This is a genomic window from Pseudomonas sp. Kh14, assembly GCF_900291005.1.
GTDB lineage: Bacteria > Pseudomonadota > Gammaproteobacteria > Pseudomonadales > Pseudomonadaceae > Aquipseudomonas > Aquipseudomonas alloputida.
In genome coordinates this window covers 560117-617787 of record NZ_OLKJ01000034.1, presented here as the reverse complement: position 1 = coordinate 617787, position 57671 = coordinate 560117, and the positions used below count along the sequence as shown (strand labels likewise).

36 protein-coding genes (2 of these 36 running past the window's edge) are annotated in these 57671 nt (G+C 63.3%); 26 read left to right on the top strand and 10 right to left on the bottom strand.

The genetic code is table 11. The features are described 5' to 3' along the window. From FQ668_RS20055 to FQ668_RS20040, 4 genes are all read left to right on the top strand, one after another. Positions 1–1509, top strand: partial view of a non-ribosomal peptide synthetase gene (locus tag FQ668_RS20055; RefSeq protein ID WP_019437867.1) — the 3' end only. The gene continues 5016 nt to the left of window position 1, outside the view; only the last 1509 of its 6525 coding nucleotides appear in the window; its start codon lies beyond the left edge, outside the window; it ends in the stop codon at positions 1507–1509. Position 1510: 1 nt separating this feature from the next. Next, entirely contained in the window at positions 1511–9397 is a 7887-nt protein-coding gene (locus FQ668_RS20050) for a non-ribosomal peptide synthetase (RefSeq protein WP_144180600.1), read from the top strand. Positions 9398–9557: 160 nt separating this feature from the next. Then, positions 9558–19970 (top strand): non-ribosomal peptide synthetase, encoded by a 10413-nt coding sequence (locus FQ668_RS20045; RefSeq protein WP_144180598.1) that lies wholly within the window; start codon positions 9558–9560, stop codon positions 19968–19970. A gap of 42 nt (positions 19971–20012) precedes the next feature. Beyond that, on the top strand, positions 20013–20969 hold the full coding sequence (locus tag FQ668_RS20040) for an alpha/beta hydrolase (protein ID WP_019437864.1): 957 nt from the start codon (positions 20013–20015) through the stop codon (positions 20967–20969). Positions 20970–21037: 68 nt separating this feature from the next. Here the strand turns inward: FQ668_RS20040 and FQ668_RS20035 are convergent, their stop codons facing one another. The 5 genes from FQ668_RS20035 to FQ668_RS20015 all read right to left on the bottom strand — a co-directional run bounded on the left by FQ668_RS20035 (position 21038) and on the right by FQ668_RS20015 (position 28840). After that, positions 21038–23476, bottom strand: a complete 2439-nt coding sequence (locus tag FQ668_RS20035; protein WP_010954972.1) for a TonB-dependent siderophore receptor — start codon at positions 23474–23476, stop codon at positions 21038–21040. Positions 23477–23562: 86 nt separating this feature from the next. Then, positions 23563–25221 (bottom strand): cyclic peptide export ABC transporter, encoded by a 1659-nt coding sequence (locus tag FQ668_RS20030; RefSeq protein ID WP_019437862.1) that lies wholly within the window; start codon positions 25219–25221, stop codon positions 23563–23565. A gap of 34 nt (positions 25222–25255) precedes the next feature. After that, entirely contained in the window at positions 25256–26161 is a 906-nt protein-coding gene (locus FQ668_RS20025) for a formylglycine-generating enzyme family protein (RefSeq protein ID WP_014590253.1), read from the bottom strand. Positions 26162–26195: 34 nt separating this feature from the next. Then, positions 26196–27482, bottom strand: a complete 1287-nt coding sequence (locus tag FQ668_RS20020; RefSeq protein WP_019437861.1) for an aminotransferase class V-fold PLP-dependent enzyme — start codon at positions 27480–27482, stop codon at positions 26196–26198. Positions 27483–27496: 14 nt separating this feature from the next. Further along, positions 27497–28840, bottom strand: a complete 1344-nt coding sequence (locus FQ668_RS20015; RefSeq protein WP_019437860.1) for a dipeptidase — start codon at positions 28838–28840, stop codon at positions 27497–27499. 200 nt (positions 28841–29040) lie between these two features. Here FQ668_RS20015 and FQ668_RS20010 point away from each other — a divergent pair, with 200 nt between their 5' ends. Continuing rightward, positions 29041–30663, top strand: coding sequence for a twin-arginine translocation signal domain-containing protein (locus tag FQ668_RS20010; protein ID WP_019437859.1), 1623 nt, complete (start codon positions 29041–29043; stop codon positions 30661–30663). Positions 30664–30683: 20 nt separating this feature from the next. Here FQ668_RS20010 and FQ668_RS20005 read toward each other — a convergent pair whose 3' ends face one another. The 3 genes from FQ668_RS20005 to FQ668_RS19995 are packed head-to-tail and all read right to left on the bottom strand — an operon-like array spanning position 30684 to position 35243. Continuing rightward, positions 30684–32096 carry an efflux transporter outer membrane subunit gene (locus FQ668_RS20005; protein WP_019437858.1) on the bottom strand — a complete coding sequence of 471 codons (1413 nt, stop codon included), beginning with the start codon at positions 32094–32096 and terminating at the stop codon, positions 30684–30686. Between the two features lie 3 nt (positions 32097–32099). Further along, positions 32100–34064: a MacB family efflux pump subunit gene (locus tag FQ668_RS20000; RefSeq protein WP_010954965.1), complete on the bottom strand. Its 1965-nt coding sequence runs from the start codon at positions 34062–34064 to the stop codon at positions 32100–32102. Further along, a complete protein-coding gene (locus tag FQ668_RS19995; protein ID WP_014590258.1) occupies positions 34065–35243 on the bottom strand; it encodes an efflux RND transporter periplasmic adaptor subunit in 1179 nt (392 codons plus the stop codon). Positions 35244–35455: 212 nt separating this feature from the next. Here FQ668_RS19995 and FQ668_RS19990 point away from each other — a divergent pair, with 212 nt between their 5' ends. From FQ668_RS19990 to FQ668_RS19970, 5 genes are all read left to right on the top strand, one after another. Further along, the gene (locus FQ668_RS19990; protein WP_019437856.1) at positions 35456–35932 is read left to right on the top strand and encodes a sigma-70 family RNA polymerase sigma factor; all 477 of its coding nucleotides are present in this window, start codon (positions 35456–35458) and stop codon (positions 35930–35932) included. Positions 35933–36100: 168 nt separating this feature from the next. Beyond that, a complete protein-coding gene (locus FQ668_RS19985; protein ID WP_019437855.1) occupies positions 36101–36580 on the top strand; it encodes a hypothetical protein in 480 nt (159 codons plus the stop codon). A 72-nt stretch (positions 36581–36652) separates the two neighbouring features. After that, complete coding sequence (locus FQ668_RS19980) at positions 36653–37978, top strand: MFS transporter (RefSeq protein ID WP_019437854.1); 1326 nt, start codon at positions 36653–36655, stop codon at positions 37976–37978. A gap of 94 nt (positions 37979–38072) precedes the next feature. Then, on the top strand, positions 38073–38369 hold the full coding sequence (locus FQ668_RS19975; protein WP_023389615.1) for a type II toxin-antitoxin system MqsR family toxin: 297 nt from the start codon (positions 38073–38075) through the stop codon (positions 38367–38369). Between the two features lie 2 nt (positions 38370–38371). Then, positions 38372–38773, top strand: coding sequence for a type II toxin-antitoxin system MqsA family antitoxin (locus FQ668_RS19970; protein WP_019437852.1), 402 nt, complete (start codon positions 38372–38374; stop codon positions 38771–38773). 123 nt (positions 38774–38896) lie between these two features. Here the strand turns inward: FQ668_RS19970 and FQ668_RS19965 are convergent, their stop codons facing one another. Continuing rightward, entirely contained in the window at positions 38897–40579 is a 1683-nt protein-coding gene (locus tag FQ668_RS19965; protein ID WP_023389616.1) for an electron transfer flavoprotein-ubiquinone oxidoreductase, read from the bottom strand. 535 nt (positions 40580–41114) lie between these two features. On the opposite strand from FQ668_RS19965, the gene FQ668_RS19960 reads away from it, so the two are divergent. From FQ668_RS19960 to FQ668_RS19920, 9 genes are all read left to right on the top strand, one after another. Next, positions 41115–41864 (top strand): electron transfer flavoprotein subunit beta/FixA family protein, encoded by a 750-nt coding sequence (locus FQ668_RS19960; protein WP_014590265.1) that lies wholly within the window; start codon positions 41115–41117, stop codon positions 41862–41864. Continuing rightward, positions 41865–42794, top strand: a complete 930-nt coding sequence (locus FQ668_RS19955) for an electron transfer flavoprotein subunit alpha/FixB family protein (protein ID WP_003254230.1) — start codon at positions 41865–41867, stop codon at positions 42792–42794. Positions 42795–42869: 75 nt separating this feature from the next. Then, on the top strand, positions 42870–43691 hold the full coding sequence (locus FQ668_RS19950; protein ID WP_019437851.1) for an ABC transporter substrate-binding protein: 822 nt from the start codon (positions 42870–42872) through the stop codon (positions 43689–43691). Between the two features lie 9 nt (positions 43692–43700). After that, positions 43701–44054 carry a DUF4398 domain-containing protein gene (locus FQ668_RS19945; protein WP_019437850.1) on the top strand — a complete coding sequence of 118 codons (354 nt, stop codon included), beginning with the start codon at positions 43701–43703 and terminating at the stop codon, positions 44052–44054. Next, the gene (locus tag FQ668_RS19940) at positions 44051–44863 is read left to right on the top strand and encodes an OmpA family protein (RefSeq protein WP_019437849.1); all 813 of its coding nucleotides are present in this window, start codon (positions 44051–44053) and stop codon (positions 44861–44863) included. Before FQ668_RS19945 ends, FQ668_RS19940 begins: the two co-directional genes overlap by 4 nt. Before the next feature lie 171 nt (positions 44864–45034). Beyond that, complete coding sequence (locus FQ668_RS19935) at positions 45035–46477, top strand: PLP-dependent aminotransferase family protein (RefSeq protein ID WP_003254223.1); 1443 nt, start codon at positions 45035–45037, stop codon at positions 46475–46477. A 64-nt stretch (positions 46478–46541) separates the two neighbouring features. Further along, entirely contained in the window at positions 46542–46976 is a 435-nt protein-coding gene (locus FQ668_RS19930) for a hypothetical protein (protein WP_019437848.1), read from the top strand. A 129-nt stretch (positions 46977–47105) separates the two neighbouring features. After that, the gene (locus tag FQ668_RS19925; RefSeq protein WP_019437847.1) at positions 47106–47360 is read left to right on the top strand and encodes a YkgJ family cysteine cluster protein; all 255 of its coding nucleotides are present in this window, start codon (positions 47106–47108) and stop codon (positions 47358–47360) included. A 33-nt stretch (positions 47361–47393) separates the two neighbouring features. Further along, positions 47394–47999, top strand: coding sequence for an START domain-containing protein (locus FQ668_RS19920; RefSeq protein ID WP_026031888.1), 606 nt, complete (start codon positions 47394–47396; stop codon positions 47997–47999). 175 nt (positions 48000–48174) lie between these two features. Here the strand turns inward: FQ668_RS19920 and gltA are convergent, their stop codons facing one another. Beyond that, positions 48175–49464 (bottom strand): citrate synthase, encoded by a 1290-nt coding sequence (gene gltA, locus FQ668_RS19915; protein ID WP_003254218.1) that lies wholly within the window; start codon positions 49462–49464, stop codon positions 48175–48177. A gap of 352 nt (positions 49465–49816) precedes the next feature. Between gltA and sdhC the strand changes: the two genes are divergently transcribed. The 7 genes from sdhC to lpdA all read left to right on the top strand — a co-directional run. Beyond that, complete coding sequence (sdhC, locus tag FQ668_RS19910; protein ID WP_008091902.1) at positions 49817–50203, top strand: succinate dehydrogenase, cytochrome b556 subunit; 387 nt, start codon at positions 49817–49819, stop codon at positions 50201–50203. Beyond that, positions 50197–50565, top strand: a complete 369-nt coding sequence (gene sdhD, locus FQ668_RS19905; protein ID WP_003254214.1) for a succinate dehydrogenase, hydrophobic membrane anchor protein — start codon at positions 50197–50199, stop codon at positions 50563–50565. The genes sdhC and sdhD overlap by 7 nt, the downstream gene beginning before the upstream one ends. Before the next feature lie 3 nt (positions 50566–50568). Continuing rightward, positions 50569–52341: a succinate dehydrogenase flavoprotein subunit gene (gene sdhA / locus FQ668_RS19900; protein ID WP_003254213.1), complete on the top strand. Its 1773-nt coding sequence runs from the start codon at positions 50569–50571 to the stop codon at positions 52339–52341. Positions 52342–52352: 11 nt separating this feature from the next. After that, entirely contained in the window at positions 52353–53057 is a 705-nt protein-coding gene (locus FQ668_RS19895) for a succinate dehydrogenase iron-sulfur subunit (protein ID WP_003254212.1), read from the top strand. Between the two features lie 246 nt (positions 53058–53303). After that, entirely contained in the window at positions 53304–56135 is a 2832-nt protein-coding gene (locus FQ668_RS19890; RefSeq protein ID WP_010954951.1) for a 2-oxoglutarate dehydrogenase E1 component, read from the top strand. A 42-nt stretch (positions 56136–56177) separates the two neighbouring features. After that, the gene (gene odhB / locus FQ668_RS19885) at positions 56178–57401 is read left to right on the top strand and encodes a 2-oxoglutarate dehydrogenase complex dihydrolipoyllysine-residue succinyltransferase (protein WP_019437949.1); all 1224 of its coding nucleotides are present in this window, start codon (positions 56178–56180) and stop codon (positions 57399–57401) included. 93 nt (positions 57402–57494) lie between these two features. Then, positions 57495–57671: the 5' portion of a dihydrolipoyl dehydrogenase gene (gene lpdA, locus FQ668_RS19880; protein WP_010954949.1), read on the top strand. The gene runs 1260 nt beyond the window's last position; only the first 177 of its 1437 coding nucleotides appear in the window; its start codon is at positions 57495–57497; the stop codon falls past the right edge of the window.

Genomic DNA, 57671 nt, shown 5'->3' with positions numbered 1-57671 from the left:
ACGCAGGTGTGCCTCGACGCGCTGCTCGAAGACGGTGACGCTTCCAACCCGCAGGTCGCCATCGACCCTGCCACGCTGGCCTACGTCATGTACACCTCGGGCTCCACCGGGCGGCCCAAGGGTGTGGCGATCACCCAGGGCGCACTGAGCCAGCATGCCCAGGTGTCGCTGGGCTTCTTCAACCTCAAGCCCAGCGATCGCATCCTGCAGTTCGCCACCTTCAACTTCGACGGCTTCGTCGAGCAGCTGTACCCGGCGCTGATCTGCGGCGCTTCGGTGGTGGTCCGCGGGCCGGAGTTGTGGGGCAGCGAGCGGTTCTACCGCGAACTGATCAGCAATGACATCAGCGTGGTAGATGTGACCACAGCCTATTGGTTCATGCTGGCCAAGGACTTTGCCGAGCACGGTCCTCGCGACTACGGCCGCCTGCACCAGTTTCACGCCGGCGGCGAAGCCATGCCGCCGGAGGGCTTGCTCGCCTGGCAGGCGGCGGGCCTTAGCCATGTAACGCTGCTCAATACCTACGGCCCGACTGAGGCGACCGTCACGGTTACCGCCCACGACTGCGCGCCCTACCTAGGCGCCACGGCGCAGGCGCTGCCACCGGTGATGCCGATCGGCCGGGTGCTTGCCGGGCGCAGCATCCACGTGCTGGATAACAGTGGCGGTGCGGTGCTCAATGGCGCGATCGGCGAGCTGATGATCGGCGGCGAACTGCTCGCCAGGGGCTACCACCAGCGCCCTGGCCTGACCGCCGAGCGCTTCATCCCCGACCCGTTCGGCGCCCCCGGCAGCCGCCTCTATCGCTCCGGCGACCTGGCGCGCTACCTCGCCGATGGGCAGATCGAATATGCCGGGCGCATCGACCATCAGGTGAAGATTCGCGGCTTCCGCATCGAGCTGGGAGAAGTCGGCGCGCGCCTGCTGGAGCACGCCAGCGTACGTGATGCCCTGGTCATCGACGTCGATGGGCCGCTGGGCAAGCAACTGGTCGGCTACCTGGTGCCTGCGGTGGCAGACGTCGCCCAGGCCAGCGTGCAAACGCAACAGGACCTTCTGGCGCAGTTGCGCGCCGACCTTCGCAGCCGCCTGCCGGACTACATGGTGCCTGCCCACCTCATGTGGTTGCCCGAACTGCCCCTGAGCCCGAACGGCAAGCTGGACCGCAAGGCCCTGCCGCAACCCGATCTGGCCCAGCTTCAGGTGCGCTATGTGCCGCCGTACAGCGATACCGAATGCAAGGTCGCAGCGATCTGGGCCGATGTCCTGCGCATCGAGCAGGTCGGGCTGGACGACAACTTCTTTGAACTGGGTGGTCACTCGCTGCTGGCGGCCCAGGCCCTCTCACGTATCAACAGCCAACTGGGCATCGATATGCCGATCCGTCTCATCTTCGAAACACCGGTTCTGCGGGCCTTTGCCCAGGCGCTGGAAGGCGCGGGCCAGGCCCTGACCGAAGAAGGCCTCGCCGATATCGAACAACTGATGAATGAATTGACTGAGGCTTGAAATGGACAAGACAACCGCAGAACGCATCGCCAGACGTTTCGTAGCAATGCCGCTGGAGCAGCGCCGCCAGGTGGTCGAAAAGATGAGCGCCGGCGGCCAGAGCTTCCGCCTGCTGCCAATTGTCGCCAGCCGTCATGACGTGGCGCGTATCCCCCTGTCCTATGCCCAGCAGCGGCTGATGTTTCTCTGGCAACTGGAACCGACCAGTGCGTTCTATAACGTACCGATGGCGGTGACGCTCAGGGGCGAGATCGATGTCGGTGCCATGGCCCGTGCCCTGGAGCTGCTGGTGCAACGCCACGAGACCCTGCGAACTCGGCTGGTCATGGACGAAGGGGAGTGCTATCAGCAGGTGCTGGAGCAGTCGCCGGTGGTCCTGGAGTGCGTCGAGGTCCAGGCGCACGACCTCGATGGCGCAGTGCGCGACGAACTGCGTCGCCCCTTCGACCTGTTCGCAGACCCGTTGCTGCGGGTCAAGCTGCTGCGTGTGGGTGCTACCGAACACGTGCTCACGGTGTGCATGCACCACATCATCAGTGATGGCTGGTCGAGCGAGCTGATGGTGCAGACTTTCGTGTCGTTCTATGACGCACTGGTGGCCGGGCAGGCACCGAACCCTGAAGCGCTGCCGATCCAGTACGCCGACTACGCCATCTGGCAACGCGCCTGGCTGGAAGCCGGTGAGGGCGAGCGGCAATTGCGTTACTGGCAGAGCCAGCTGGGCGATGAACAGCCGTTGCTCGACCTGCCGCTGGACTACCCACGCCCTGCGCAGCCCAGCTACCAGGGCGCGGTGGTGCGCGCCGACCTGCCGCCCGCGCTGTCCAGCGCGTTGCGCAGCCTGGCCCAGGCCAATGGCCAGACCTTGTTCATGGTGCTGCTCGGCGCCCTGGCCGTGGTGCTGTCGCGCCACAGTGGCCAGCACGACATCCGCATAGGCGTGCCCAATGCCGGGCGCAACCGCAAGGACCTCGAAGGGCTGATCGGTTTCTTCATCAATACCCAGGTCATGCGCGTGCAGGTGGATGAACAGGCCACCTTCAGCGAGCTGTTCGCCCAGGTCCGCCAGGTGGTGGCCGACGCCCAGTCGCATCAGGAGTTGCCGTTTGAGCAACTGGTCGATGCGCTGGCCCCAGAGCGCAACCTCAGCCATAACCCGCTGTTCCAGTTCAAGCTCAACCAGAACGTCGCGGGTGAAGCTGCCGGCGGCGAGCAGCGCAAGACCCTCAGCGGTCTGCAGGTCGAGGAGTACCCGTTGAGCGGCGCCGATGCGCGTTTCGACCTGGCCTTCGACTTCACCGATGGCGCCGACGGTATCCAGGCGTACTTCACCTATGCCACCGACCTGTTCAAGGCCAGCACCGTCGAGCGCCTGGTGACGGCCCTGCACACGTTGTTGCAGGACATGGTCGCGGCACCAGCCAGCCGGCTGCTGGACTGTGTCGGTGATGCCGATGCGGTTTTGCACGGTGAGGCCGCGACCTTCCCTTGCACGGACTTTCTCAGCCTGTTCCGCCGGGCGCTGGCCAATGCCGGCGAGCGCCCGGCGCTGCGTGCGGGCGGCGAGCAGTTGAGCTATGCCCAGCTCGATCAGCGTTCGAACCAGCTGGCGCATCACCTGCTGGCACTGGGCGTCAAGCCCGGCGAAGTGGTTGCCTTGTGCCAAGAGCGCTCCATCGAATGGGTAACCGGCCTGCTGGCAGTGCTCAAGGTGGGGGCGGCCTTTCTGCCATTGGACAGCGCCCAGCCGGTCGAGCGCTTGGCTCAACTGGTGACGGACAGTCAGGCCGTGCTGATGGTGCACGACCCCAAGCTTGCCCTCGATGGTTTCGCCGCGTGCCCGGTATTGCCTTTCGATGCTGCCGCCTGGCGACAGTGCCCGACGACGCCGCTGGCCATCGAGGTCTGCGCCGCCCAACCGGCCTATGTCATCTACACTTCCGGCTCCACCGGCCAGCCCAAGGGCGTGGTCGTTGCCCACGGCATGCTGGCCAACTACGTGCAGGGCATCCTGCAGCGCCTGCAGTTGCCAGCCGACGCCAGCATGGCGATGGTCTCGACCGTGGCGGCGGACCTGGGGCACACCGTGCTGTTCGGCGCGCTGGCATCCGGCCGTCTGCTGCACCTGATGTCGCGTGAGCATGCCTTCGATCCGGACGCCTTCGCCAGCTACATGGCGGAGCATCAGGTCGACGTACTGAAGATCGTCCCCAGCCACCTGCAAGCCTTGCTCCAGGCCAGCGATGCGGCCAGCGTGCTGCCGCGCAAGCTGTTGATCGTCGGCGGTGAAGCGAGCCCGGGGTCGCTGGTGGAAAAGGTCCGCCAGCTCAAGCCGCTGTGCCGCATGGTCAACCACTACGGCCCTACCGAAACCACGGTGGGCATTCTCAGCCATGAAGTTGGCGCGAGCGAACCGGACCTGCGCTGCGTGCCGGTCGGGCAACCCTTGGCCAACAGTCATGTGTACCTGCTCGACAGTGGCCTGAACCCGGTGGGCGAGCGGGTTGCCGGTGAACTGTACTTGGGCGGACAGGGGGTTGCTCAAGGCTACCTCGGCCGCCCCGGCATGACCGCCGAGCGCTTTGTGCCGGACCCACACGGCGATGGCAGGCGGGTCTACCGTACCGGCGACCGGGCTCGCTTGGCGCAAGGCCAGGTGGAATTCCTTGGCCGCGCCGATGATCAAGTTAAGATCCGTGGTTACCGCGTCGAACCGGGCGAAGTCGGTGAAGTGCTGCGCGGGCTGGAGGGTGTGCTCGAAGGCGTGGTCCTGCCGCTGGCACTGGAGAGTGACCCTGCACGCCTGCAGCTTGTGGGCTATTGCGTGACCGCACCCGACGTGGCGGCCAGCGCATTGCTGACGCAACTGCAGGCCCAGCTGCCGGACTATATGGTGCCGGCCCACCTGGTGTTGCTCGAACAGCTGCCGCTGACCGCGAACGGCAAGCTCGACAAGCGTGCCTTGCCCAAGCCCGAAGTGGCCGGCAAGGCTTACGTAGCCCCAGTAGGTGAGGTCGAGGAAAAGCTGGCGGCGATCTGGGCCGATGTGCTCAAGCTGGAGCAGGTCGGTAGCACCGATAACTTCTTCGAGCTCGGTGGCGACTCTATCCTCAGTTTGCAGATCATCGCCCGCGCCAAGCGCCAGGGCATCAAGCTGACCCCCAAGCAACTGTTCGAAAAACAGACCGTCGCGGCCTTGGCCCAGGTGGCCAAGGTCATCCAGGACAAGCCGCAAGCCGCTGTGGTTCAGCCCGAGGCAGACGGCCCGCTGCCGTTGCTGCCGATCCAGGCGCGCTTCTTCGACACCGCCATCGCCCAGCGCCACCACTGGAACCAGTCGGTGCTGCTCAAGCCGCTGCAAACATTGCAGGCGCAGGCATTGGACAAGGCGCTGCTGGCGCTGGTCAATGAACATGAGGCGCTGCGCCTGGCGTTCACTGAGCACGCCGGAAAATGGCATGCTGCACCGCGCACGACACCGGTGCAGGCCCTCCTGCAGATAGTCACTCTGGACAGTTTGGCAGCGCTCGAAACCGCCGCCAACGAGGTGCAGGCCAGCCTTGACCTGGCCCGTGGCGAGCTGTTCAGGGCGACATTGTTCGAACTTGCCGATGGTCAGCAACGGCTGTTGCTGGCGGTGCATCACCTGGTGGTCGATGGGGTGTCTTGGCGCATCCTGTTTGAAGACCTGCAGACGGCCTACCAGCAGGCTCGCCTAGGGCAGGCGGTGAGCCTGCCGTCCAGGTCGGCACCCCTGCGCCAATGGGCGCGACAGCTTGATGACTATGCGCGCAGCGAAAAACTGCAGGCTGAACGTGATTACTGGCTGCAGGCTGCGCAGCAGCCCGCTGGCGAGCTGCCTTGCGATAACCCGCAAGGCGAATGCAACCTGCGCCAGGCGGCGCATGCCAGCACCCGCCTGGACAAAGCCCTGACCCACAAGCTGCTCAAGGTCGCGCCAGCAGCGTATCGCACCCAGGTCAACGACCTGCTGTTGACGGCGTTGGCCCGCGCCTTGTGTGACTGGAGCGGCCAACCGTCGGTGAATATCCAGCTCGAAGGCCACGGCCGCGAGGACCTGTTCGACGACCTCGACCTGAGCCGCACCGTTGGCTGGTTCACCAGTCTGTTCCCGGTGCAACTGGCACCGCTGCCAAGCGTGGCGGCCAGCATCAAACACATCAAGCAGCAGTTGGCCGAGGTCCCGGCCAAAGGTATCGGTTACGGCGTGCTGCGTTACCTGGGCGAAGCCGCGTTCGCCCAGCGCCTGGCTGCGTTGCCGCAGCCACGGGTGACCTTCAACTACCTCGGCCAGTTCGATGGCAGCTTCAGCGAGCAGGGCGGTGCGCTGTTCGTGCCCGCCAACGAGAGTGCCGGCCGTAGCCAGGGCGAGGATTCGCCGTTGGGTAACTGGTTGAGCATCAATGGCCAAGTGTACGACGGTGAGCTGCGCCTGGACTGGACCTACAGCCGCGACATGTTCCAGGAGGCGACCATCGAGCAACTCGCCAGCCGGTATCAGCAGGCGTTGCGCGAGGTCATCGAGCACTGCGTGGAACCTGAGGCGCAAGGCATTACGCCAAGCGACTTCCCACTGGCCGGGCTGAGCCAGCAGCAACTGGATCGCCTGCCGGTGGCCGCGCGCGATATCGAAGACATCTATCCGTTGTCGCCGATGCAGGAAGGGCTGCTGATGCACACCCTGCTCGAACCGGGTTCGGGCATCTATCTGATGCAGTATTGCTACCGCGTCGACCACGCCATTGATGTCGGCGCGTTCAGCGAAGCCTGGAAAGCGGTAATTGCGCGCCATGACGTGCTGCGCACCTCGTTTTGCTGGGACCTGGGTGAGCGCATGGTGCAGATCGTCCATCGCCGCACCGAGCCGGCATTGCGCCTGCTGGACTGGCGTCACCTGGCTGAAGATCAGTACGAACAGGCCCTTCAGGCCGAACTGGAAGCGGAGCTGCGCCAGGGCTTCGATATGGCCAAGGAAGTGCCGTTCCGCCTGCGCCTGATCCTGCTGGATGCCGACCAGTTCGGCTTCGTCTTCAGCAACCACCATGTGCTGCTCGATGCCTGGTGTCGGATGGGCGTGGTCGATGAGTTCTTCAAGGTCTACCAGAGCCTGACCACCGGTGTGCCGGTACAACTGCCGACGCCGCCGCGCTACCGCGACTTCATCGCCTTGCTGCAGCGATGGGACCGTGAGGCTTCGCGTGATTTCTGGCGCAATGAGCTGCAAGGTTTCGAGCGGCCGACCGCGCTGCCGTTCGACCGCAGCGCCAGCGCCGAGCACAACCATGCAGCAGTGGCCGATGAGCTGGTGTACCTGACCCGCGAGCAAAGCGCGCAGGTGGCGCAGCGCGCCCAGGCGGCACAGTTGACGGTCAACACCCTGGTGCAAGGCGCCTGGGCACTGTTACTGCAACGCTACAGCGGCGACCGTGACGTGGTGTTCGGGGTGACCGTGGCCGGTCGGCCGGTGGAATTCCCCGAGATGCAGGCCACCGTCGGGCTGTTCATCAACAGCATCCCGCTGCGGGTCCGGTTGCCGGGCGCCGAAGCCGGCGTCACGGCCAAGGCGTGGCTCAAGTCACTGCTTGACCACAACCTCAACCTGCGCGAGCACGAGCACTTGCCTTTGGTGGATATCCAGGCGTTCAGCGAGGTCGGTAGCGGTCAGGCCCTGTTCGACAGCCTGTTCGTGTTCGAGAACGCGCCCGTGGAGTCCAGCGTGGGCGCCCAGGCTTCGACCATGAAGGTCAAGGCCGGGAGTTCGCGCACGCACACCAACTACCCGCTCACCGTGGTGGTGTACCCGGGTGAGGTGCTGGGCCTGCACCTGTCGTATGACCAACGCCTGTTCGACAGCGCGACCATCAGCGTGCTGCTGGCTGACTTCCAGGCTTTGTTGCTGGCCTTGAGCGAGCAGTTGGACGCGGACTTCCATACTGTGGCCGCCGCCCTTCCTGGCAGTGCCCCGGAGGTGCCGACAGCGCTGCCCGAGGCCTACGAGCAGGGCTATGCGCGGCTGTTCGACGCCACTGTGCAGCGTGCCGGGCAACTGCCTGCGGCCGCTTGCCAGGGCCGTGAATGGAGCTACGCCGAGCTGGATCAACGGGCGCGACGCCTGGCGGGTGTACTGCAGGGCAATGGTGTGAGCGTCGACCACCTGGTCGCTGTGCTCGGTGAGCGTGACCTGTCGTTGCTGGGGATGGTGGTCGGGGTGTTCCAGGCGGGTGCCGGTTATCTCTCGCTGGATCCGTCCTTGCCGGTGGCGCGCCTGGCCGATGTGCTGCGCTTGAGCCAGGCGCGGGTGCTGGTGTGCGACGAGCATTGCCTGGGCTTGGCCCAAGCGATGCTCGAAGGCTTCCAAGCGCCGCCGACCTTGTTGGTCTGGGAGCAGGTGCAGGCAAACGCCGTGCCGGCACAGATGCTGCACCTGCCCATCAATGCCGCCAAGCTGCTGGCCTACGTGATCTTCACTTCCGGTTCGACCGGTGTGCCTAAAGGCGTCATGGTCGAACAGGCCGGCATGCTCAACAACCAGCTGAGCAAACTACCGTACTTGGGCCTGCGGGGCAGCGACGTGATCGCCCAGACGGCCTCGCAGAGCTTTGATATCAGCGTCTGGCAATTGCTGACGGCGGCCCTGTGTGGTTGCCGCGTGGAGATCTTCCCCGACGCCGTGGCGCAGGATCCGCAGGCGCTGCTGCAACAGGTCGAGGCCACGGGCGTGACCATCCTCGAATGCGTACCGGCGATGATCCAGGCCATGCTGGAACTGCCAGCCCGGCAATTGCCACGCCTGCGTTACCTGCTCACCACCGGCGAAGCCATGTCACCGGCACTGGCCCGCCGCTGGCGCGAGCGCTACCCGCAGGTCGAACTGGTCAACGCCTACGGCCCGGCGGAGTGTTCCGACGACGTGGCGCTGTACCGGGTGCGTGATGACGCACGCTCAGTGCACCTGCCGATCGGTACCGCGACCGAGCACAACCGCCTGCATGTGCTCAACGACCTGCTCGAACCGATGCCGGCCCGGGCCACCGGCGAGTTGCATGTGGCCGGCGTAGGTGTCGGGCGCGGTTACCTTGGGGATCCGGTGCGCACGGCATTGAGCTTTGTCCCCGATCCGTTCGCCAGCCGCCCGGGTGAGCGCCTGTACCGCAGTGGCGACCTGGCGCACGTGTGCGCCGATGGGCAGACCCTGGAGTATGTGGGGCGCGCCGACTTCCAGGTGAAGATCCGCGGCTACCGCATAGAACTGGGCGAAATCGAATCGCGCCTGCTGGCCCATGAAGGCGTGCACAGCGCCGTGGTGGTGGATGCGCAGGTGGCCGGTGGCAAGCAGTTGGTGGCCTATTGGGTCGCCCGCGATGCCTCGGTCGCCGCAGCCGAGATGCGCAGCGTGCTGGCCGACTATCTGCGTGCCAGCCTTCCGGGCTACATGGTGCCGGCACTGTGGGTGAGGCTCGACAGCCTGCCGCTGACTGCCAATGGCAAGCTCGACCGCAAAGCACTACCGGCACCGGACGCGAGCACCGCTCAGCAGCGCTACCAGGCACCGGAAACGTCGTTGCAGCAGCAATTGGCGCAGGTCTGGAGCGACGTGCTGGGCGTCGAGCGCATCAGTCTGGGCGATGACTTCTTCGAGCTGGGTGGGCACTCGCTGCTGGTGGTGCAGGTGGTGGCGCGGGTGGGCCGCGAACTGGGCATCGAAGTCAGCCTGCGATCGTTGTTCGAGCACCCGACCCTGGGAGCGTTCAGCGAGGCCGTCGCAGCGTTGCAAGGGCAGGGCGCGTCGATTCAGGACGAGTTGGCTAAATCCTTGGCCGCCTTGAAACGTCTTACTGCAGAGGAGATCGACGAGTTGACCCAGTAGCGCTCTGCGGGCCCGGCATGACCGGGCCCGGCTCGTCAACTTCAGTACACCCAGAGCCGGCAGCCGTCCGGCTCTTTCATTTGTTCGGCAGCATCATGAGCCTGTCGCGGGCTGGCACGTTCCGCAGGCAAAGACCGGTGCCCTGGTAGGAGATGTTCAAGTGCAAGCATTGCTCGATTCCGTGGAGTCACTGTCGTCCCGGGAGCGCAAGGCCCTGGCCGCCTTGCTCAAGCAGCAGGGTGTCAACTTCTACGGGGTGACGCGCATCTTCGCCCGCGACCCGGCCGACCCGACCCCGGTGTCTTACGCCCAGGAGCGGCAGTGGTTTCTCTGGCAGTTGGACCCCGCCAGCGGTGCCTACAACATCGGTGCGGCGCTGCAGCTGCAGGGGCGGCTGGATATCGAGGCCTTGCGCGGTGCCTGCCAGGCGCTGATGCAGCGCCACGAAGTGCTGCGTACCACGTTGCGCCAAGACAGCGACCGCGTGGTGCAGATCATCCACCCGCAGATGCCGTTCGAGTTGCTCATAGAGCCGCTCAGCGGCATGAGCGCGACCAGCGACGCCTTGCGCGAGCACGTCGAGGCGTGCATCGCCAAACCGTTCGATCTTGAACAGGGGCCGCTTTTGCGGCTGAACCTGCTGCCGCTTGGCGAAGACGACCACGTGCTGGTGTTGACCGTGCACCATATTGCCGCTGACGGCTGGTCGATGCCGATCTTGATCAACGATTTGGTACAGTACTACGAAAGCCTCAGCCAGGGGCAGGCACCGAATCTGCCGGCCCTGCCGGTGCAATACGCCGACTATGCCATCTGGCAGCGCAACTGGATGGAAGCGGGTGAGCAGGCGCGGCAGCTGGCTTACTGGAAGGACACCCTCGGCGGGGAGCAACCGGTGCTCAGCCTGCCGACCAATCGCCCCCGGCCGGTGGCGCCCAGCGGGCGCGGTGCGCGGGTGGGCATCGAGATCGATGCCGTGTTGCTGCATTCGCTCAAGGCGTTGGCCAATGCCCAGGGTGTAACCTTGTTCATGCTGTTGCTGGCATCGTTCCAGACCTTGCTGCACCGCTACAGCGGCCAACCCCAGGTGCGCGTGGGCGTACCGATCGCCAACCGTAACCGCAGTGAAGTGCAAGGTTTGATCGGTTTCTTCGTCAACACCCAGGTACTCAAGGCCGACTTCGCGCTGCACAGCCGCTTCATCGATGTGCTGCAACAGGTCAAGGAAACCGCGTTGCAGGCTCAGGCGCACCAGGACTTACCGTTCGAACAACTGGTGGAGGCGCTGCAACCGGAGCGCAGCATGAGCCACAGTCCGCTGTTCCAGGTGATGTTCAACCACCAGGCGCAAGCTGCCAACAACGCCCATGCCCAGCTCAGTGGCTTGCAGGTGCGTGGGCTGGAGTGGGACAGCCGCACCACTCAGTTCGACCTGACTTTGGACACCCGTGAGCACGCCGATGGACTGTTCGCGTCATTGACCTATGCCACTGACCTCTTCGATGTCTCGCGCATCGAACAGATGGCGCGGCACTGGCGTAACCTGCTGATTCAGGCCTGCCAGGACCCGCGCAAGCGTGTGCTTGAGCTGGCGTTGCTGGAGCACGACGAGCGCGAGCGCATTCTCGGCCAGTGGAATCAGACGCAGATGGCCTATCCCACCAAGCTCGGCGTCTATCGCCTGTTCGAACAGCAGGTGTGTCGCACGCCCGATGCCGTGGCGCTGCGTTTTGGTGAGCAGACCTTGAGCTACACCGAACTCAACCGCCAGGCCAACCAGTTGGCCCACGCCCTGCGCGAGCGTGGCGTCGGCCCTGAAGTGCTGGTGGGTGTGGCGATGCCGCGCGGGCCCCGCATGCTGGTGGGCCTGCTGGCGATCTTCAAGGCAGGGGGCGCTTACGTGCCGCTCGACCCGGACTACCCGGCCGAGCGCCTGGCCTACATGATCGAGGACAGCGGCCTGGCGTTGCTGCTGACCGAGCAGGCTGTGCTGGAGAGGCTGCAGGTGCCGGCCACGGTCGCCAGCCTGTGCCTGGACACTGATACCGCGTGCTACGCCTCGGCTGCCGCAGAAGACTTGCCGCTTGACGTCGATGCCGATCATCCCGCCTATGTCATCTACACCTCAGGTTCCACCGGCAGGCCCAAAGGCGTCACGGTGCGCCACGGTGCCCTGGTCAACTTCCTCACCAGCATGGCCGGCCAACCGGGTATCGCGGCCAGCGACCGGGTACTGGCGCTGACCTCTCTGTCCTTCGATATCGCCGGCCTGGAGCTGTACCTTCCGTTGCTGCATGGGGCCAGCGTGGTGCTGCTGGCCGACCAGCAGAACAAAGACCCCTTCGCCTTGCTGCGGGTGATCGAGCAACAGGCGGTGAGCGTGATCCAGGCGACACCCTCGACCTGGCGCATGCTGCTGGACAATGCCCCGCCCCAGGCCCTGCGTGGCAAGCGGGTGATCAGCGGCGGCGAGGCCTTGAGCAGCGAGCTGGCCCAGCGCCTGATCGACCAGGCAGGGCATGTTTGGAACCTCTACGGACCGACCGAAACCACCATCTGGTCGGGTATCGAAAAGGTCACCGACAGCCGCCAGGTGTGGTTGGGCAAGCCGATCGGCAATACCACTTTCCACGTCCTCGACGCCCAGTTCGACGCGGTGCCGGTGGGCGTGAGCGGCGAACTGTTCATTGGCGGCGATGGCCTGGCGCGCGGTTACCTGAAGCGCCCAGGGCTGACCGCCGAGCGCTTCATCCCCAACCCGCACGGCCACGGCCGGCTGTATCGCACCGGCGACCTGGTGCGATACCGCGACGATGGCGTGCTGGAGTACATGGGGCGCATCGACCACCAGTTGAAGATTCGCGGTTTCCGCATCGAGTTGGGCGAGATCGAGGCCAACCTGCAGGGCTTCGGTGCGGTGCGCGAAGTGGCCGTGATCGACGTCGACGGGCCGCTGGGCAAGCAGCTGGCAGGCTATATCGTGCCGTACGATGCCAGCCTGCTGCAGGCTGATGCTGAGGTTCAGGAAACCCTGCGCCAGGCACTCAAGGCCCACGCATTGAAGTCGATGCCGGACTACATGGTGCCGACCCACCTGGTGTTCATTCCACGCATGCCGCTGACCCCCAACGGCAAGCTCGACCGCAAGGCGCTGCCGGCGCCTGACCTTGCCGCCGCCCAGCGCCAGTACCAGGCGCCGAGCAGCCCACTGCAGCAAGCGCTGGCGGCGATCTGGGCCGATGTGCTGAAGGTCGGGCAGGTTGGCTTGAGCGACAGCTTCTTCGAACTGGGTGGCCATTCCTTGCTGGCGTCGCAGATGATAGGCCGCGTGCGCCAGCAACTGGCGCTGGAAGTGCCGCTGCGCAGTGTCTTCGAGGCCCAGGACCTGGCGGGCTTCGCCGAGCGGGTGGCGGCTGCCACGACGGGTGCGCAGCTGCCGGCCATCGCTGTGGTGCCACGGGGAGAGCCCCTGGCGCTGTCGTATGCCCAGCAACGTCAATGGGTACTGTGGCAACTGGAGCCGCACAGCGCCGCCTACAACATCGCGTCGGCCCTGCATTTGCGCGGGGCGCTGGATGTGGCGGCGCTGCAGCAGGCCTTCCAGGCCTTGGTGGCACGCCACGAAAGCCTGCGCACCACCTTCGTCCAGGTCGACGGCGAAGCGCGCCAGGTGATTCACGCCCCCGAGGCGCAGGGTGCATGCCTGCGCCAGGCGGATGTCGATGCTGTCGAATTGCAGGCCACGGTCGAGCAGTTGGCCCGTGAACCCTTCGACCTGGTCAACGGCCCAATGATACGCGTTGACCTTTTGCGCCTTGAGGCCCAGGCGCATGTACTGGTGATGAACCTGCACCACATCATCACCGATGGCTGGTCGATGGCGGTGCTGGTCAACGAGCTCGTGGCGCTGTACCAGGGCTATCGTCATGGGCAGGCCGTCGAACTGCCCGCGCTGGCGGTGCAATACGCCGACTACGCGGCTTGGCAGCGCCAATGGCTGGAGGCGGGCGAGCAAGCGCGGCAGCTGGCCTACTGGGAAGCACAGTTGGGCGGTGAACAGCCGGTGCTGGAATTGCCGACCGACTACCCGCGCCCGGCGCAGCCAAGCCGCGCTGGCGGCCAGTTGAGCCTGGCGCTGGATGCGCCGCTGGTGCAGGCACTCAGGCGGCAGGCCCAGGCCCAGGGCGTCACCCTGTTCATGTTGCTGCTGGCCAGCTTCCAGACCCTGCTGCATCGTTACTCGACTCAGCCTGACATCCGCGTGGGCGTGCCGGTGGCCAATCGCACGCGCGGCGAAACCGAAGGGGTGGTGGGTTTCTTCGTCAATACCCAGGTGCACAAGGCCGAGTTTCACCTGCGCCTGCGTTTCGTCGAGCTGCTGCGCCAGGTGCGCCAGACCGCGCTGGATGCCCAGGCCCATCAGGACCTGCCGTTCGAGCAGTTGGTCGCCGCCTTGAAACCGGACCGCAGCCTCAACCAAAACCCGCTGTTCCAGGTGATGTTCAACCACCAGGCCGAGGCCAAAGGCGGGCCACGGGAAGTGCCTGGGCTGCAGATCGAGGCCGTCGACTGGCAGGTGCACAGCACCCAGTTCGACCTGGCGCTGGATACCGCCGAGCGCGCTGACGGCATGACGGCAGCCTTTACCTTCGCCACCGAACTGTACGACCGCCAGACCATCGAGCAAATGGCCCGGCACTGGCGCAATCTGCTCCAGGCCATCAGTCGCGACGCCAACCAAGTGGTCGCGCAACTGCCGATGCTGGATGATCTCGAGCAGCAGTGCATGCTGCATGACTGGAACGCGACCGCAGTAGCCTACCCGCAGGCGCGCCTGGTGCATCAATTGTTCGAGGATCAGGCCCAGCGTCATCCGCAGGCGCCGGCGTTGATTTTCGCCGATGCCACCCTTAGCTACGCCGAACTGGATCAGCGTGCCAACCGCCTGGCGAACAAACTGCGTGAGCAGGGTGTCGGCCCGGAAGTGCTGGTCGGCGTGGCGGTGGAAAGAAGCCTGGAACTGGTGATAGGCCTGATGGCCGTGCTCAAGGCCGGGGGCGCCTATGTGCCGCTGGACCCGGATTACCCGAGCGACCGCCTGGCCTACATGATCGAGGACAGCGGCATCGGCCTGCTGCTCAGCCAACAAGCATTGGCCGAGCGCCTGCCGGTGCCGGCAGCGGTACGTATCCTGTGCCTGGACCAGGGCGCGCAGTGGCTGGCCGGCTATGCGGACACCGCCCCTGAGGTGGACGTTCACCTCGCCAACCTGGCCTATGTGATCTACACCTCCGGTTCCACCGGGCGGCCCAAGGGCGCGGGCAACACCCACGAGGCGCTGCTCAACCGGCTGCAGTGGATGCAAGGCGCCTATGGCCTGGATGCCAGCGACACGGTGCTGCAGAAAACCCCGTTCAGCTTCGATGTGTCGGTGTGGGAGTTCTTCTGGCCGCTGATGACCGGCGCGCGCCTGGCCGTGGCCTTGCCCGGCGATCACCGCGACCCGCAGCGCCTGTGCCAGACCATCATCGACCACCAGGTCAGCACCCTGCACTTCGTGCCTTCGATGCTGCAGGCCTTCATGGCCAGCGCCGAGGTCGAGCAGTGCCGCAGCGTCCGCCGCGTGGTGTGCAGTGGCGAAGCGCTGCCGGCCGTATTGGCCCAACAGTGCCGCGAGCGCCTGCCTCATGCCGGGTTGTACAACCTGTACGGTCCGACCGAGGCCGCCATCGACGTGACCCACTGGACCTGCGGCGACAAGCAGGGCTTCAGCGTGCCGATCGGCCAACCGATCGACAACCTGCGCACGCACATCCTCGAACCCGACCTGCTGCCCGCTGCGCGTGGCGTCAATGGGGAGCTGTACCTGGCCGGCATTGGCCTGGCGCGGGGCTACCACGGTCGCCCGGCACTGACGGCTGAACGCTTCGTGCCCGATCCGTTCGATGAGCAGGGCGGTCGTCTGTACCGCACTGGCGACCTGGCGCGCTATCGCCCGAACGGTGTGATTGACTACGCCGGGCGTATCGACCACCAGGTAAAAATTCGCGGCCTGCGTATCGAGCTGGGTGAGATCGAAGCACGACTGGCCGAGCACGCCCAAGTGCGCGAGGCAGTGGTGCTGGCCCAGGACGGCCCGAGCGGCAAGCAACTGGTGGGCTATGTGGTGCCAATGGCTGCCGAGCAGGCCGAGCCGGGCAGCGAGGCGGGCCAGCAACTGCGTGAGCAACTGGCGCATTTCCTCGGTCAGGGCTTGCCCGATTACATGGTGCCGGCGCACCTGATGCTGCTCGCCAACTTGCCGGTCACCGCCAACGGCAAGTTGGCGCGCAACCTCTTGCCGGCACCGGATTTCAACGCCGCCAGGCAGGTGTATGTCGCTCCGCGCACGGTGCTGGAGCAGCAACTGGCGTCGATCTGGGAGACGGTGCTGAACCTGCCCCAAGTCGGTATGCAGGACAACTTCTTTGCCCTGGGAGGCGATTCGATCATCGCCATCCAGGTGGTCAGCCAGGCCCGGCAACTGGGGCTGGACATTGCCCCGCGCGACCTGTTTCTGTTGCAGACCATTGAGCAGCTGGCGGATCGAGTAGGCCAATGGCAGATCGTCGAGCAGCCGTCGGTTGCCCTGCACAGCCTGACTGAGCAACAGGTGCAGGCATTGCCCCTGGAGCATGCTGGGGTCGATGGCCTTTACAGCCTGTCGCCCATGCAGCAGGGCATGCTGTTCCTGAGCCTCAACGGCCGCCCTGAAGACCAGCTGTACATCAACCAGTTGAGCGTACCGGTACAGGGCCTGGTGGCCGAGCGCCTGCGCCAAGCCTGGGAAACGGTAGTAGCGCGCCACGACGTATTGCGCACCGGCTTCCTCTGGCAAGACCTGGATGAGCCATTGCAGTACGTGATGGGGCAGGTGCCACTGCCATTGCGTGAGCTGGACTGGCGCGGTCGTGGCGATTGCGTGCAGGCGCTGGAGGCGCTGGCCAATGAAGAGCGTGAACGCGGCTTCGACCTGGCCAGGCCGCCGCTGCAGCGCATGCTGCTGGTGCGCCTGGACGAGCAGCGCCATCAACTGATCTGGACCTACCACCATATCTTGCTTGATGGCTGGAGTACGTCGCAGTTGATGGGCGAAGTCCTGGCCTGCTATTCGGGGCAGACGCTCGATAGCGTGGTGCCTTACCGCGACTACATCGGCTGGCTGCGCCAGCAGGATCCGCGCCACAGCGAAACGTTCTGGAAGCAGCAGCTGGCCAGCCTGCAGGAGCCGACCTACCTGGCCGATGCCTTCGCCAGCGGCGAGCGCGGCAGCGGCCACCAGGCCTTCTACAGCCGTTTCAGTGTCGCGCAGACCGAGACGTTCAAGGCCTTCGCACAATCCCAGCGCATCACCCTCAACACCTTGGTGCAGGGCGCCTGGTTGTTGCTGCTCAGCCGTTACAGCGGCCAGCGCAGTGTCAGCTTTGGCGCCACGGTGGCGGGGCGCCCGGCCGCCCTGCCGGGTGTGCAGAGCATGCTGGGCCTGTTCATCAACACCCTGCCGGTGATTCATGAGGTCGACCCGCAGGCGCAGGTCGGGCAGTGGCTGCAGCAGTTGCAGCGCATCAACCTGGAGCTGCGTGACCACGAGTACACCGCACTGGGCGAAATCCAGCGCTGGGCCGGGCGCAGTGGCCAACCACTGTTCGACAGCATCATCGTGTTCGAGAACCAGCCTCTGGACCGCACCCTGCGCGAGTGGAAGGACGACAGCCTGCAATTCGGCGATGTCGGTGGCTCCGGCCTGACCGACTTCCCGATGGACCTGATGGTCATCGTCGAAGACCAGTTAATCATCGAGTACATGTACCTGCGCCAGTGCTTCAGCGAGGAAGCGGTGGCGGGCATCCGCGCCAACATGGAGGCGCTGCTGCAGGCGCTGTCGCTGGACGGCCAGGCGCGCCTGGGCAACCTCGGGCTGCTGCCCGGCGCGCCCCTGCGTGCGCTGACGCCTCCAGCGCAACAGGCGCCGCTGCTGGTCCACGAGCGCATCGCGCAATGGGCGCGGCAGCAAGGTGATGCCGTGGCGGTCAAGGTCGATGGGCAAACCCTGAGCTTCGCCGAACTCGACCGCGCCGCCAATTGCTTGGCACATGCTCTGATTGCCGAAGGCGTGGGTCCTGAAGTGCGGGTGGGCGTCGCCTTGCAACGTACCCCACAGATGATCGTCGCCCTGCTGGCGGTGCTCAAGGCTGGCGCAGCCTATGTGCCGATCGACACGGCGTATCCCGCCGAGCGCCTGAGTTACCTGATGGAAGACTCCGGCGTCGCGCTGCTGGTGTCGCAGACCGCGGCCCTGGCGGGCCTGCCGAAATTGGCCAACGTGCATGCCTTGAACCTGGACAGTTTCGACCCCGCGCAGTGGCCAGGCCATGCGCCCCAGGTAACGCTGCAGGGTGAGAACCTGGCCTACGTCATCTACACCTCCGGCTCCACCGGCAAGCCCAAAGGCGTGGTGGTCAGCCATGACGCGCTGGCGATGCACTGCCAGGCCATTGGTGAGCGCTATGAGATGACCCCCGCCGACTGCGAACTGTTGTTCATGTCGTTTGCCTTTGACGGCGCCCACGAGCGTTGGCTCACCGCATTGACCCACGGCGGCAGTGTGCTGCTGCGCGGCGATGAGCTGTGGACCCCGGAGCAGACCTGCCAGGCACTGCATCGCCATGGCGTGAGCGTCGCAGCGTTCCCGCCGGTGTACTTGCAGCAATTGATCGAGCAGGTGCGCGAGCACGGCAACCCACCGCCGATGCGCATCTATTGCTTCGGCGGTGATGCGGTGCCGCAGGCCAGCTATGAACAGGCGCATGCCTACTTGCAGCCGCAGTACATCATCAATGGCTATGGGCCGACCGAAACCGTGGTTACCCCGATGATCTGGAAAGCCGCGCCACAGCAGCCTTGCGGCGCGGTCTATGCGCCAATAGGTACGTTGGTTGGGCAGCGTAGCGCCTATGTCATGGACGTTGACCTGAACCCACTGCCGCCCGGTGTGGCGGGAGAACTCTACCTGGGCGGTACCGGCGTGGCCCGCGGCTACCTGAACCGCCCGGGGCTGACCGCCGAACGCTTTGTCGCCGACCTAGGCAACCCGGGTGGGCGCCTGTACCGCACCGGTGACCTGGTGCGCCAGCGGGAGGACGGCACCTTCGATTACCTCGGGCGCCTGGACAATCAGGTCAAGGTTCGCGGTTTCCGCATCGAACTGGGCGAAATCGAGGCGCGCCTGGCCGACATGGAGCCGGTACGCCAGGCGGCGGTGGTGGTGCGCGACGGCCCCAGCGGCAAACAGCTGTTCGGCTATGTGACCCTGGCCCAGGGACACGCTCAAGGCATTGCCGAGCAATTGCGCGAACGGCTCAAGCAGGAACTGCCCGAGTACATGGTGCCGGCGCAGCTGATGGTTTTGGAGCGGATGCCGCTTAGCCCCAACGGCAAGCTCGATCGCAACGCGCTGCCTGCGATGCAGGCGTTGCGTGAACATGTGGCACCGCGCAACGAACTGGAGCTGGCCATCGCGCGCATCTGGCAGGATGTGCTCAAGGTTGAGCAGGTCGGTATCACCGACAACTTCTTCGAGCTGGGCGGCGATTCGATCCTCAGCATGCAGGTGGTGGCCAAGGCCCGTGGGCTGAAAAAAATCGGCTTTACCCTGCGCCTGCGTGACCTGATCCAGAAGTCGACCATCGCCGAGCTGACCGCCGTGGCGGGCAAGCACAGCCCGCTGTTGTCGCTCAACGCCCCTGTGGCTGGCCAGGCACCGTTGTTCTGCGTGCATGCCGGGTTTGGCACGGTGTTCGATTACGAACCGCTGGCCAGGCGCTTGAATGGACGCTGCCAGGTCATCGGCATCCAGGCGCGGCAGCTGCTCGACGGTGCCTGGCAGGCAGCGTCGCTGCAGAGCATGGCCAGCGACTATGTTGCCTGCCTTCGTGAACAGCAGCCGCATGGCCCGTACCGCTTGCTGGGCTGGTCGCTCGGCGGCACCTTGGCGGCACTGATGGCGGCGGTGCTGGAAGGGCAGGGCGAGCGCGTGGAGTTGCTCGCGCTGCTGGACAGCTTTGTGCCCAGCACGCAAACCCACCTGCAAGTCGATCATTGGCTGGACGATTTGAACGAGCTGTTGCAGGCCACCGTACCCTCGGCGCAGCCCGTGCAGCGTGATGTGGCGCTGCCGGAAGGCGAGGGCAGTGCGCGGGCGCTGATCACGCAGGCACTGGGCAACAGGCAGGGGGCGACGGGGTTGGGCGTCGATGAACTGACCCAGGTGTTCATCACTGCGCGCAGCCTCAAGCGCCTGTCGCGTGAGCTGCACACGTGCCAGCCCGTGCAGGTGGTACCGCACAGTTGGTGGGTAGCGGGCCGTGACGATGAGCGCGAAGCCTTGGCCGGGCAGCTTGGCCAGGCTCTGGACACTGCGCAGCTTCTGGCCTGTGGGCACTTCCAGGTGCCGCATGAGGCCACCCTGCTCGACGACGTACAAGCGCTGCTCGAACCCAACCTCACGCACGCCTGCGTCATTGAACTTTCATGAGCTTTCGGGGCCGCCAGCGCGGCCCCTCTGGAGAATCGAACGATGTCCCTGAACCCTGACCTGGCGGCCTACCTGCAACTGGTGGAGGCCGGACGCAGCGCCGGCAAGGTGCTGCCCATGCATGCCCTGGCGGCGGACGAGGCGCGGCGCCAGTTCGAAGAGTCCTCGGCGCTGATTGCGGGCAAGGCCGACGAACCGGACTGCATCAGCGACCTTTCGTTGACCACCCGCGATGGCCATACCTTGCCGGTGCGCTTGTACCGCCCGCCGCAGGCCGACCCTGCACTGGCCGGCGCGGCGCTGCTGTACCTGCATGGCGGCGGCTACGTGGTGGGCAGCCTCGATTCGCATGACACGCTGTGCTGGAACCTGGCGCAGGATGCCGGGGTGCCGGTGATTGCCGTGGGCTACCGGCTGGCGCCGCAGTGGCGTTTCCCGACAGCCAGTGACGATGCCCTGGATGCCTGGCGCTGGTTGGTCGAGCAGGCCGAGGCGCTGGGCCTCGATGCGCAGCGACTGGCGGTGGTGGGCGACAGTGTCGGTGGTAGCCTGGCTACCATTCTGGCCAACCGGTTGGCTGCGCAGCGCGAGCTGCCGGCACCGCGCCTGCAGGTAATGATCTACCCGGTGACCGATGCCAGTTGTCGGCGGCCTTCGGTGCAGCGCTACGGCAGCGGTTACCTGCTTGAAGCGCAGACCCTGGAGTGGTTCTACCAGCAATACGCCACGGTGCCGGCAGACCGTCACGACCCGCGTTTCTCACCGTTGCTGGGCAGCATCGCCAGCAACAGTGCACCTGCACTGATGCTGATTGCCGAGTGCGACCCGCTGCATGACCAGGGTGTCGCTTATGCACGGCACTTGGAGCAAGCCGGGGTGGCGGTGCAGCTTGCGGTGATCCCGGGAGTGACCCATGACTTCATGCGTATGGGTTCGATCATCGAGGAGGCCGATGAAGGCCTGGCGATGGTGGTCGAGGCATTGCAGCAGCATCTGTAAGGGAGCCTTTCAGGCCTCCATGAAAAAACCGCACCTGGGTGCGGTTTTTTGCGTTCAACGTCAGGCGATCAGAAGCTGTACTTGGCGGTGATGGTGAAGTTGCGTGGGTCACCATACACATCGTACGGGCTCCAGGAGTTGTTGCTGGCAATGCCCTGGTAGTACTTCTTGTCGAATACGTTGTTGAGGTTCAGGCGGGTGTCGAGGTTCTTGTTGACCTTGTAGCCGACCATCAGGCCCACTACCGCGTATGCACCCTGATCGATGTGGTAGTTGCCGAAGCTGTTGCTGCCTTTGTTGAAGATGCTGCTCTGGCCATACACGTTACCGCCCACGCGCCACTGGTTCAGCTCGCCCGGCAAGGTGTAGGTGGTGCTCAGCTTGAACAGGTGTTCTGGCAGGTCGGTGTCGAACTTGGTGCCTTCCTTGTTCTTGTCGGCATCCTTGCGGTACTTGGTTTGCGAGTAGGTGTAGCCGGCGCCGACTTGCCAGTTGGGGGTCAGTGCGCCCATCAACTCCAGGTCGATACCGTGGGTGCGTACCTTGCCCGAGGCTTCGTAGCAGGTGATGTCGACGCAACCTTCCTGGTTAGAAGCTTCCGCGGCGCGGTTTTCCTGGTCGATCTGGAAGATCGCTGCGCTGGCGTTGAGTGCGCCGTCGAAGTACTCGCCCTTGATGCCGATCTCGTAGTTCTTGCCTTCGATTGGGCGGATGATGGAGCGGTCACGCGCCAGTTCCGATTGCGGCATGAAGATATCGGTGTAGCTGGCGTAGACCGAGTGGTGGTCGTCCAGGTCGTAGATCACCCCGGCGTAGCGGGTGACGTTGCGGGTGACCTTGTAATCGCTGTTGGTGTAGTAGCCGTCGTTGATTTCGCTGTACACCGACTTGTTGTCGTACCAGTCCAGGCGTGCACCCAGGATGACCTTCAGCGGGTCGGCGATGTTCAGGCGGGTGGTGACGTACGCCCCTTCCTGCTCGACGTGCTCGCTCAGGTTGTAGATATCATCGACATTCGGCTTGTCGATGCCACTGGGGTTGACGCTGAAGAGGCTGTCGACCGGGATGAACACGGTGCCGCCGTGGGCGCTGGTCTTGACTTCGCGCTTGCTGGCGCCCACCACCAGTTCATGCTGGCGGTCGAACAGCTGGAACGGGCCATTGGCATAGACGTCGTAGGTCGACTGGTCGTAGTCGCGGCGCTGGTTGAACACGCGCTGGCGGAACCCCTCGTTGGTTGCCGAACCGGTGCGCTCGAACACGGCACCTTGCATGGCGAAGTCCGACCAGTTCTTGGACGCTGCCAGGTGCAGGCGCCAGTCGTTGTCGAAGCGGTGATCGACCTCGGCGAACACCGTAGTGTTATCGATGTCCTGGTAGCTCCAGTCGTAGCCCATATTGCGCGAGCGCGAGTAGCCCACATGGCTGCCATCGCGATTGACCGGCAGGCCACCCCAGTTGATGTTGTTGTTGTCGTTCTGGTTCGACGCGCCCACGGTCAGTGTGGTGTCGTCCGTCAGGTCGAACTCGGTGATGCCGTAGAACAGGCCGCGTTCGCGACCGGCGTAATCCTGGTAGCTGTCCTTGTCGTTGTAGGCGCCGACGAAGCGGCCACGGACGCTGCCGTTGTCATTCAGGGGGCCGCTGAGATCGAGCTCGCCGCGGTAATTGTCCCAGCTGCCGGCCGAGCCGGTGACGCTGCCCTGGAAATCCTTGGTAGGGCGTTTGCGCACCATGTTGATGGCTGCCGACGGGTTGCCGGCACCTTGCATCATGCCGGTGGCGCCTCGCACGATCTCGACGCGGTCGTAGGGCGCCATGTCGGCCGCGGCGACCCAGTCGGCGTTGTAGGTGGTGGGCAAGCCATCGAACATCAGGTTGTTGATGGGAAAGCCGCGGGAAAAGTACTCGCTGTTGGCCGGGCGCGCCGCCGACATGCGCAGACCAGGAGTGGCCTGGACCACGTCGTCGAGGCTACGCATCGACTGGTCGTCCATGCGCTGGCGGGTGATGACGGTGACGGCCTGCGGGGTTTCGCGCAGGGTCAGTGGCAGTTTGGTCGCGGTCTGCATGCTGCCAGTGGTATAGGAACCGGTGTTCTCGGTGGTTTGCCCCAAACCCTTACCATCGATGTTGGTTGCCCCAAGTTCCACCGCAGCGCCCCCCTCCCGGGTGTGGATGGTGACTTGGTTGCCTTGGATCTGATAGCTCACACCGGTACCCTGCAGCAGCCGCGACAGGGCCGCGGCGGGCTCCATCGCACCGGTCAGTGCGCTGCTGCGCTTGCCTTCCACGTCCTGTGGGCTATAGAGCACCTGCAGGTTCGATTGCGAGCCGAAGGCCAACAAGGCGCTGGCCAGCGGCTGGGCCGGCACGTTGAACTGGACCTGTTGGGCCTGGGCGATGGCCGGCAGGCCCGCCAGGCCGACGGCCATTGGCGCTGCAAGGCGCAACGAGCGGCGAATGACCAGCGCCAGAGCGTGGGGGCGAAGACGTTGTGTTGGCATTTTTTCAAAGCCCTTGAGTGTCAGATGTTAATAGTATTAATTCTTGTTATTGATTGGGACGCACTCATCGGCCAAAACCGGAAAAATTAAATGCAATCTGCGACGCGGTTCTCCTGTTGGACCTTGCCTGCCGCCATGTGGATGAGCTGGTCGGCGACGTCGAAGTAGCGGTCGTCGTGGCTGATCACGATGATGGTCTTGCCCAGGCGCTTGAGGTCCGGCAGCAGCTCTGTGTAGAAAATGCGCCGGAACGTCGGATCCTGGTCGGCGGCCCATTCGTCGAACACCAGCACCGGGCGCTCCTCCAGCCAGGCGCTCACTAGCGCCAGGCGCTTGCGTTGGCCAGTGGACAGGTCGGTGGTGCTGAACACGCCGTCACGGATGCTGACCTTGTGAGCGATCTCCAGGCGCTCCAGGTAGCGACTGGCGTCGGCAGGTACTGGCCGGTCACCCTGGATGACATCGTCGAACAGGTAGTAGTCGGCGAAGATGGTGGTGAACAGCTGCCGGTAGTCGTCACGGTTTTCGGCCGTCACCGGCTTGCCGTCGAGGCTGATCGTGCCTTGCTGAGGTGCGTATAGGCCGAGCAGCAGCTTGATAAGGGTGGTCTTTCCGCAACCGTTTTCGCCGACGATGAACACGATGTCGCCTTGCTTGATGCTCAGGTTCACCGGACCCAGATGAAACGGCTCACTGCCTTCCACACGGGGGAAGGTGTAGCTGACGTCCTGCAGCTGCAGGGTGTGCAGGCCCTTGTCGGCGGCGCGGGTGTCATCCAGCAGCAAGTGCGGCTCGGGCGATGAGAACTGGCGTGACAGTTCGGCGATGCGGCGGAAGGCGATCTGGGCCTTGCTGATGATCGGCAGGGTGCTGATCAGGTGTTCCAGCGGGCCTTTCATGTACAGCAGCACCAGCACGAAACCGCTGGTGACGCTCTTGTCGCCTGTGGGCCACAGCGACTGCATGGCCAGGGCCACGGCGATGACCACGAAGAACAGCATCGAGCCCAGGGTCTTGGCGATTACGAAGGTGTTGATCGAGCGTACCTGGGTGGCGCAAATACGGTTGGCGGTGTCCTGGATGCCGTGCTGGAACATGCGTTTGCGGCGTGGGCGGTGAATGCGCAGTTCCTTGGCACCTTCGGCGATCGCGCTGTAGTGCTTTTGCAGTTCATCCTCGGCTTCTCGGGCGCTTTCGAAGCCGCGCACACCCCACGAGCGGGCAACGAACTGCATGACCGAGCCGATGCCGATGGCCACCAGGATCACCAGGAACATCGGTATCGACAGGTGCGCCAGATAGCCCAGGCAGCCCACGGTGACGGTGAGCGAAACGGCCAGGGGCGCGAAGACGAAGGCGAAGTCGCTGATGGTGTCGACGTCATGGGTCAGCACTGGGATGAGACGGTGGCTGCGGTAGCGTTCGATCTGGTCGATCGGCGCTGCCAGCACCTTCTCGCCCAGCTCACGGCGCAGGCGCGCGATGATGTGCTGGCCGACCCAGTTGGTGCCCATGTCCGAGCAGATCGAGCTGAACAGCGCCAGCAGGCACAGCCCGGCAAAACCCAGGACCACGCCTTGAGTCAGGCCGGTGTCGCTGTGCAGGGCCGAGTTGATGGTCGCCAGCAGGGCGGTGACACTGAGGCCACCGACCATGCCCAGGATGATCGAAACCGTCACCAGGGGCCAGAAGGGTTTGAGCAGGCCGAACAGTTCGCTGACGGCGCCACGTGGTTTACTGGTCATGGGTGTCTCCCGAATCACGCGTGGTTAGGGGCCATCAGAGTTCGCGAGCGACCCGGAAGCCGAGGAAATCGCCGCGCACATCGGGGGCACGGTTGTTGCGGTTGCCGGAGCGCGAGAACACCGGGGCTTCGCCCCAGTCGTTACCACGCATCACTCGCACGCTGCAGTCGCCGCCGGACCAGACGCTGCCATCGCTCGGCGCACCGTCGTAGCCGTCGTGCCAGCAGTCGGCCGTCCACTCATACACGTTGCCGTGCATGTCGTAGACACCGAAGGCGTTGGCCGGGTAGCTGCCGACCGGGGCGGTGTACGAGTAACCGTCGGTGGGGCCGTAGGTGTTGGCGTGCTGGGCGATGCTGTACGTGGAGGCGTCGCCGTTATCGAAGGGGAAGGGGAACGGGCCGGTTGAACCGGCACGCGCGGCATATTCGCGCTCGGCTTCGCTGATCATGCGGTAGGTGTGGCCGGTTTTTTTCGACAGCCACTTGGCGTACTGCTCGACATCGAACCAGCTCACGCACACGGCAGGCTGGCGCGGGCCCTGTTTGTAGGTTGGCTTGCTGGCGGCGCAGAAGCGCCCCGGGCGGGTGTCGCCGTCGGCGATCTTTACCCCGCTCTCGCGGATATAGGCATCCAGTTCGCCTGCGGTGACATGGTAGCGGCTGATGGCGAATGGTTTGGCAAAGGTCACGGTGTGCTGTGGACCCTCATCGCCCTCGCGCCCGGGCTCATCCTCGGGCGTACCCATCACGAAGCTGCCGGCGGGCAGCACCACCATTTCCGGGCAGGCCGCCTTGCAGTCGCGGAAGACTTCGCCTGGGGTGGGCTGGCTGGCGGCCTGCGCACTGGCGGCGCCCAGACCAAGCACGGCCAGGCAGCACAAGTGGCGCAAGCGAGGCGTGAACCGGGGGGATGAGATGAGGCGTGCATCATCGGACATGAAGTAGATTCCGTCAGCTGTTGGCTAAGAAAAATCAGGCGCGCAGGCGTTGGCCCAGGACATCGACCAGGCGGTCGATCTCGGCTTCGGTGTTCAACAGGCCAGGCGCGGTACGCACGACCGGCCCGACATCGCGATCGACCGCATCGACCACGATGCGCTGGCTGTTCAGGTGCGCTGCTATGGCCTCGACGTCCTGGCCCTTGACCCGGAAGAAGGTGAAGCCCGCTGAATGGTTAGGGCTGCGCGGCGTCACCAGTTCGATGGCGCGGTGCTGCGCGAGGCGCTCCTTGAGGTAGTCGTTGAGGCCATGGATGCGTGCCTGGATCGCCGCCTTGCCGTGCTGCAGATGCAGCTCGAATGCCTTGCCCAACGCCCAGCGATGCTCGAAGGCGTGGTAGCCACCTGGGGTCATGGTGGTGGCAAAATCCTCATTCTCCGAGAAGGTGGCGAAGGTGGGCGTAAGGTGCTTGAGCTCGGTGGAGGCGGCGCAGATGATCCCGGTGCCTCGTGGGCCGAACATCCACTTGTGGGTGCCGGCGATGAAGTAGTCACACTGCAGGTCGGCGAAGCGCATGTCTTCGACGCCGAAGCCGTGCACGCCATCGATCACGTAGAGGATGCGGTCGTTTTCGTCACGGTTGCGGTTGGCCTCGTGGACCAGGGCGCCGATCTGCCCGACGGGCAGTTTCACGCCACTGCCTGAATGCACCCAGGTCATGCCCAGCACACGGGTTTGCGGCTTGATGGCGGCAGCAATGGTGCTTAGTACCTGGTCGTCGGAGACCTTGGCCGGGTCGTCGAACAGGCGCAGCTTGCGCACCTGGGTGCCGTCACGCTGGCTGCGATAGGCGAGGATGTTGCGGGTGGAGTAATGCTCGTGTTCGGTGGTCAGGATTTCTTGCTGCGGATTCAGGCGCAGGCCGCCGTAGATCATCCCGAGGCCTTCGGTGGTGCTGCCGGTGAGGGCGATCTGGCGTGGCTTGACTTCAAGATAGCGGCCCGCCCATTCACGCACCTCGGCTTCGTGCTTCCATTCGCTCTGGGTGTCCCACTCGACGCAGCGTGCCGGGTGTTGGTCGAGTTGTGCGCGAAGGTTTGCGATCGCTTCGCGCACGGGGCGCGGGTGCGAGGTGATGAGGAAGTTGGCGAAGTGCGCGTAGTGGGGGTCGAGCTCGAACAGTTGGCGAAAACCGCTCCAGGCATCCGTCGCCGGAGGCTTGCGCGGCGCCGCCTGGGCGCTGCCCAGCAGTTGGCCGGCCAAGGGCAGCCCGGCTGCAAGTAGGCTGGCCTGCTTGAGGAAAGTACGTCGGTCGTTCATGGGCGGCTCGCAGCTCAACGGGAAGAGGTGGCGGTCGGGCGTGCAGCGTTTTGCACTTGGCCCCAGACCCGTAGGAAGTTGCCACCCCATAGCTTGGCAATATCGGCTTCGCTGTAGCCGCGGCTGATCAGCTCGGCGGTGACGTTGCGCGCCTGACTGGCATCGTTCCAGCCGGCGATGCCGCCGCCCTCGTTGAAGTCCGAGGCAATGCCGACGTGGTCGATGCCGACCTTGCGTACTGCGTAGTCGATGACGTCGCCGTAATCCTTCAGCGTTGCCTGGGGCTCTTCCTCGAGGATCGCGTACAGCGCTTCGGCGTACTGGCCGACTTTCTGCTCGGGCCAGCCGGCGATGATCGGGTCGCCCGGCATCAAGGCATTGGCCTGGTTGACCAGGGGCGGCAGACCGTACTCGGCGCGCAGGCTGTTCAGGCGCTCTTGCGACTTCTGGGTCAGCGGCTTGATGTAGGTGCCGAAGGCAACGATCTGGATGACCCCGCCGGTGCCCTTGATCAGTTGCATTTCCTTGTCAGTGAGGTTGCGCGGAATGTCAACGGCGGCCCTGGGGGCCGAATGCGAGGCCACCACTGGCGCACGGCTGAGTTCGACCACCTGGGTCAGGGCCTGGGTCGACATCTGCGAAACGTCGATGATCACGCCCAGGTCATTGAGCCGTTGCACCGCCTGGCGGCCGATGGCAGACAAACCGCCGAGGGCATCTGGGGTGTCATTGAAGAATGGCAGTGGGCGTGAGGAGTCGGCCCAGTTGTTGTTGCCGATGTAGTTGAAGCCGAACATGCGCACACCACGGGCAGCCCAGGTGTCCAGCTGGCTGAGGTCGTCGCCCAGGGCATAGGCGTTGAGCATGCTGATGAACACCGCGAATTTGCCTTCGCCGTGCAGGCGCCGCATGTCGTCGGGGGTATAGGCGATACCGACCTGGTTAGGGAAGTCTCGCACCATCGCGCTGATGGCGTGGTAGCGCACTTCCTGGGCATGCCGCCCGGCATCGACGAAACCGTCGGTTGGATGGTGCGGCCCGTTGTCGCCGGTCCAGGACTCGGGCCAAGCGAAGACGGTCAGGGCAGCGCCGGACAGTCGCCCGCGCGCGGCTTTGGCCAGGTCGAACTGGCCCGGGCCATCCTTGTCAGCTTCGCGGCCTTCGGTGCCGAAGTCCAGCGGCAGGGTGAGATGGCTGTCGAACGAAATGATCCGCTCTTGCAGATCATTGGCCTGGCGCACGACCTCTATGGGGTAGCCGTCCTTGTCGAAGTGGTACCAGGCAGCCGCTCCGGCACCGACGGTCAAGGTGGCGGCCAGGCTGATATACAAGGCTTTTTTCCAGCGTGCTGTCGTCATTTCGGTCTCAGTAGGTTCACCGCAGAGGTTCGGGCCTGGGGCCATTGCTACCTGGAGGGAACGAGTGCACGCGGCAGAAATTTAACCGGCCCTCCTGTCTCCGGCGCGCCGCCAGGGCGGTTAAATTTTCTTGCCAGCTCAACGTTCTAGCCTTCGATGGGCCGTGCTAAGCGGCCATAACGACTGGCACAGGTAGTTCAATGACGATTTCTCGGAGAGGCTTCATCGCGGGCGTGGCACTGGCGGGCGTTACGGTGCCGGGGGCGCTGTATGTCCAGCGTCAGCTCACCCGAGAGGAATTCCCGGAAACCCCCGGCGAGGCGGTCGTGGAATTGGCCGATACGGCGACCCAGCAACTGGGCGACACCTTGCGCGGCATCTGGCGCTGGTCGTTCAAGGGGGCGCAGGCCGGCTTGCCGGGCTTGCAGGGCGAGACGCTGGAATTGTTCATCGATGTTGCGCAGAAGGGCCGCAGCATTCGCGGTTACCTCGATACCGCCGAGCGCTTGCGCAGCGGTGGCGAGCCACGATATCGGGTGCTCGGCGACTTGCCTGCCGACAAGCCGGGGCGGTTGCGCTGGCGCTTGTTCGACAGTGCCGATGGCGGCCGCATGCCGCGCTACGAGTGCCATCTCGTGCTGGATGAAGTGTGGGGGGTATTTGGCAATGCGGGGCCGGCCACCCTCAATGGGAGCATCCTCGACCTTGAGCGGCCATTGGCCATGCCCGAGCAGGACAATCGCTTCCTGGCCCACAAGCAGACCTTTCCCGAAGCCCGCGAACGCACCGCCTTGTCGCCGGCGATGATCGATTGGCTGATCGCGCCGGAGCATCGCCTGTTCCACCAGCTGTGGCATGCCTCACGTGACAAATGGCACAAGCTCGACAAGGACAAGCGCAACGCCTTGCGTGGCCTGGGCTGGCAGCCGGGGCCGCGTGACCGTGAACGCGATGCCCGTGGCCGGCACAAGGACCGCAACGGCTCGGGTGAAGACTTCCTGTTCATGCACCGGCACATGCTCGGCGCTGCACGGGCCATCCAGGACCTGCCGTCATGGCCGCGCTTCCCCTTGCCACAGCCTGACCTTGAGCGCGATCGCCTGGGTTTCGCGCGTTACTTCGATAATCATGACGGCAACGCCTTGCCACCAACCTGGTTGGCTTACGATGATGACGAGTACACCCAGTGGGTGCGCGATATCAAAAGCGCCGAAACCTTTCATGGCAATTTCGAGGTGTGGGAGTCGCGTTACAGCGACCCCCAGTACCTGTCCCGGCTGACGTTGGGGCAGTTCGGCTCGGAGCTTGAACTGGGCTTGCACGACTGGCTGCACATGCGCTGGGCCTCAGTCCCACGTGACCCGAGCAACGGCATGCCGGTGCCGATGGCGCGCACGCCGGATGATTTCGCGGCGCGCTGGTATGGCGCGCAGAACGACTTTCTCGGGGACCCGTTCTCTTCCCACGTCAACCCTGTGTTCTGGCGCTTCCATGGCTGGATCGACGACCGTGTCGAGGACTGGTTCCGCGCCCATGAACGATTCCACCCTGGCGCAGTCACGCGCCTTGAGGTCAATGGCGTGCCATGGTTCGCGCCGGGGCGCTGGGTGGAGGTCGCCGACCCTTGGCTGGGACCGGACACGCACGGCTGCAGTAACGTGCCGGGGCTGCGCCCAGGGCGTAGCGTGGAGATGGACCCGGAAACCATGAAGCTGGCCTTGCGTCTGATTTACAGCGACGAGGAGCGCTTTGACGGGCTGGTAGGCAAAGTGCCGCGCCGCCCCTGGTATGCTCGCCACCTGAAGGTCAGGCAGCGGTCGTGAACACCAGATAGCCTGACGCCCTAGCGCGTCGGGCTATCCGCTTGCCAGCCACCGCCCAAGGCTTTGTAAAGGGCCACGCTGGCCTGCAGTTGGCTTAGCTGCAGGCGGGCCTGCTGGTCCTGGGCCTGGTACAGGCTGCGCTGGGTGTCGAGCACGGTCAGCAAGGTCTCGGCGCCGGCGCGGTAGCGGCGTTCGGCCAGCTGGAAGGCGATGCGTGATTGTTCAACTTCCTGATCCTGCCACTGGCGTTGACGGTCCACCCCTTGGGTGGCGTTCAGTGCTTTTTCTACATCGGCGAAAGCGGCCAGGATGCTGGTGCGGTAAGCCTCCAGCAACTCTTCCTGTTCGGCCTCGGCCAGTTGCTGCGCGGCGCGCAGACGGCCTCGGTTGAACACCGGGGCGACCAGGCCACTGGTCAGGGTGTAGTAGGGGCTGTCGAAAATCTGCGCGAAGGTGCTGGCGCCGCTGCCGAATTCCACGCCCAGCGTGAGTTTGGGCAACAGGGCTGCCCTGGCGACCTGCACATTGGCGCTGGCCGCGGCCAGGCGCGCCTCGGCGGCTGCAATGTCGGGGCGACGCGCCAGCAGCTCGCTGGGCACGCCACTGGCGATGCGAGGCCAGCGCAGGTCAGCGAACGCTGCGGTACTGGTCGGCAGTTGTTGCACCGGTAGCCCCAGTAGCGTTGCCAGGGTGACCTGGGTGTCTTGCCACTGCTGCTCAAGTAGCGGCAGTTGGCGTTGCTGAGCGGCCACCAGGCTGCGCTGCTGGGCCAGCTCGAGTTGGGTGCTGGAGCCGGACTGCTGGCGGGCTTCGACCAGGCTCAGCACCGCTTGGGCGTTGCGCAGGTTGAGTTGGGCTATACGCAGCTGTTCTTTGAGAGCCAGGCTTTGCAGGTAAGTGTCGGCGACGCTGCCGAACAGGGTCAGCTTCACGGTCTGGCGGTCCAAGCGGCTGGCGTCGAGGCTGCGCAAGGCGCTGTCGCGGGCACTGCGCAGGCCGCCCCAGAAATCGATTTCGTAGCTGGCGCTGAGGTTGGCATCGAACGAGGTGCTGGTGCGCTCACTGCTGCTGGCATCGAGCTGATCGTTGCCCTCGCCGCGAAGCAGGCGCTGGCGGCTGGCATCCAGGCCGAACTGCACCTCAGGCAGCAGCGGCGCGCCGGCGATTACTGCCCGCGCCTGGGCCTGGCGTACCCGGGCTGCAGCCGCGGCCAGGTCGTGGCTGTTGTTTCGGGCAATCTCGATCAACTGGTCAAGTTCTGGGCTGGCGAAGGCCTGCCACCAGCGTTGATCAGGCAGTGCCTGTGCCTTGCTCGCAGTAGGGCTTTGCCAATCGGCGGGCGGGGCGATGCCCATAGTTGGTGGCGTTGGCGTGGAGCAGGCGAGGAGTGACAAGCTCAGGGGCAGCAGGCAAAGGTGGCGTGGCAATGTCATGGGCTATTCGCTGGTAAGGGCTTTGACCGGGTCAAGGCGTGCAGCCTTGCGTGCTGGCATGAAGCCAAACACCACCCCAGTGATGACGGCGCAGGCAAATGCGCCAACAATGGCAGGCAGGGCGAACGCCACGGCAATGTCGGCCAGGGTAAGGCTGGCGCCGACCACCAGGGCCAGGGCGATGCCGGTCAGGCCGCCAACCATCGACAGCATGATCGCCTCGCTCAGGAACTGCCGGAGGATATCGCGCTGGCGGGCGCCGGTGGCCATGCGGATACCGATTTCACGGGTGCGCTCGCGCACGGTCATGAGCATGATGTTCATCACCCCGATACCGCCGACCAGCAGCGAGATGGCGGCAATGGCCCCGAGCATCAACGACAGGCTGTTCTGCGTGCGCGCCTCGGCCTGGATCAGGGCGGCATCGTTGGTCAGCTCGAAATCGTGTTTGCCCTGGTGGCGCTGGCGCAGCAGGCGGTCGATGGCCGCTTCGGTGTCCTTGACCTGGCCTGAGTCGCGCGCGGCAATGGCGATATAGTCCGGGTCGCGGTGGCCGAACAGGCGGATGGCCGCTGCCGAAAATGGCACCACGATGCGCCCGTCGCTGTCCTGGTCGCCAGAGCTGGCGCCTTTGCCGGCAAGGATGCCGACCACTTGGAACGGTACATTGCCGATCAGCAGGTACTGGCCGATAGGGTTACTGCCAGGGGCAAGCATCTTTTCCCGGACTTTCTGGCCGATCACAGCCACCGCTGCGCTACTGGCCTCGTCGGTCTCGGTGAAAAAGCTGCCTTCAACGGCCGGCCAGTTGAAAATCTCCGGGAAAAAGGTGTTGTTGCCGCCCACGTAGAATTGCTGGCTGTTGTTGCCGTGGCGGACCATCATCTTTTCGCCGAGCACCGGCATGATGTGTTTGACCTGCGGCAGCTCACCGATCGCCGCAACATCGTCCAGGGTGATGCGCCCAGCCGGTTCGCGCAGGGTCGGAGGGCTGCCATTGAGGTATAGGATGTTGGAGCCGAAGGCGGCCATCTGTGCCATTACCTGGCGTTTGCTGCCTTCACCGACAGCCAACATCACCACCACCGACGCGACTCCGATGATGATGCCGAGCAGGGTCAGTGCCGTGCGGAAGCGGTTGATCCACATCACTCGCCATGCCGCCTGCAGCGATTCGAGCAGTTCACCTTTCCAGGCACCGTGCTGGGTTGCGCCACGGTCCAGGCGCTGGCGCAGTTCTTCTGCCTGTATGCCTTTGTGGGCATGGGCGGGCGGCTGGTCGGCGGCGGAGTCACTGATCACCAAGCCGTCGCGAATCTCGATAACCCGGTGCGCCCGGGCAGCCACTTCGCGGTCGTGGGTGATGAGGATGATTACATGGCCTTGGCTGGCCAGCTCGTCTAGCAGCGCCATCACCTCGGCGCCGCTATGGCTGTCGAGGGCGCCGGTCGGTTCGTCGGCCAGGATGATGTGGCCACCGTTCATCAAGGCCCGGGCAATCGAAACCCGTTGCTGCTGACCACCGGATAATTGATGCGGACGGTTGGCGGTGCGGCTGGCCAGGCCCAGGCGGCCGAGCAGGGCGCTGGCGCGGGCCTGGCGTTCGGCGGCTGGGGTACCGGCATAGATGGCTGGCATCTCGACGTTTTCCTGGGCTGAGCCGGAGGGGATCAGGTGGTAGCCCTGGAACACGAACCCGAAGGCCTCGCGGCGCAGCCAGGCCAGTTCGTCGCTGTCCAGCTCGGCAACGTCCTTGCCGGCGAAGCGGTAGCTGCCGGCACTTGGGCGATCGAGGCAGCCGAGGATATTCATCAGGGTCGACTTGCCGGAGCCGGAGGCGCCGACGATGGCGACGAATTCGCCGGCATGCACGCGCAGGCTGATGCCGCGCAGGACTTCTACCCTGGGGGTGTCGACACCGCCGTACGCTTTACGGATGTCACAGAGCTCGATCAGGGGCGTGGCCATTCAACCTCCGCTGGCGGCAGGAGCGCCGATAACCAGTCGATCACCTTCACTGAGGCCATCGAGGATCTGCACCCGCAAGCGGTCGCTCAGACCGGTGCGCACCTTGCGCTGTTCGACCTTGCCGTCGCGGCCGAAAACCTGGGCCAGGCGTAGTCCTTCGCTGTCGCTATCGTCCAGTGCGGCCAACGGGGCACTAAGCACCTGGCTGGCCTGGCCGACGACGAAAAACACCTGGGTGGTCATCTCTGCCATGAGGGCGCCATCGGGGTTGTCCACGTCCAGCAGCACGGTGTATTGCACGACTTGGCTGCCGGTGGCGCCGGCGGTGGCGCTGGCTGGGCTGCCGCCGCCCTGGCTGGTCTGGTCCAGTGGCTTGGGCGGAATGGGCAGCACCTGGCGCACGGTGCTGGTCCAGCGGCGCTTGCCGCCGGCCAAGGTGGTGAAGTAGGCGGTCATGCCAGGCTGGATCTTGCCGATATCGGCCTCCGAGACCTGGGCCCAGACGGTCATGGGGGACAGCTTGGCGATGCGCAGGATCAGCGGCGTTTGTTGCTGGGCGTTGAGGGTCTGGCCTTCACGGGCATCCACTGCCACTACCGTGCCGTCCATAGGGGCGAAGATGCGTGTGTAGCCCAGTTCGGCTTCGTCGCTGCGCAAGCTGGCGTTGGCCTGGCGGATCTGTGCCTGGTACATGTCGATGCGTGCCTGGGTCACGTTGAGCTGGGCTTCGGCCGTTTGCAGGTCTTCTTCGCGTGTGGCGCCGACCGCTGCCAGGTCGCGCTGGCGCTTGAGCTGCTGTTGGGCGAGTTTGAGCTGGGCGCGCTGCTCTGCCAGCTGCGCCTTGAGATTATCGATCGAGAAGCGCCCGGCATCGAGCTTGGCCTGCTGCGTGGAGGGGTCGATCTCGACCAGCAACTGCCCTTTGTGGACTTGATCACCGACCTCGACGTGCAGGTTGCGGATCTGCCCGGAGGCTTGTGCACCGACGTCGACGTAGCGCCGCGGCTGCAGCGTGCCCAGCGCTGTTACGCTGCTCTCGATGTCGGCGCGGGTGACGGCAACGGTACTGACCGGCTGCGCGCCGAACGGCAGGGATGTCCAGGCCAGCAGGCTGCCAAGGCCAAGCAGGCCCAGGCCGCCGAGGAGGAGGCGACGGCGAGTGTGGGTTGAGCGTCTCATGCGGACTTCCAGCCAGGGATAAAGGCCACGCGCAGCCAATCACGGTGCGCAGGGAGGTCACAGTTAGACGAAGGCTGGCAAGGCAGATTTAGCCAGGATAGTACGCGCCGGTGTGTTGCTGAGAATAATTATAATTTGTAGTATTCCACACTGATATCACTCAGTCCCCAAGCTGCTGATCAAGGGCCGGCAGGATGCCCTCAGGTACCCTCGTGGAACATTACTATCGTGAACTGGTGAGCTTTCTGTCTGCACGCTTGGGTAGCCGTCAGGCGGCGGAGGACGTTGCTCACGATGCTTATCTGCGGGTCCTGGAGCGTACTGGCAGCGAACAGATCGAGCATCCGCGTGCGTTCTTGTATCGCACCGCGCTGAACCTGGTCGTCGACCGGCACCGGCGTCAGTTGGTGCGCCAGGCCGAGCCGCTCGATACCCTGGATGCCGATAGTCAGCTGCATAGCTCTGAGTTGCAGCATGACCTGCAGTTGGACCAGCGCCTGGCACTGATGCAAAAGGCCCTTGATGAGTTGAGGGGGCCCTGCCGTGACAGTTTTCTGTTGCGCAAGATCGAGGGGTTGTCCCATCAGCAGATCGCCGATCGGCTGGGCATTTCGCGCAGCCTGGTAGAAAAGCACATCGTCAATGCCATGAAGCACTGCCGGGTGCGCATGCGGCAATGGGAATCCTGATTGCCAGGTTAAAGGCAAATGCAAATTCCGTCAGTCAATCACTTGATTTATGCGGCTTTCCCGACTTCTATCAAAGAAGACCGCTGCCAGGCATGGCCCTGGCAATAGCCGTTACCGGCGCAGTATGGTCATGGAGCGTGCCCATTACCTAATGGCCCAGGTCCGACCATGGCAAACAAGACCCTGCGCATCCTCATCGCCGATGCACACCCGTGCCAGCGCCTGCAACTGGAGCGGTTGCTCAATGGCCTGGGCTATTACCGGATAGCCCCCGTGGATAGCTTCGAGGAACTGCAGCGCCTGGTGCAGTGCGCCTTGCAGCCCTTTCACCTGTTGCTGGGCAATATCGAGTTGGCCAGCCATTGTGGCGTAGATCTGGAACGCTTCTGCCGCGTCAGCACACAAATCCAGCATGCCCTGCTTTACCATTCCAGCCAGTTGAAAGTGCCAGCAGTGCCGCAGACCGAGCGCCAGGCGGTCAGCCTGAGCCTGCCTCAGGCGCCCGATAACGAGGCGCTGGAGACGTTCATGGCAATCATCGACGCCCCGATGGTGGTCGGCAAGCTACCGCTACCGGGCACGCTGCCAGCCAGTACAGCGCGGCCACGGCCGCGAGCCAACTTCGCGCATACGGTGTTCAGCCGCTAGCGGTGCTGCCGGCGGGGCAATCGGGCAGCTATTTGTTATGCTCTTGCCCTTTGCCGATCTGCGGACCCTGCCATGACTGCCATCGATACCGCTCGCCCGCCCCGGTTCAGCCGCGGCGACCATCGGACCCTGGGCCTGGCGGCGCTGGGCGGCGCGCTGGAAATCTACGACTTCATCATTTTCGTGTTCTTCGCGCTGACCCTCAGCCAGCTGTTCTTCCCGCCGGAGATGCCCGAATGGCTGCGCCTGCTGCAAAGCTTCGGGATCTTCGTCACCGGCTATCTGGCGCGGCCGCTGGGCGGCATCCTGATGGCGCACTTCGCCGACCATCTGGGGCGCAAGCGGGTATTCAGCCTGAGCATCCTGATGATGGCCCTGCCGTGCCTGCTGATCGGGGTGATGCCGACCTATGCCGACATCGGCTATGCCGCCCCGCTGATCCTGTTGGCCTTGCGCATCCTCCAGGGTGCTGCCGTAGGCGGTGAAGTGCCAAGCGCCTGGACGTTCGTTGCCGAGCACGCGCCAAACGGGCGGCGCGGCTATGCCCTGGGCTTTCTGCAGGCCGGGCTGACCTTCGGCTACCTGCTGGGGGCGCTGACCGCAACCTTGCTGGCGCAACTGTTCACCCCGCAGGAAATCCTCGATTACGCCTGGCGCTACCCGTTCCTGTTGGGTGGGGTGTTCGGTGTGATTGGTGTGTGGCTGCGCCGCTGGCTCAGTGAAACACCGGTGTTCCTCGCCCTGCGCGCTCGCCAGGAGCAACCTGTGACGTTTCCGCTGAGGCGAGTGCTGGGCGAGCACCGCCGGGCGTTGATCCCTGCCGCGTTGCTGACCTGTGTGCTGACCTCGGCGGTGGTGGTGCTGGTGGTGATCACGCCGACGGTGATGCAGCAGCGCTTCGGCATGACTGCCGGGCATACCTTCGCCCTGAGCAGTGTGGGCATCGTCTTCCTCAACATTGGCTGCGTGCTGGCCGGGCTGCTGGTCGACCGTGTGGGTGCCTGGCGCGCGCTGATGCTGTATAGCCTGTTGCTGCCGCTGGGTATCGGCGCGTTGTACGCCAGCCTGGTGGGGCAGTGGGGCATGACCTGGCTGGCCTATGCGCTGGCGGGGTTGAGCTGCGGCGTGGTGGGGGTGGTGCCCTCGGTGATGGTGGGGCTGTTCCCGGCGCAGATCCGCGTATCGGGCATTTCCTTCACCTACAACGTGGCCTATGCAGTGTGGGCCAGTACCACGCCGCTGGCACTGATTGCGCTGATGCCGTGGAGCCCGTGGGTGTGTGTCGGGTTTTGTCTGATCATGGGCGCGGTGGGGCTGCTGACGGCCTTGTATTTCGGGCGCCGTGAGCCATTGGTGTTTGCGGCGGAGCCGATGCCGGTCATGTGCGGCGACAAATGAGCCGGTAACGGCTGCGGGACACTGGGGCAGACTTCCAGGTGGGGGCTATTGGAATAACCTATTAGCCAAATTTAACCTGGAAGGTTAATTTCTCATGGAAAAGAGAACGCCTCATTGCCCGCTGGAGCGGGTAAGAGCACTGGTGGGCGCTGGCCGCATCAGCCCTACAACCGCTTCCTTACGAGGCGCTCAGGCCTTGGGAATGGAATATGCGGACATGCTGGAGGTCATCACCGGTCTGGAGCGCAGAGATTTCTACAAAAGCATGACCAGTTATGCCGACCACCGCGTTTGGCAAGATGTCTATCGGCCGCTTACGGTAAAGGGATATCTGTACCTGAAACTGTCAGTGGTAGATGACGCGCTCATCGTGTCTTTCAAGGAGTTGTGAACATGAGATGCCCAATTTGCGGAGGTGCCGAGCTCGCGCTAGACACTCAGGACATGCCCTACCGGTATAAGGGGGAATCGACCCTGATACCTGATGTGACGGGCGATTACTGTTCTGTCTGTGGTGAGGCAGTGCTAAGTCATGACGAGGCTATGCGAGTCAGCGATCTGATGTCTGCCTTCAATCGCCAAGTCAATGCTCTAGACGTTGATCCCGATTTCATCGTTTCCGTACGCAAGAAATTTGATCTGGATCAGCGGGAGGCTGGGGAAATATTCGGTGGAGGAGTCAATGCTTTTTCACGTTATGAGAATGGCAAAACCAAACCGCCGGTGGCGCTGATCAAATTGTTCAAGTTGCTCGACCGTCACCCGGAGCTCTTTGAGGAAGTCAGGACTGCGTGAGGCGGTTGCCCGGCCTTGCTTGGGTTTCCAAATGACACTGTCTGTAGGCGCGGATAGCCAACAAAAAGCCCCCGGCCCATAAGGACCGGGGGCTTTTTGTTGCCGCAAGGGCAGGGGCCTTACTTACATGTTCGGGTAGTTCGGCCCGCCAGCGCCTTCAGGGGTGACCCAGGTGATGTTCTGGGCCGGGTCCTTGATGTCGCAGGTCTTGCAGTGCACGCAGTTCTGCGCGTTGATCTGGAAACGCTTGTTGCCGTCTTCCTGGGTGACCACTTCGTACACGCCTGCCGGGCAGTAGCGCTGGGCAGGCTCGTCGTACAGCGGCAGGTTGCTGGCGATCGGTACGCTCGGATCGGTCAGCTTCAGGTGGCAGGGTTGTTCCTCTTCGTGGTTGGTGCTGGAGAGGAATACCGAGCTGAGCTTGTCGAAGCTGAGCTTGCCGTCCGGTTTCGGGTAGTCGATCTTTTTCGAGTCGGCGGCCAGCTTGAGGCAGGCATAGTCCGGCTTGGTGTCGTGCAGGGTGAACGGCAGCTTGCCACCGAACCAGTTCTGGTCGACATAGTTGAACGCCGCGCCCAGCAGCGGGCCGAACTTGTGCATGGCCGGGCCGAAGTTGCGGCTGGCGAACAGTTCTTCGTACAGCCAGCTGGCCTTGAAGGCGCTGACATAGCTGTTCAATTGATCGCCGCCTTCGCTACCGGCGATCAATGCGTCGGCCACTGCTTCGGCGGCGAGCATGCCGGACTTCATCGCGGTATGGCTGCCCTTGATCTTGGCCACGTTCATGGTGCCCAGGTCGCAACCGATCAGCGCGCCACCATTGAAGACCATTTTCGGCAGCGAGTTGATGCCGCCCTTGGCCAAGGCGCGGGCGCCGTAGCTGATGCGCTTGCCGCCTTCGAGGTACTGGCTGATCACCGGGTGGTGCTTGAGGCGCTGGAATTCGTCGAACGGCGACAGGTAGGGGTTGGCGTAGGACAGGTCGACGATCAGGCCGACCACCACCTGGTTGTTTTCCAGGTGATAAAGGAACGAGCCACCGGTGTTTTCCTTGGCCACCACGTCCAGCGGCCAGCCGGCGGTGTGCACCACCAGGCCCTGTTCGTGCTTGGCCGGGTCGATTTCCCAGATTTCCTTCAGGCCGATGCCGTAGTGCTGGACGTCGGACTCGCTGTCGAGGTTGAAGCGCTTGATCAGCTGCTTGCCAATATGGCCACGGCAGCCTTCGGCGAACAGGGTGTACTTGGCACGCAGTTCCATGCCCGGGGTGTACAGGCCGTCCTTGGGGTTGCCTTCACGGTCGACACCGAGGTCGCCGGTGACGATGCCGCGGACCACGCCGTTGTCGTCGAACAGCGCTTCCTGAGCGGCGAAGCCCGGGTAGATCTCCACACCGAGGTTCTCGGCCTGCTGGGCCAGCCAGCGGCACAGGTTGCCTAGCGAGATGATGTAGTTACCATGGTTGTGCATGGTCTTGGGCACGAACAGGTCAGGCACCTTGGTCGCGCTGCCGGCATCCTTGAGCACGTAGATGTCGTCGCGCTTCACTTCGGTGTTCAGCGGTGCGCCGAGCGCTTTCCAGTCGGGGAACAGCTCGTTCAGGGCGCGGGGCTCGAACACTGCGCCAGAGAGGATGTGGGCGCCGACTTCAGAGCCTTTCTCCACCACGCAGACGCTGATTTCGCTACCGGCTTCGGCGGCCTTCTGCTTCAGGCGGCAGGCGGCGGACAGGCCCGCCGGGCCGGCGCCGACGATGACCACGTCGAATTCCATGTATTCGCGTTCCACTGGTTCTCTCCTACTCATCAAGGCTCGTGCTGTTGCTTTGTCTTATGGGTGCGGGGCATTCGCAGCGGTTCTACGCAACGGCGGAACTGTAGCTGGGCAAATGACGGACTACACCGTTTTGTCTTGGCCGCGCATTATATCTACACCACTTGGCGGGTCCAATACAAACGTTTGTTTGAATTTGCCGCAGGCCAGTAAAATCACAGGAACGCGGCTGGAGGGTGACCGATTTGCCGTATTGACCGGAATGGGTGTTACGGTCAAGATACGAGCGGTTTTACGTTCGCCGTAGGCTAGCAGCCGGGCGCAGGTACACCTCTAAAGACCAGGTGTGGAGCAGGGTTTTGCGGGCTTAGGCCGGTTTGTAGTGGAGTTTACACGCCACGACAGGAAATGACCCGTGAGGATTTGTCGCAAGAGTCCGGACAAGACTGTTTGGTCACTGTGAAATTGCTGCCTCCCGATACGTTTTTAGAGGTGCCCTTGTACCCACGCGCATCGCAGGGCTCTGCCCCAGGCGACTATCTATTCACCGGAGAGTAACGAGGAATCCATGAAGGTTCTTGTAGCTGTCAAACGAGTGGTCGACTACAACGTCAAGGTTCGCGTCAAAGCGGACAACTCCGGCGTCGACCTTGCTAACGTCAAGATGTCCATGAACCCCTTCTGCGAAATCGCCGTCGAAGAAGCCGTGCGCCTGAAGGAAAAAGGCGTTGCGACCGAGATCGTCGTCGTTTCCGTCGGCCCGACCACTGCCCAGGAGCAACTGCGTACTGCCCTGGCCCTGGGTGCCGACCGTGCCATCCTGGTAGAAGCCGCTGACGAACTGAACTCCCTGGCCGTGGCCAAGGCGCTGAAGGCCGTTGTCGACAAGGAGCAGCCGCAGCTGGTCATCCTCGGCAAGCAGGCCATCGACAGTGACAACAACCAGACCGGCCAGATGCTGGCCGCGCTGACTGGCTTCGCCCAGGGCACCTTCGCTTCCAAGGTCGAAGTTGCTGGCGATAAGCTGAATGTCACCCGTGAAATCGATGGCGGCCTGCAGACCGTTGCGCTGAACCTGCCCGCGATCGTCACCACCGACCTGCGCCTGAACGAGCCACGCTACGCGTCGCTGCCGAACATCATGAAGGCCAAGAAGAAGCCGCTGGAGACTGTTACTCCAGACGCACTGGGCGTTTCCCTCGCCTCCACCAACAAGACCCTGAAAGTCGAAGCGCCTGCTGCCCGCAGCGCGGGTATCAAGGTCAAGTCGGTGGCCGAACTGGTCGAGAAGCTGAAGAACGAAGCGAAGGTAATCTAAATGACTATCCTGGTTGTCGCTGAATACGAGAACGGTGCCGTAGCCCCGGCCACCCTGAACACTGTCGCCGCAGCCGCCAAGATCGGTGGTGATGTGCACGTGCTGGTCGCAGGCCAGAACGTCGGCGGCGTTGCTGAAGCCGCTGCCAAAATCTCTGGTGTTGCCAAGGTGCTGGTGGCTGATAACGCCGCCTACGCCCACGTCCTGCCGGAAAACGTCGCGCCGCTGATCGTCGAGCTGGCCAAGGGTTACAGCCACGTGCTGGCCCCGGCTACCACCAATGGCAAGAACATCCTGCCGCGCGTTGCCGCGCTGCTGGACGTGGACCAGATCTCCGAGATCATCTCGGTCGAGTCCGCCGACACCTTCAAGCGCCCGATCTACGCGGGTAACGCCATTGCCACCGTGCAATCGAGCGCGGCCATCAAGGTGATCACCGTGCGTACCACCGGCTTCGACGCCGTGGCCGCCGAAGGTGGTTCGGCTGCTGTCGAGGCTGTTGGCGCTGCGCACAACGCCGGTATTTCGGCTTTCGTTGGCGAAGAGCTGGCCAAGTCCGACCGCCCAGAGCTGACCGCTGCCAAGATCGTCGTCTCCGGCGGCCGTGGCATGGGCAACGGTGACAACTTCAAACACCTGTACAGCCTGGCCGACAAGCTCGGCGCTGCGGTTGGTGCTTCGCGCGCCGCAGTCGACGCAGGCTTCGTGCCGAACGACATGCAGGTCGGCCAGACCGGCAAGATCGTTGCGCCACAGCTGTACATCGCCGTCGGTATCTCCGGCGCGATCCAGCACCTGGCCGGCATGAAAGACTCCAAAGTGATCGTGGCGATCAACAAGGACGAAGAAGCGCCGATCTTCCAGGTGGCCGACTACGGCTTGGTCGCTGACCTGTTCGAAGCGGTTCCGGAGCTGGAAAAGCTGGTCTGATCCGCCTGCTTCACTTATAAAGAACCCGGCCCTCGCTTTGAGGGTCGGGTTTTTTTATGGGTTGAGGAGTAAGGCATGACGTTGCGCGGAACGGGCAGGGTGCTGGCGTGCGTGGCGCTGTTGCTACCATCACTGGCTATGGCAGCAGGCAAATGCGAGCGCCTGGTGGCGACCGGTAGTCCTGATGCGCCGCCCTATTCGTGGCAAGACCCGAAAGACCCCGGGCACCTGATAGGCGCCAACGTCGACCTGTTGCGCCAGGTGGCTGACGAACTGGGTGTGAAGGTCGAGGTGCTGAGTGCCGGTCGCCGTGATCAGGCGCTGGAAGAGGTGCGCAGTGGGCGCATGGACCTGCTGCTCGACACCCCTTTGGAGGTGGAGCAACTGACCGCGCTGGACTACATCCATCCGCCGTTGCAGCTCAATGAGTACCTGGTGTGGACCCGCCATGATGCAGCGGTGATCTTTGATGGCCCGGCCGACCTGGCCAGGTACCAGGGCAGTTTGTCCGAGCGTGCGCGTCTGACCCCGGCCTTTACCGCGTTCGCCAGAGCCCAGCTCAAGCTGGTGCCGGCGCAGAACCTGACCCAGGCGTTCCAGAAACTGGTACTCGGCCAGGTCGACTATGTGCTGGCTGGCCGTTACTCCGGTATGGCCATGGCCCAGAGCCTGGGCATGAGCAATGACCTGATAGCCCGCGGCTTGCCGGTGGACAGGCCGGGCCTTTACCTGGCGCTGTCGCACAACTCGGCGTGCAATGACAGCTGGTTGCGTGGGCAATTGGCAAAAAAACTGACAGAATTGCCGATCTCTGGTGCATCCGAAGCTGTGCTGCAACGTAATGTCGAGCGCTGGAAAGCGCAGTTGCAGGTACCGGCGGACGCCCCCAAACACTAGGAAGATTGCGTGAGAACCCAACCACTAATCCTTGCCCTGGCCGTGCTCGGCCTGGCTGGCTGCGCCAATGATCCGGCCCCTGACGAGCAGATGCGCATTTCCGAACAGGCACTGGAACAGGCCAAGGCCGTCGGCGCCACTGAGCAGGTCGAAACGCTGAAACTGGCTGAAGACAAGCTGGCCCGCGCCAAGGCCAACATGCTTACCCAGGACTACCGCGATGCGCGCATGCGCGCTGAGCAAGCCGAGCTGGATGCGCGCCTGGCCGAGGCCCAGGTGCTGAACCAGAAGAGCGAAGAGCAGCTGCAGGTGCTGCAGTCGCGGGTCAAGCGCTTGCGCAAGCAACTGGAGGTGCAGCCATGATCCGTCGTACGCCTTTGGCTGCACTGGCATTGTTGGTACTGACGGCAGGTTTGCAAGGTTGCGCCAGCCAGCGCAGCAGTGCCGCGCTGGATGAGGCCACCGTCGCCTTCCAGGGGGTCAAAGATGATTCCGATGTGCTGCGCAGCGCGCCGCGTGACGTGATTCGGGCGGGTGAGTCGCTGGCTCGCGCCGAGCGCCTGTCCAGTTACATCGGCACCGGTTCCGATGTGCGGCATTATGCTTACCTTAGCCAGCGCTACAGCGAGATTGCCCGCGAGCATGCCAAGCTGGCGCTGAACCAGGAGCGCCAGGCCAAGCTCGACCTGGAGCGCCAGCGCCTGCAGCTGGCCTTGCGTGAGGCCAAACTGGCCAGCGTGCAGCAGCAGGGCAAGTGGGTCGAGTCGCAGATTGCCGCGTTGGCTTCGGAGCAGGCCGACCGTGGCTTGGTGATGACCTTGGGCGATGTGCTGTTCGATACCGGTAGTGCCGACCTGAAGAACTCGGCCAGCCGGACTGTGCTCAAGCTGGTGCAGTTCCTGCAGCTCAACCCGCGCCGGGTAGTGCGTATCGAGGGCTATACCGACAGTACTGGCGCGGGCGAGGAGAATCTCAAGCTGTCGCGCGACCGGGCGCAGTCCGTGGCCGACATGCTTGTGGACCTGGGCATCGACGAAAAGCGCCTGCAGGTTGAAGGTTATGGCGACCAGTACCCGATCGAGGCCAATGCTTCGGAGCGGGGCAGGGCGCAGAACCGTCGGGTGGAGATCGTATTCTCCGATGACAAGGGGCGGCTCGCACCGGCGCGCTGAGTCTTGTAGAAATGGGCCGCTTTGCGGCCCGTTTTATGTCGGTTTAATCGTTTCGATAGCTGTCACGCTGTTGTATTGTCGACTACGTTGCAATCTGTCCCAGTACACTTTGCAACTGTTACGGTATCCTCTACCGTCAGTGCCCCGTACAAGAACAACGAGCATGTCGACATGACCAACCTGCTGCTGTACCAGCGTATCGCCCAGCAACTGGCCGACGATATCCGTCGCGGTGTCTACCAGCCAGGCGAGCGGGTACCCTCCGTGCGCAAGATGAGCGCCCAGCTCAATGTGAGCCATGCCACGGTGTTGCAGGCCTATGCCAATCTCGAGGACCAAGGGCTTATCCGGGCGCGGCCGCAGTCTGGCTATTACGTGCACCAGACCCCTGCCTTGACCGCGCAAACACCGGACATCGCTCGGGTGGAGCGCCCGGGCCTGGTCACGCGCGCCAGCATCATCCAGCAGGTGCTGACTGAGGCGCGCCGCGATGGTGTGTTCCCGTTTGGTGCTGCTGTGCCGCATGTCGACTACCTGCCAGTGCGCGCCCTGCATCAGCAAATCGCCAAGGTGACGCGCTTCCATAGCCCGCGCGCCTTCAGTTACATGTTCAGCCCCGGTTTCGAGCCGCTGCGCCGACAGATCGCCATACGCATGCGCGATGCCGGCGTGCTGGTTGATCCGCGCGAAGTGATAGTGACCCATGGGTGTGTCGATGCCCTGCAGATGTCGCTGCGGGTGCTGACCCGCCCAGGTGACCTGATCGCCGCCGAGTCACCGACCTATTACGGCTTGCTGCAGCTGGCTGACCTGCTGGGTTTGAAAGTGATCGAAATCCCCAGTGACCCGTCCACCGGTATCAGCCTCGAAGCCTTGCAACTGGCGGCTAACCAATGGTCGATCAAGGCGCTGGTGCTCACTGCGCGCTTGAGCAACCCGCTGGGCGGCACCGTTCCCGAAGAGCGGCAAAAGCAATTGCTGCGCCTGGCCTCGGACTTCGATATCCAGATCATCGAGGATGACATCTACGGTGAGCTGATGTTCGAGCAGGGCAAGACCAAGGCGCTGAAGGCGTTCGACCGGCTGGACCGGGTGATCTACTGCTCGAGCTTCTCCAAGACCCTGTCCCCTGGCGTGCGGGTGGGCTGGATGATCGCCGGGCGTTACCAGGACGAGATTCAGCGCCTGCAGACGTTTACCACCCACTCGGCCTGTAGCGTGACGCAGATGGGCGTGGCAGCCTACCTGGAAAATGGCGGCTACGACCGGCATCTGCGCTACATACGCCAGGAATATCGCAAGAACCTCAGTGCCTATCAGCTGGCAGTGCAGCAGCACTTCCCCGAGGGTACCCAGATGACCCGGCCGACAGGCGGCTTCATCCTCTGGGTGAGCTTGCCCGGTCGGGTCAATACCCAAGAGCTGCATGTGCGCGCGCTGGAGCAGGGCATCAGCATTGCACCAGGCCTGATATTCAGTAACACAGAGCAGTTCAACCACTGTGTCCGACTCAATTGCGGCATACCTTGGAATAAAGAGGCCGAGCGGGCTGTGATTACGCTCGGTTTGCTGGCGCAGCAGTTGTGCAGGGAGACTGCGGTCACGCTGTTGTAAGGCTTGCAAGCCGCCTGTGGAACAGGGAGCATAGGCATTTTTCCTGCCAGTCTGTCCATTTGCCATGAACGCTTCGCGCTGCTTTGTTCTGATCGTGTGCCTTCTGCCGTTCTGCTGCCCGGTCGTCCCTGCCTTGGCTGCGCAACCGGCAAGCCAGGCTCAGGCAGCTCAGGGTAAGCAAGTGTCAAAAAAGGCGACAGCCAAGCCTGCACACAAGCCGGTCAGCAAAGCGGTTGCCAAGCCCTTGCCCAAGACAAAGCTGGACCTCAGCCTGCCCGTTGATATGGTCGACAAACTTGAGCCGGATGTGGGCACGCCTTCGCCAATCCAGCGGCGCAAACCTTTGTTGCCGCCCATGTTCACAGAAAAGCCAGAGACCAATGACAGTCCGTTCCAGCTCAATGGCCGGCTGATCAACAACGAAATGCAGCTGCAACTGCGCAATGACAGCCGTCATGACGTGGAGGGCGCTGCCATTGATTTTGAGTATCGCCAATAGGCGGGAACTGACTGCCGGGTCACAGCAGATTTCATCGTGACAGCAATTTCAAACGACTGTTTGAGCGGTTACTATCCAGGGACGTTCGTCCCGTTTTGTTCCAGGGAGTCCTGATTTTGGTGAATAGCCATGCAATGCCGTGAGGGCTGTGGTGCCTGCTGCATCGCCCCGTCCATCACCTCTGCGATGCCGCGAATGCCCAATGGCAAGCCGGCGGGTGAGCGCTGTCTGCACCTGACTGCCGCCAACCTTTGCGACCTGTTCGGCAAGCCTGAGCGGCCGGCGGTGTGCGGTGGTTTCAAGGCAGATGTCGAGGTGTGCGGCAGTGATCGTGACGAGGCAATCAGGATTCTTGGCTGGTGGGAGCAGATGACGGCGGCGTGACAGGCTGGATCTTCGACAACAAGGATAAACATGATGAGATCGTTCAAGCGTATTGCACTGCTGTTTGGTGTGGGTGTTCTGCTGTCGCCTGTGGCCTGGGCTGAAAACTGGCAAGTGGCCAAGGACGAGGAGGGCATCAAGGTGTCCCTCAGTGAGGTGGTCGGGTCCAAGTACAAGGCCTATCGCGGTGTGACCGTGATCAAGGCGCCGCTGGCCAGGGTCGAGGCGCTGCAGGAGGACGTGTCCGGGGCCTGTGCCTGGATTCACGAATGCAAGTCGCAGAAGCTGCTCAAGCACGAAGGTGACCAGAGCTGGACCTATACCCAGTTCAATACGCCATGGCCGGTGACGCCGCGTGATTCCGTGCTGCACATTACGACCGTCAAGGAGGGGGATGGCAGCCTGACCCGTAACCTGAAAGAAGAGCCGACTTACCTGCCGGAAGAGAAGGGTTTTGTTCGGGTGGCAAAAGTCGAAGGCTTCTGGAAGCTGGTGCCCAAGGGTGACAGCACTGAAGTGACCTACCAGGTGCACACCGAGCCAGGTGGTAGCGTGCCGGCGATGGTGGCCAACAAGTTCGTGGTGGATGCGCCGTTCAATACCCTGAAAGGGCTGCGCGAGCGGGCGGAGAAAAACTGAGGTTTTGTGGTGTCTGTGCCGGCCTCTTCGCGGGCTTGCCCGCTCCCACAGGTACAGCGCAGCCCTCGAGATCTGTGCAGTACCTGTGGGGGCGGGCAAGCCCGCGAAGAGGCCGGCACAGGACAAATAAAAAAGGCTGCCCGAGGGCAGCCTTCTTGCGTTCGGCTACTGCAGCTTACTTGCGGTCTTTCAGAGCAACGATGTCGCGCTTCTGCTCGCCGGTGTACAGCTGGCGCGGACGGCCGATCTTGTACGGGCTGGAGAGCATTTCTTTCCAGTGCGAGATCCAGCCCACGGTACGTGCCAGGGCGAAGATCACGGTGAACATGCTGGTCGGAATGCCGATCGCCTTGAGGATGATCCCCGAGTAGAAGTCGACGTTCGGGTACAGCGAGCGCTCGATGAAGTAAGGATCGGTCAGGGCGATCTCTTCCAGGCGCATGGCCAGTTCCAGCTGCGGGTCGTTCTTGATGCCCAGCTCGCGCAGGACTTCGTCGCAGGTCTGCTTCATCACGGTGGCGCGCGGGTCGCGGTTCTTGTACACGCGGTGACCGAAGCCCATCAGCTTGAACGGGTCGTTCTTGTCCTTGGCCTTGGCGATGAATTTGTCGATGTTCGAGACATCGCCGATTTCATCCAGCATGGTCAGTACGGCTTCGTTCGCACCGCCGTGGGCCGGGCCCCACAGTGCGGCGATACCGGCGGCGATGCAAGCGAACGGGTTGGCACCCGACGAGCCTGCCAGGCGAACGGTGGAGGTGGAGGCGTTCTGCTCGTGGTCGGCATGGAGGATGAAGATCCGGTCCATTGCCTTGGCCAGCACCGGGCTGATCGGTTTGATCTCGCACGGGGTGTTGAACATCATGTGCAGGAAGTTTTCCGCGTACGACAGGTCGTTGCGCGGGTACATCATCGGCTGGCCCATGGAGTACTTGTAAACCATCGCAGCCAGGGTCGGCATCTTGGCGACCAGGCGCACCGCGGAAATTTCGCGGTGTTGCGGGTTATTGATGTCCAGGGAGTCGTGATAGAACGCCGACAGGGCGCCAACTACGCCGCACATCACCGCCATCGGGTGAGCGTCGCGACGGAAGCCGTTGAAGAAGGACTTCAGCTGCTCGTGAACCATGGTGTGGTTCTTGACGGTGCTGACGAACTGGGCCTTCTGCTCGGCATTCGGCAGTTCGCCATTGAGCAGCAGGTAGCAGGTTTCGAGGTAGTCGGACTGTTCGGCGAGTTGCTCGATCGGGTAGCCGCGGTGCAGCAGGATACCTTTGTCGCCGTCAATATAGGTGATCTTCGACTCGCACGAGGCAGTCGCCATGAAACCTGGGTCGAAGGTGAAGTGACCAGTGGCCCCTAACCCGCGGACGTCGATTACATCAGGACCAACGGTGCCGGTTAAAATGGGCAGCTCGACGGGGGCAGCGCCCTCGATGACCAACTGCGCTTTTTTGTCAGCCATGTGGCCTCCTATTAATGCTTGAAATCATCAGACAGACCCCCCACGCAGGGCCCGCACCACTATAGAGGGATAAATTCAGATGTCAATTTGCCTAAAGGCTTGTTGAATCAGGCATTCAAGCCTGATTTTTCCCGAAATTCTCGCCCATTTACGCCTTTTGTTCATTAAAGGCAATGCGCTATTTGGGCTACCCCGTCACGTTGTCATAAGCAGCCTAACTGTCTATACTCGGCACCCGACCGCCAGGGGCTTGCAAGCCCGAACTGCTGGGGGTCGCCGTTCCCTGGGTGGTGGGTACCTGACCAGTACACTTACCAACAACTTTGCCCTGATTCGCTAGGGGCTCTTCAGTGTGAAAAAAGCCGTGAAAAGCCAACGACCTGTAAACCTAGACCTAAGGACCATCAAGCTCCCTGTCACTGCGTACACGTCCATCCTGCACCGTATCTCCGGCGTCATCCTGTTCATCGGCCTTGCCATCATGCTTTATGCACTGGGCAAGTCGCTGGGTTCCGAGGAAGGCTTCGGTGAGGTGAAGGCGTGTCTGACCAGCCCGCTGGCCAAGTTCGTGACCTGGGGTCTGCTGTCCGCCCTGCTTTATCACCTCGTGGCAGGTGTTCGTCACCTGATCATGGACATGGGTATCGGTGAGACGCTGGAAGGCGGCAAGCTGGGCTCGAAAATCGTGATCGTCATCTCCGTGGTGCTGATCGTTCTGGTGGGAGTTTGGGTATGGTAACCAATGTCACGAACCTGTCGCGTTCGGGCCTCTATGACTGGATGGCGCAGCGCGTTTCTGCGGTCGTTCTCGCGGCTTACTTCCTCTTCCTGATCGGCTACGTGGTCGCCCACCCAGGCATCGACTACACCCAGTGGCATGGTCTGTTCTCCAACAACGCGATGCGGATCTTCAGTCTGCTGGCCCTCGTTGCCCTGGGCGCTCACGCCTGGGTCGGCATGTGGACCATTGCAACCGACTACCTGACGCCTATGTCGTTCGGCAAGTCGGCAACTGCGATTCGTTTCCTGTTCCAGGCGGTATGCGGCGTTGCGATGTTCGCTTACTTCGTCTGGGGTGTGCAGATTCTCTGGGGTATCTGATCCATGGCTAGCATTCCAACCATTTCCTTCGACGCCATCATCATCGGTGGCGGCGGCGCCGGCATGCGCGCAGCGCTGCAACTGGCTCAAGGCGGCCACAAGACTGCCGTAGTCACCAAGGTCTTCCCGACCCGTTCGCACACCGTATCCGCCCAGGGCGGCATCACCTGCGCCATCGCTTCGGCCGACCCGAACGACGACTGGCGCTGGCACATGTACGATACCGTCAAGGGTTCCGACTACATCGGTGACCAGGACGCTATCGAATACATGTGTCAGGAAGGCCCGGCTGCGGTCTTCGAACTGGACCACATGGGTCTGCCGTTCTCGCGCACCGAAACCGGTCGCATCTACCAGCGCCCGTTCGGAGGTCAGTCCAAGGACTTCGGTAAAGGTGGCCAGGCCGCCCGTACCTGTGCCGCTTCCGACCGTACCGGTCACGCGCTGCTGCACACCCTGTACCAGGGCAACCTGAAAGCGGGTACCACATTCCTCAACGAGTACTATGCAGTTGACCTGGTGAAAAACCAGGACGGCGCATTCGTGGGTGTGATCGCCATCTGCATCGAAACCGGCGAAACCCTGTACATCAAGTCCAAGGCCACCGTGCTGGCCACTGGCGGTGCGGGCCGTATCTATGCGTCCACCACCAACGCCCTGATCAACACCGGTGACGGTATCGGCATGGCCCTGCGTGCAGGCGTGCCGGTGCAGGACATCGAAATGTGGCAGTTCCACCCGACCGGTATCGCCGGCGCCGGTGTACTGGTCACCGAGGGTTGCCGCGGTGAAGGTGGCTACCTGATCAACGCCCACGGCGAGCGCTTCATGGAGCGTTACGCGCCGAACGCCAAAGACCTGGCCGGCCGCGACGTGGTTGCCCGTTCCATGGTCAAGGAAATCATCGCCGGCAACGGCGTGGGCCCGAACAAGGACCACGTACTGCTGAAGCTGGACCACCTGGGCGAGGAAGTGCTGCACAGCCGCCTGCCAGGTATCTGCGAGCTGTCCAAGACCTTCGCCCACGTTGACCCTGTGGTCGCACCGGTGCCGGTCGTGCCGACCTGCCACTACATGATGGGCGGCGTTGCCACCAACATTCATGGCCAGGCCATCACCATGGACGCCGACGGCCAGGATCACATCATCCCGGGCCTGTTCGCCGTAGGTGAAGTGGCGTGCGTATCGGTTCACGGTGCCAACCGCCTGGGCGGCAACTCGCTGCTCGACCTGGTGGTGTTCGGCCGTGCTGCCGGCCTGCACCTGGAGAAGGCGCTGAGCGAAGGCGTGGAATACCGCGACGCCAGCGACACCGACGTCGATGTTGCCCTGAACCGCCTGAACAAGCTTAACGAGCGTACCAGCGGTGAAGACGTTGCCAGCCTGAAGCGTGAGCTGCAGAGCTGCATGCAGAACTACTTCGGTGTATTCCGTACTGGCGAATACATGCAGAAGGGTATCGAGCAATTGGCCGGTCTGCGTGACCGTATCGCCAACGTCAAGATCAACGACAAGTCCCAGGCCTTCAACACCGCGCGTATCGAAGCGCTGGAGCTGCAGAACCTGCTGGAAGTTGCCGAAGCTACCGCCATCGCGGCGGAAGCCCGTAAAGAGTCCCGCGGCGCTCACGCCCGTGAAGACTTCGAAGACCGTGACGACGAAAACTGGCTGTGCCACACCCTGTACTACCCGGGTGAGAAGCGCGTTGCCAAGCGCGGCGTCAACTTTGCGCCGAAGACTGTTCCAGCCTTCGAACCAAAAGTCCGGACTTACTAAGGGTGGCTGCTATGTTGAAAGTCGAAGTTTATCGTTACAACCCGGACACCGACTCGGCGCCAAAAATGGAGTCGTTCGACGTCGATACCGGCGGCAAGGACCTGATGGTGCTGGATGTATTGGCACTGATCAAGGAAAAGGACGAGGGTTTCTCGTACCGTCGCTCCTGCCGTGAAGGCGTTTGCGGTTCCGATGGCATGAACATGAACGGCAAGAACGGCCTGGCCTGCATCACCCCGCTGTCGGCGGTGGTGAAGGGCGGCAAGCTGGTTCTGCGTCCTCTGCCAGGCCTGCCGGTCATTCGTGACCTGGTGGTCGATATGAGCATCTTCTACAAGCAGTACGAGAAGGTGAAGCCGTTCCTGCAGAACGACACTCCGGCCCCGGCCATCGAGCGCCTGCAGTCGCCGGAAGACCGTGACAAGCTGGACGGCCTGTACGAGTGCATCCTGTGCGCTTGCTGCTCGACTTCCTGCCCGTCGTTCTGGTGGAACCCGGACAAGTTCCTGGGCCCGGCAGCCTTGCTGCAAGCCTACCGCTTCCTTGCCGACAGCCGCGATACCAAGACTCAGGAGCGCCTGGCGTCCCTGGATGACCCGTTCAGCGTATTCCGCTGCCGCGGGATCATGAACTGCGTAAACGTTTGCCCGAAAGGTCTGAACCCGACCAAGGCAATCGGTCACGTACGTAACATGCTGCTGCAAAGCGGCACCTGATACAAAGCGTTGTACCTGCAGTAAGCCGAGGTGCGGGTGGTGAGCCCGCACTGAGGTAAAACCCGAACAAGGGCCCACAAAGCCCGCGTTCATTACCTATGAAGATATGAGACCAGCAGGGGCTTTCCGGGCTGGTACCCGGAAAATCAGCAGGATCCAGGTGGCGTGGTTCAGTCGCTGTTTTCGGACTTTTCCAGGTTTGCTGTGGCTCTCGCCGATCAGTCCCCTAATCGAGGGTGACCAAGCATGCAAGAAAGCGTGATGCAGCGCATGTGGGATAGCGCCCACCTTTCAGGTGGTAACGCTGCATATGTGGAAGAGCTCTACGAGCTCTACCTGCACGACCCTAACGCTGTGCCAGAAGAGTGGCGCACTTACTTCCAGAAGTTGCCAGCCGACGGCAGCACCGCTACTGATGTATCGCACTCGACAATCCGCGACCATTTCGTACTGCTGGCAAAGAACCAGCGCCGCGCCCAACCGGTTTCCGCCGGGAGCGTGAGCAGTGAACACGAGAAGAAGCAGGTTGAAGTTCTGCGACTGATCCAGGCCTATCGTATGCGCGGCCATCAGGCTGCCAAGCTCGACCCGTTGGGGTTGTGGCAGCGCCCTGCGCCCGTAGACCTGTCGATCAATCACTACGGCTTGACCAATGCCGATCTTGATACGACCTTCCGTGCCGGCGACCTGTTCATCGGCAAAGAGGAGGCGAGCCTACGCGACATCTTCGATGCACTCCAGAAGACATATTGTCGCACCATTGGCGCCGAATTCACCCACATCGTCGATTCCGAGCAGCGCAGCTGGTTCCAGCAGCGGCTGGAAAGCGTGCGCGGCCGTCCGGAGTATTCCGCTGACGTGCAGGCCCACCTGCTCGAGCGCGTAACCGCCGGTGAGGGCCTGGAAAAGTACCTGGGCACCAAGTACCCGGGCACCAAGCGTTTCGGCCTTGAAGGCGGCGAGAGCCTGATTCCGATGCTGGATGAAATGATCCAGCGTTCCGGCTCTTACGGCGCCAAGGAGGTCGTGATCGGCATGGCCCACCGTGGCCGCCTGAACGTGCTGGTGAACACCTTCGGCAAGAACCCGCGCGAGCTGTTCGACGAGTTCGAAGGCAAGAAGATGAACGAGCTGGGCTCCGGTGACGTGAAGTATCACCAGGGCTTCTCCTCGAACGTGATGACCCCGGGTGGCGAAGTGCACCTGGCCATGGCGTTCAACCCGTCCCACCTGGAAATCGTTTCGCCGGTGGTCGAGGGTTCGGTGCGCGCCCGTCAGGACCGCCGCAACGACACCGTTGGCGACAAGGTGGTGCCGATCTCGATCCACGGCGACGCTGCGTTCGCTGGCCAGGGCGTGGTCATGGAAACCTTCCAGATGTCGCAGACCCGCGGTTTCAAGACCGGCGGTACCGTGCACATCGTGATCAACAACCAGGTTGGTTTCACCATCAGCAACCCGCTGGATGCGCGCTCCACCGAGTACGCGACCGACGTTGCCAAGATGATCCAGGCACCGATCCTGCACGTGAACGGCGATGACCCGGAAGCCGTGCTGTTCGTCACCCAGCTGGCCATCGACTACCGCATGCAGTTCAAGCGTGACGTGGTCATCGACCTGGTCTGCTACCGTCGCCGTGGCCACAACGAGGCTGACGAGCCTAACGGCACCCAGCCGCTGATGTACCAGCAAATCAGCAAGCAGCGCACTACCCGTGAGCTGTATGCCGAGCAGCTGATCCAGGCCGGTCGCATCGACGCCGAGCGCGCTCAGGCCAAGATCGACGAGTACCGCAATGCGCTGGACAATGGCCTGCACGTGGTGAAGAGCCTGGTCAAGGAGCCGAACCGCGAGCTGTTCGTCGACTGGCGTCCCTACCTGGGCCATGCTTGGACCGCGCGTCACGACACCCGCTTCGACCTCAAGACCCTGCAGGATCTGTCGGCCAAGCTGCTCGAGCTGCCGGAAGGTTTCGTGGTCCAGCGTCAGGTGTCGAAGATCTACGAAGACCGTCAGAAGATGCAGGCCGGTGGCTTGCCGATCAACTGGGGTTATGCAGAGACCATGGCTTACGCCACCCTGCAGTTCGAAGGTCACCCGATCCGCATGACCGGCCAGGACATCGGCCGTGGCACCTTCTCGCACCGTCACGCGGTGCTGCACAACCAGAAGGACGCCAGCACCTACATTCCGTTGCAGAACCTGTTCCCAGGCCAGCCACGTTTCGATCTGTACGATTCGTTCCTGTCCGAGGAGGCGGTACTGGCCTTCGAATACGGCTACTCCACCACCATGCCGAACGCGCTGGTGATCTGGGAAGCCCAGTTCGGCGACTTCGCCAACGGTGCGCAAGTGGTGATCGACCAGTTCATCACCAGTGGTGAGCACAAGTGGGGCCGTCTGTGTGGCCTGACCATGCTGCTGCCACACGGCTATGAAGGGCAGGGGCCGGAGCACTCCTCCGCGCGTCTGGAGCGTTACCTGCAGCTGTGCGCCGAGCACAACATCCAGGTCTGCGTACCGACGACGCCGGCACAGATTTACCACCTGCTGCGTCGCCAGGTCATTCGCCCGCTGCGCAAGCCGCTGGTCGTCCTGACGCCGAAGTCGCTGCTGCGCCACAAGCTGGCCATTTCGACCCTGGAAGACCTGGCAGAAGGCTCGTTCCAGACCGTGATCCCGGAAATCGACGCAATCGATCCGGCCAAGGTCGAGCGTCTGGTGCTGTGCAGCGGCAAGGTCTACTACGACCTGCTGGAAAAACGCCGTGCCGAAGGCCGCGAAGACATTGCCATCCTGCGTATCGAGCAGCTGTATCCGTTCCCTGAGGACGATCTGGTCGAAATCCTCGCCCCTTACACCAACCTCAAGCATGCGGTCTGGTGTCAGGAAGAGCCGATGAACCAGGGCGCCTGGTACAGCAGCCAGCACCACATGCGCCGTATCCTGGGCCGCCACAACAAGGCACTGGTCCTGGAATACGCCGGTCGCGATGCTTCTGCCGCGCCAGCCTGTGGTTACGCTTCGAAGCACGCCGAACAGCAGGAAAAACTGCTGCAAGACGCCTTCACTGTCTAACGCCTTCGCGCACCTGAAACCGAATTTAAGGAAACACAGATAATGGCTATCGAGATCAAAGCCCCAACCTTCCCGGAATCGGTTGCCGATGGCACCGTTGCCACCTGGCACAAGAAGCCGGGCGAAGCCGTCAAGCGTGACGAGCTGATCGTCGACATCGAGACTGACAAGGTTGTCCTGGAAGTACTGGCTACTGCCGATGGCGTGCTGGGCGACATCGTCAAGGGCGAGGGCGACACCGTCCTGTCCGACGAATTGCTGGGTTCGATCGTTGAGGGCGGTGCTGCCGCTGCGCCTGCCGCGGCCGCCGCGCCTGCAGCTGCTCCGGCCGCTGCTAGCGCTGACGCCGGCGAAGAAGACCCGATCGCTGCCCCGGCCGCACGCAAGCTGGCTGAAGAAAACGGCATCGACCTGGCTACTGTGGCAGGCACCGGTAAAGGCGGTCGCGTCACCAAGGAAGACGTGGTTGCTGCTGTTGCCAACAAGAAGTCGGCACCAGCCGCTGCCCCGGCTGCCAAGCCTGCCGCTGCTGCCGCTGCCCCGGTTGTCGTCGCCGCTGGCGACCGTACCGAGAAGCGTGTGCCGATGACCCGCCTGCGTGCCAAGATCGCCGAGCGCCTGGTCGAAGCCCAGTCGAACATGGCGATGCTGACCACCTTCAACGAAGTGGACATGACCGAAGTCATGGCCCTGCGTTCGAAGTACAAGGACCTGTTCGAGAAGACCCACAATGGCGTGCGCCTGGGCTTCATGTCGTTCTTCGTCAAGGCTGCTACCGAAGCGCTGAAACGCTTCCCGGCTGTCAACGCCTCGATCGACGGCAACGACATCGTCTACCACGGCTTCGCCGACGTCGGTGTTGCCGTGTCCAGCGACCGTGGCCTGGTGGTGCCGGTGCTGCGTAACGCCGAGTCGATGAGCCTGGCTGAAATCGAGAACGGCATCGCTACCTTCGGCAAGAAGGCCCGTGACGGCAAACTGTCCATCGAAGAGATGACCGGTGGTACCTTCACCATCACCAACGGTGGCACCTTCGGTTCGATGATGTCGACCCCGATCGTCAACCCGCCGCAGGCCGCCATTCTCGGCATGCACAACATCATCCAGCGCCCGATGGCCATCAATGGCCAGGTGGTGATTCGCCCGATGATGTACCTGGCGCTGTCGTACGATCACCGCCTGATCGACGGCAAGGAAGCGGTAACCTTCCTGGTCACTATCAAGAACCTGCTGGAAGATCCGTCCCGCCTGCTGCTGGACATCTAACCCTCTGGCTGCGTACCGTGCCGGGCCTGGCTTCGCAAGAAGCCAGGCCGCGCGGTTCGCGGCTTGTAGCTTGTAGCTGATAAGGAATCTTTTATGACCCAGAAATTCGACGTAGTGGTAATCGGTGCAGGCCCAGGCGGCTATGTGGCTGCCATCAAGGCTGCCCAACTTGGTCTGAAGACTGCCTGTATCGAGAAGTACACCGACGCCGAGGGCAAACTGGCCCTGGGCGGCACCTGCCTGAACGTAGGTTGCATTCCTTCCAAGGCG

Excerpts from the sequence above, each read along its gene's own strand:
- FQ668_RS20050 (WP_144180600.1), top strand. The coding sequence starts at position 1,511 with ATGGACAAGACAACCGCAGAACGCATCGCCAGACGTTTCGTAGCAATG.
- FQ668_RS20040 (WP_019437864.1), top strand. The coding sequence starts at position 20,013 with ATGTCCCTGAACCCTGACCTGGCGGCCTACCTGCAACTGGTGGAGGCC.
- FQ668_RS20035 (WP_010954972.1), bottom strand. The coding sequence starts at position 23,476 with ATGCCAACACAACGTCTTCGCCCCCACGCTCTGGCGCTGGTCATTCGC.
- FQ668_RS20030 (WP_019437862.1), bottom strand. The coding sequence starts at position 25,221 with ATGACCAGTAAACCACGTGGCGCCGTCAGCGAACTGTTCGGCCTGCTC.
- FQ668_RS20025 (WP_014590253.1), bottom strand. The coding sequence starts at position 26,161 with ATGTCCGATGATGCACGCCTCATCTCATCCCCCCGGTTCACGCCTCGC.
- FQ668_RS20020 (WP_019437861.1), bottom strand. The coding sequence starts at position 27,482 with ATGAACGACCGACGTACTTTCCTCAAGCAGGCCAGCCTACTTGCAGCC.
- FQ668_RS20015 (WP_019437860.1), bottom strand. The coding sequence starts at position 28,840 with ATGACGACAGCACGCTGGAAAAAAGCCTTGTATATCAGCCTGGCCGCC.
- FQ668_RS20010 (WP_019437859.1), top strand. The coding sequence starts at position 29,041 with ATGACGATTTCTCGGAGAGGCTTCATCGCGGGCGTGGCACTGGCGGGC.
- FQ668_RS20005 (WP_019437858.1), bottom strand. The coding sequence starts at position 32,096 with ATGACATTGCCACGCCACCTTTGCCTGCTGCCCCTGAGCTTGTCACTC.
- FQ668_RS20000 (WP_010954965.1), bottom strand. The coding sequence starts at position 34,064 with ATGGCCACGCCCCTGATCGAGCTCTGTGACATCCGTAAAGCGTACGGC.
- FQ668_RS19995 (WP_014590258.1), bottom strand. The coding sequence starts at position 35,243 with ATGAGACGCTCAACCCACACTCGCCGTCGCCTCCTCCTCGGCGGCCTG.
- FQ668_RS19985 (WP_019437855.1), top strand. The coding sequence starts at position 36,101 with ATGGCAAACAAGACCCTGCGCATCCTCATCGCCGATGCACACCCGTGC.
- FQ668_RS19980 (WP_019437854.1), top strand. The coding sequence starts at position 36,653 with ATGACTGCCATCGATACCGCTCGCCCGCCCCGGTTCAGCCGCGGCGAC.
- FQ668_RS19975 (WP_023389615.1), top strand. The coding sequence starts at position 38,073 with ATGGAAAAGAGAACGCCTCATTGCCCGCTGGAGCGGGTAAGAGCACTG.
- FQ668_RS19970 (WP_019437852.1), top strand. The coding sequence starts at position 38,372 with ATGAGATGCCCAATTTGCGGAGGTGCCGAGCTCGCGCTAGACACTCAG.
- FQ668_RS19965 (WP_023389616.1), bottom strand. The coding sequence starts at position 40,579 with ATGAGTAGGAGAGAACCAGTGGAACGCGAATACATGGAATTCGACGTG.
- FQ668_RS19960 (WP_014590265.1), top strand. The coding sequence starts at position 41,115 with ATGAAGGTTCTTGTAGCTGTCAAACGAGTGGTCGACTACAACGTCAAG.
- FQ668_RS19955 (WP_003254230.1), top strand. The coding sequence starts at position 41,865 with ATGACTATCCTGGTTGTCGCTGAATACGAGAACGGTGCCGTAGCCCCG.
- FQ668_RS19950 (WP_019437851.1), top strand. The coding sequence starts at position 42,870 with ATGACGTTGCGCGGAACGGGCAGGGTGCTGGCGTGCGTGGCGCTGTTG.
- FQ668_RS19940 (WP_019437849.1), top strand. The coding sequence starts at position 44,051 with ATGATCCGTCGTACGCCTTTGGCTGCACTGGCATTGTTGGTACTGACG.
- FQ668_RS19935 (WP_003254223.1), top strand. The coding sequence starts at position 45,035 with ATGACCAACCTGCTGCTGTACCAGCGTATCGCCCAGCAACTGGCCGAC.
- FQ668_RS19930 (WP_019437848.1), top strand. The coding sequence starts at position 46,542 with ATGAACGCTTCGCGCTGCTTTGTTCTGATCGTGTGCCTTCTGCCGTTC.
- FQ668_RS19925 (WP_019437847.1), top strand. The coding sequence starts at position 47,106 with ATGCAATGCCGTGAGGGCTGTGGTGCCTGCTGCATCGCCCCGTCCATC.
- FQ668_RS19920 (WP_026031888.1), top strand. The coding sequence starts at position 47,394 with ATGAGATCGTTCAAGCGTATTGCACTGCTGTTTGGTGTGGGTGTTCTG.
- gltA (WP_003254218.1), bottom strand. The coding sequence starts at position 49,464 with ATGGCTGACAAAAAAGCGCAGTTGGTCATCGAGGGCGCTGCCCCCGTC.
- sdhD (WP_003254214.1), top strand. The coding sequence starts at position 50,197 with ATGGTAACCAATGTCACGAACCTGTCGCGTTCGGGCCTCTATGACTGG.
- sdhA (WP_003254213.1), top strand. The coding sequence starts at position 50,569 with ATGGCTAGCATTCCAACCATTTCCTTCGACGCCATCATCATCGGTGGC.
- FQ668_RS19895 (WP_003254212.1), top strand. The coding sequence starts at position 52,353 with ATGTTGAAAGTCGAAGTTTATCGTTACAACCCGGACACCGACTCGGCG.
- FQ668_RS19890 (WP_010954951.1), top strand. The coding sequence starts at position 53,304 with ATGCAAGAAAGCGTGATGCAGCGCATGTGGGATAGCGCCCACCTTTCA.
- odhB (WP_019437949.1), top strand. The coding sequence starts at position 56,178 with ATGGCTATCGAGATCAAAGCCCCAACCTTCCCGGAATCGGTTGCCGAT.